The organism is Actinacidiphila sp. bgisy160 (assembly GCF_057707815.1).
The window spans coordinates 1-53,952 of the sequence record NZ_JBYIQW010000053.1 but is presented as its reverse complement, the minus strand read 5'-3'; the positions used below and the strand labels follow the sequence as shown (position 1 = coordinate 53,952).

Here is a 53,952-nt window from a genome sequence, read left to right as displayed (position 1 = left end):
TATGGCCACCTCGCATCCCACGACGGGTCAGGAGTGATAGGGCAGGATTCCATACTGCAGATTGCATACCGTATGGAGTAACCATGGTCGCGGCCCGCGGCGTGGATGTCCAGAGAGGGCGGGCAAAGAATTCTCCGTGCGGTCGGCGCTACGGTCGCGGTCGCAGGCTCCCTGCCCGCCGCCAGGAACGGTCCACACCCCGCCGCGACCCCGTCCCTGCCGCTCCCCGACCGGCCCGCGAGCCCGCTGTCCGCAGGGCGCGCGTACGGGCGCCCTGCCAGCGTCCGCGGGTGCCCGCACCGGCTGAAGATTCTCGGCCGCCTTGCCTGCGTCGTCGCGGCGAGCGGACGTGCCACCCGCGCCGTCGCGGGGAAGAGGCCCTATCCGGCACGACCTCACCGGGGCTGGTGGCGTCCCGGCCCGCGCGGCGCCAAGGCCGGCGGGGGCGCACGTGACGAGCGGCTACAGCAGGACGAGAAGCTTGGTCCCCGGAACGAGCTTCCTGTTGACCGAGGTCGACTGGACGAACACCGTGTAAGCCGCGTTGCTCCCCGGTGTCACCGTCACCTCCGTCTCCGGCAGGCCGAGCACCTGCCGCGCGGCGGGGCCCGTGAAGACCTTTCCGGTCATCCGGCCCGTGGCAGCGTCCTTCTCGGCCACGGCGATCTTCTTGTTGGCCTGGATCTTCTCGCGCTTCGACAGTTCGTAGAAGGCGCACCCGGTCGTGTAGTGGTGCCCCGCGCGGGTGACGAAATCACGGATGGACGTCCGCTGGTCCACGGGGATCAGCACGTAGCCGCCGGCGCCGAGGGCCTGAAGGCTGGACCTCACATCCGCCGGGCTCAGGTCCTGTCCCATCGCGAAGAGGTTCCTCGTTCCGCGCACCCCCTGCTCGCGGTCCCGCAGAAACCTGGTGGCGGCCGTCTTGACGGTGCCGATCGCCTCTTCCACGCCCTGCGCCGAGTCCGCGTCCCAGACGGAGATGTTGCCCGTCGGGAAGCCGTACTGCTGAGCGGTGCGCTTGGCCAGGGAGTTGGGCACCAGAATGGCCGAGGTCCAGTGATCCGGCAGGCTGTTCATCTTGTCCGTGATCCTGCCCCGCCACTCGTCCAGTACCGCGCGCCCACCGGAGAGGCGGTCATGGCGCGCGCCCGTGCTGTCGGCCCCGGATGCGTTCTCCTCGCCGTCGGTGACGACGACTTCGAGGAAACTGTGCTCGCCGTACTCCTCCCATATGTGGCCGAGGTCGTCGAGCGCCTTGAGCGATGCCTGGATCAGCGCGGTCGCGCCGTTCTCGACCGTGTACAGGCCACGCATGGAGGGCAGGTGCTTGACGTCCATGTCCCACACCAGGTTCTCGACCAGATGGTCGAAGGCGTAGAGGCTGATGCGGGTCTCATGACCGAGCCTGTCGGACTCCTCCTGCAGACCCTTCACGAACTCGTCGACCACCCGCACGAGTTGCTCCGAGTGACCCCTCATGGAACCGGACTTGTCGATGACAAGGGCGACATGGTTCACGAAGTGCTTCTTGAGCCGGTCCTTCACCGCAGCGCTCATCGCGCCACCCCCTCTGTTCGATTCCCGCGGGACTGCGACGGCGCCCCGGGATCGCGAAACCCGGTACGGGCCCCGGACCGTCCGATGATGGGTTCACTCTAGGGAGCACCACTGACAGTCCCCCGGGGCGATCCGGTGGGCGGGGTCGACCCCGCGCCTTGAAGAACGGTCCGACGTCGCAATCGGAGGACCACCCCCGAGGCACGGACCTGGCCGCTTCCCGCTTCGGGGCCCGTCGACCCCCTTCACCCGGCCCCCGCGTCCTGGCGCCGCACCGCAAGACCCGGGGAGATAGACGTGCAGAGCGGATAAAGATGCCTAAAAACCGGCCACAGGCCGCTGTACGGTGGAAACCGGCCCCGCAACGCAGACTCCGCGACCGGTTCAGGAGGAAGCTCTCATGGCAGATCGACTCGACGTGGGGTCGCTGGCTCCGGGCGACCGGGCGGACGCGATCCGTGAATTCTCGTGGGCGATCAACGGCCACATAGAGGTGGGCCTTCCGCCGAACCCGCAGAACCTGCGGGCCGTTGCGACGACCAACGCGGTGGGTTCGGTGAAAGTCTCGAAAATCGGCTGGAACGTGGCCCGCCTCCGCCGCGCCGTCCCCCCGGTGAATGAGGACGTCGTGCCGCACGTTCACGTCCATTTCCAGGAAGCGGGGGTCTCCCGGATCCACCAGGGGGGTAGGCAGGGTCTGACACGGTCAGGAGATCTTGTGGTGCTCGAGAACGCGAAGCCCTACGACGTCTTCTTCCACGGTGCCATGCGTTCGGTGCTCGTGCGCGTCCCCACGCGCGTCCTGGGGCTGCGGTCGCCCCTGCTCGAGCAGGTCACAGCTGTACCGCTGAGTACGCAACACCAGGTCGCGGGTGCCACAGCGGCGTTCTTCACCCGACTGGCCCGCGAGCAGGCCGCCGCGGGCGAGACGGAGACCGCCCTGCTCTCGCAACCCTGCGTCGACCTGGTCAGGGCTCTGGTCACCATGGCCCTCGGCCGTGACGACCTCGCCAGAGCGCCGCTGAACAACACCCTTCTTCAGCGCGTCCAGGAGTACGTCCGCCTCCATCTGGCAGAACCCGACCTGACTGCCGCGCGTATCGCCGCCGAGCACCACGTTTCCGTACGTCAGCTCTACCTGACCCTGTCCCGAGCGGGAATCACCCTCGGTGACTGGATGAGGACGCAGCGCCTCGAAGAGTGCAAGAGAGAACTGGCGTCGTCCGCGCATCGGTTCATGACGATCGAGGCGATCGCCCACCGATGGGGATTCACCAGCGCGCCCCACTTCAGTCGCGTGTTCAAGGCGGCGTATGGCGTGAGCCCCCGCGAGTGGAGGCTGGAACAAGCGGCGGGGAGTGCGGACTTCCCGCAGCCGACCGAGCCCCGCCGCCCGGACACCGCCTCCGGCTGACCTCTCGGCCGCCCGCCGGGCGGCGGAGAGGAAGTCCCGATGCGAGACACCTCGCAGTGAGGGCGGGGCACTCTCACACGCGAGAGGCAGGGGCGGTCACCGCGCGACGCCCCCTTCCGTCACCCCTCGCTGAAAGCCGGACAGAGCGCGACGTCGCCGACTCCCCACCATCGGCACGCCGGTCGCCGCCTTGCCTCACCCTGCACGGTTCGGCCCAGGACCTGCCTTTCCGTGCAGGAATTCGGGCCCGCCTCCTGGTACCGAGGAGCCGGCCAGCGGGGCACCGCCCCCCAGCGGGCCGGACCATGCGGGGATCGCGATCGGCGGGATCGGGCGCCGAGCGGGTCGGCGGCGGCCCCGAAGTCCGCGCTTCCCCCGGCCCGCAGCAGCACTCGGCAGGCGCCCGATCCGTGCGGTGCGCCGTTCCACATCGCGCCCCCGAGAAGGGGTAAATCCGACATTCGACCTCGATTGTCTTCTCCATTGCTTCGCTCTACTGTCGCCGACGACGACGTCGGCCCCGGGCACGCGCTCCTCGACGAGGGCACCTGCCCGGGAGAACCACCTCGCGTGCGCCCTCGCGGGCGGGGGGCAGGTTCAACGCGCACCCGATCCCCCTCCCGACGGGTTCCGCGCCCCGAAGCACACCGGCTTCCGCCACACGTCACGCTCCGGCGCCAGGTACCGCTTCACCACCTGACGTGCGCCGCACCAACGAAAGGCACGACATGACCAAGATCGCAATCCTCCACGGCAGCACCCGCCCCGGGCGCAACGGCGCTGCCGTGGCAGATTGGGTTCTCGACATCGCCGAGCAGTGTTCCGACGCGGAGTTCGAGCTCGTGGACCTGGCGGACTACCCGCTGCCGCTCCTCGACGAGGCGCTTCCACCGTCACTGGGGCAGTACCAGAACGACCACACCAAGGCGTGGGCGTCGAAGATCGCCGAGTTCGACGGCTTCGTGTTCGTCACTCCGGAGTACAACCACTCCACCACGGGCGCCCTGAAGAACGCGCTCGACTACCTGTACTGGCCTGCGTGCCGTGGATCACCTCCGCCTCATCGCGAGTGAGCTGCAGATCGCCACGCCCGAGGCGTCGGACCTGGGCAGCGGTACGGCGATGTCCAGTCGGCGTCCACCATGAGGACGGACCTCTGGGGTGAGCGCAGTGGTGCGGTGACGGCGCGGCTGCGGGCATACGCGCGCGTGCACGACTCCTCGGGGTGGGTGTTGCCGGCGCAACCCATTTAAATCATGTATATAATCTATATGCTCGATGTCTGCCTCTGTGGTCTCCGGCCGCCGCCGACACGGATGCAGCACCGGTTCGCACGCGCGGGGGTGGTTCAGCGGGCGGGTGCCCGCCCTCCCCGCAGCACGATTCACAAGGAATCCCATGATTTTTGACGATCCGTTCGCCCAGGTGTCGCCGGCGGACGCGGCCGAACTCGCCTCGCTGGTGAGCGGTCCGGTCCTGCTGCCCGGGGGCGAGGGTTACGACGCCGAGTGCCAGATCTACAACCTGAACGTGCCCCTCCAGCCGGCGCTCGCGGTCGGTGCCACCGACGCGGCCGACGTGCAGGCGGCGGTCCGCTTCGCGGCCCGCCAGGGCCGGCCCGTGACGGTGAAGACCACGGGGCACCAGCAGGTCGACCCGGCCCGCGGCGGTGTTCTGATCAGCACCCGGCGCATGAAGGGCATCGCCGTCGACGCCGGCCGTCGACGTGCACGAGTCGAGGCCGGTGTGATCTGGCAGGAGGTGATCGACCAGGCCGCCGCCTTCGGCCTCGCCCCGATGAGCGGCTCGGCACCCCTGGTCGGCGTGGCCGGTTACACCCTCGGCGGTGGGCTCAGTCCGGTCCTCGGCCGGAGCCGGGGTTACGCGGCGGACCACGTCCGCTCGCTGGAGGTGGTGACCGCGGACGGCGAGTTGCGGCATGTCACGGCGGACAGCGACCCCGAACTCTTCTGGGCCCTGCTCGGGGGCAAGGGCAATTTCGGCGCCGTCACCGCGCTGGAGTTCGACCTTTTCCCGTTGACCCACTTCTACGGCGGTGGCATCCACTTCCCCGGGGAACGCCTCGCCGATGTGCTCCACGCCTGGCGCACCTGGCAGTCGACGATGCCGGAGGAGATGACCTCCTCGGTGGCCGTGCAACGGCTGCCTCCGCTGCCCGAGTTGCCGGAGCCCCTGCGGGGGGCGTTCGTGGTGCACGTGCGTTTCGCCTTCCTCGGTCCGGTGGCCGAGGGCGAGCGGTTGATCGCACCTCTGCGCGCGGCCGCCCCGGCGCTCATCGACGCCGTGGGTGAGATGCCCTACACCGCCATGGGCGCCATCCACATGGACCCCCCGACGCCGATGCCCTACTGCGACCGCACGACGATGCTGCGCGAGTTCCCCGCCGAGGCGGCCGACAAGCTGGTGGAACTGCTCGGCCCCGACTCCGGCTGCCCGCTGGTGAGCGTCGAGCTGCGCATGCTCGGCGGCGCTCTCGACCGTGAGCCCGCGGTGCCCAACGCCGTCTCCACCCGAGGGCTACCCTTCGTCCTCTTCGGTTTCGGTGTGGGCGCCCCGGACCAGGCCGCGTACCTGGGCGGAAAGCTCGACGAGGCAATGGGCGCCATGGAGCCCTGGGCGGACAGGCGCCGGATGGTCAACTTCCTGTCCGCTGAGGAGGCCACCGACCCCGAGCGGTTGAGCGAGGTCTACGGCGCCGAGCGCTACCGGCGGCTGACCGCGGCGAAGAAGGCGTACGACCCGACCAACATGTTCCGCGTCAACCACAACATCCTGCCGGACTGACGAGGCACGGCCGCCGGGACGGGGGCGGAGCCCGGGTCCGGACTCATCCGTCCGGCCCCGGCAATTCCGCAGGCATCGCCGGGGCCGACAGGCACAGCGGCAGAGACGGGAACGTCTGAGCCGGTCCCGCACATCGGCTGGGACCCGCAGTCGACCGACGCGACGGCGCCAGGGTGACCTGCGCAGCACCGTCCAAGGACCCCGCCGAAGTCGGTGCGGCCGGTGCGGAACGTACCTGCCGGATCGCGGGAGAGCATCGCGGCTTCGGCCGTCTGCAGACGAGCTACGTATCGCAGCGGGGACGCTGAGCACTTCGAACCTTACGGCCACGTATGGCCGCAACTGCCCCCGGAAACCACTGCTGTGCAGGCCCGCACCGGCGTCAGTACCTCCGTCTACCGTATCCCCAGACACAGCCAGCTGGAGTAGGAGTCCCATGCCAAAGCGCGTCTTCGTCAGTTTCGACTACGACTACGACAAGCCCCTGAAGGACTTCCTGATCGGGCAGGCAAAAAACCCCGACGCGCCCTTCGGGATCCACGACTGGTCGCTCAAGGAAACGTCCCCCGACTGGAAGGACAAGGCCCGCGCCAGAACCCGGGCTTCGGATATCGCCATCGTCATCTGCGGCGAGCACACCAAGACGGCCGTCGGCGTTGCCATCGATCTCAGGACTGCCCAGGCAGAGGGGATCGACTACTTCCTGCTGAACGGGTACAGCGGCAAGAACGGCAAGAAGCCGAAAACGGCCAAGGCCACGGACAAGATCTACAAGTGCACACGGGAGAACCTCGAGCTGCTCGTCGGGGGGAACCGGTGACAACGCCTCCTGGGCCGAACCAGCGACTGGAGATACTCGAGTTCTACAAGCTCGCCGTGGAGATGGCCGACCGAATCTCTGCGCGCCGAGGAACGGCCAATGCTTTCTTCCTGTCTGTGCAGAGCGCTTTCGTCGCTCTGGTCGGCTTCGGATTCCCAAAGCTCTCCGACTCTCCCTGGTGGGTGCCGTTCGCCGTAACCCTCGCCGGCATTACCCTCTCAGCCACCTGGTGGACGCAGCTTCGCAGCCACCGGGACCTCACCATGGCAAAGTTCAAGGTCATCAACCAGTTGGAGGAGCACCTCCCGGTCAAGATCTTCGCTGACGAGTGGGAGGCCCTCAAGAGCGATCCGATCCCCAACTGGCGTAAACGATACGCGGAACTGGGCACCTCGGAACGCATCGTCCCCCTGGTGTTCGCCGTGGCACACTTGGTCCTCTTTGTGGGCACACTGGCCGCGTGACCTACCTCGACCCCATCGCCGACCTGATCCGGTCCTGCTTGCCCTCTGACGCCAGGCCCCCTGCCAACTCCGATGATCTGTTCCGCATCTACGCCGTGCTTCTGCAGGCCAAGGGGGAGCGTGAGAAGCGGTGGTGCGGGTCGGTGAGCATATGGTGGACGAACTCGGCGGTCGAGCCGTCGAATCGCTGCCATGAGTCAGGGATGTCCTCCGGCCGCCTGGCGGGCGCGGTGACCACGATGTCCCGCCGGACCTTACCGGCGGTGGACGCTGACAGCGTAGCCGCCGCCGTCGTAAGGGTCGGCGTCCCAGGTGGCGAAGCGGTCGACGAAGGTGAGGCCGGCTGCGACGCAGCAGTGGTCGTACTCGGGCAGGGTGATGCTGGGCGGTACGGGCAGGTGGGCTTCGTCCAGGCCGAAGCCGGCGATCATCACTCCGCCTGGGCGCAGGGCCGCGGCCAGGCGCTTGATCACCGTGGCCTCGGTGCCGGCAGCAAGCAGCGGGAAGACGTTGCCTGCGGCGACCACGAGGTCGAAGTCCGCTTCGATGCCGAGCGTGTCCGCGTCGAACCCGGCCAGATCGATCTGGAACCAGGGCAGTCCCGGCGCCTGCTTCCGCGCCACTGCCAACATCGATGCGTCAAGATCCACCCCGACACAGTCGTACCCGAGTTCCGCAAGCCTGATCATGACCCGTCCGGTGCCGCATCCGGCGTCCAGCACCCGCGCTCCGGCCGGCACGAGCGCCGCACAGAACCGCGCCTCACCGTGTACGTCCTTCCCCTTGCGGGCCACGGCCGCGAACCGTGCAGCGTAGTCCTGTCCGGACGTCCCCCCGGTCAACTCCTCCCAACGGCTCATGCCGTCAACTATAGGTCGACACCGTGTGTCACTCGGAGATGCGCCATCGGCGGGTTGGTGCGGTGCGTTCCGATGGCCGGCGGAGCCGTGGAGCTGCCGGTGGAGAGGAGCCGCGCACGGCCGCGAGGTCCGCGTCGGTGACTCGTCCGCGGCTCGCGACCACCCGTTGAGCGAAGCGAGCGGCCGCGGCGCGCATGGGGTCCACCGAGCTGCCGGCGCGAGCCAGGTCGATGTCGTCGCTCGACGTTCCGCCGAGTTCGGACGATACGTACGTGTGCATCGCCAGGCAGTAAGCGCAACCGTTGGCCTCCGAGACCGCGAGGGCGACGGTGTGCCGCGTCTTGGCGTCGAGAACTCGACTCATGGTGCTCTGCAGCGTCACGACGGCTTCAAGAACGGCCGGGTTCGACGCGATCGTCTTGCACATGTTCGGGACGAAGCCGAGCTGTGCGCCGATTTTGTCGAGGATGCCCTGTACTCCCGCGGGGAATCGGCGGAAAAGTGAACGTTCAGTCGTGACATCAGCGATTCGACCTCCGGTAGCTCTGCGAGTCGCCGCCGAGCCCAAGTCGGGTCGTGCACCTTTTGGGCTTTATTTCCCATTTCCGAGAGCTGACACCCCCATGACTGGGCTGTCAAGCCCAGCCTGCGGTATGGTGTGACGCATGGAAGCAACGACACGGGCGCGGGTGCCTCGCAAGCTCACGGAGAAGGGCCAGGCGACACGCACCCGGATCCTGGAGCATGCCGCGGAACTCATCTACACGAAGGGTGTCCACGCGACGAACAACGAGCAGCTCCGTGGCGCAGCCGGCGTCAGCGGGTCACAGCTCAACCACTACTTCCCGACCAAGGAGAGTCTCGTCCTGGCAGTCATCGCCTGGCAGGCCGATCGCGTCCTTGCATTCCATCGCAGTGAGCGATTCGCCTCCTTCAACGATCTCGACGCGTTTCGGGAGTGGGCGGATTTCTACGTCGGCTACGAGCGCGCCTACCAGGAAGGCTGCAGCCTCGGCTCCCTCGCGAGCGAGATCATCAAGACGGATCTCGACGTTCACGACGAGCTCGCGAGTGCGTTCGACCAGTGGCGGGGCATCTTCCGCGACGGGCTCCAGCACATGCAGCGACTCGGCCGCATCAGCGCTGACGCGGATCCGGCGCAGCTGGCCAATCTGCTGCTCTCCGCATTCCAGGGCGGCAGTCTCCTCGCTCAGGTCGCTCGGGACATCACCCCGCTGAAGGACGCGTTGCAGGCAGCCATTGATTACGTGCAGACCTTCGTGAGGTCTCCCGAAGTCGACGTACCGCAGGTTCGCTGAGGGCCTGCCGATCATCGACCTCGATCTTGCATGAGGGGCCGTCAGCAGGCCGGCGGCCCCTCGTACAAGATCGAGGTCAAGGCAAGTCCGTGGATGTGCGGCTTGCCGGGGCCCGTTCAACAAGATCGCGGCCCCATCCGCGGCATCGGCCGCGGCGAGCCCGCCCTGCTGAACACCAACGACGTCGCGCCCTGTCCTCCGGCACCCCGCTCATCGTTGACGTGGACACCATACTGGCCGTCGTCGCCGGGAACCTCTACCGGATGCTCGCCTGCAAACCACCCCGCTACGAGACCGCCACACCCGACAAGATCTGGCGACACCTCCTCGACGCCTCCGGAACCCTGTACGTCGGCGAGCACACCGTGACCCGTGCTCTCGACCTGCGCAGCCGCCCTGATCGACGCAGGCTTCCCCGACCCGGTGATCCCCGTCCCCTGGCGGAACGACCTGAGTAACCCGCTCGCGAGCGTGGCGTTCCGAACATGCGAGGTGGCGCTTCGCGGTGCAACCGCTCGGACAGGCGGAGCCCAAGGGCCCGCCTGGTCGTTCGGCGTGAAGTGGTCCGGTCTTTTGCTCAGAGAATGGTCCGCCCGGGTGGGCAGACCCGCACATACGGTCGAGGCCATGCATCTGATGGGAACCATGATGATGAGCACTGACCAGAGCGCGCTCTTGGAGCTGCTGGGGCTCCGCGAGATATCCGACGCAGCGATAGCGATGATCGACGAGCAAGGGACGGTGGTCGCGTGGACGCAAGCCGCTCAGCACCTTGTCGGGTACCGCGCTGAGGACGTGGTGGGCCGGTCCGCCACACTCGTGCTGCCCTTCTGCGAGGAGGCGCTGGGGGCATCAGCGTTCACCGAGCAGTGCCATGCCCAAGGTGGCTGGTCGGGCACCGCGGCGGTCCGCCACCGCGACGGCCGCACGCTCAACCTGAGCCTGCGCCTCTCGCTGCTGTGGGGACCGCACGCGACCCACCGCTGGCTGGTATCTCTGACCGACACAGGCGCGCTCTCCTCAGGGATGGTGAACGGATCGGTGCGGGAGTCGCTGCTTGCCCACGCGCCGGTCGGCATCTCCATTCGTGACCCGCAGCTGCGCTGTATCTGGATGAACGACACGATGGAGCACGACGGCATTTCCCGTGACCGGAGTTTCGGACGCCGCCTGAAGGACTCACTGCCCGGCTTCGAGGCCGAGGCCCTCGAAGCGGTGATGCGGCAGGTGCTGGCGAGCGGCACTTCCGCGGTCCACGAGTACCGGGCATGGCCGCCGGAAGATCCGCGTCGGGAGCATGCGTTCTCGGCCTCGTTCATCTGCCTCCAGGGCGCGGACGGCCAGGCACTGGGGGTGTGCTCCTTGACCATGGATGTCACCAGCAACCAGCGGGTGCGCGAGCGCCTTGCCGTCCTCAGCCAGGCCAGCACGCGCATCGGGAGCACCCTGGACGTCATGCAGACCGGACAGGAACTGGCCAGTCTCGCCGTGCCCCTGTTGGCCGACTACGTCACCGTCGACCTGGCAGAGTCGGTTCCACTCGGCAAGGAGCCCTCTGCCCGAGTCGAGACAATGTACGATCAGCCCCGCGTGTTCCGCCGTGCCGGTTTGGCCTCGATCCACCCAGGGGTCCCAGAGTCGACGTCTGCGCGCGGGGAGACAACGTCCGTCCCCCCGACCTCGCCACTCGCCGGCGCACTGCGCACGGGAAAGTCCCGCCTGGAACCGATCCTGGACACCACCCCTGGGACATGGATCGACCACGACCCGGCACAGGCGCAAACGATCCGTGAGAACGGGATCCACTCCCTGATGATCGTGCCTATCCGTGCCCGGCACTCCGTGCTGGGCGTGGCGTTGTTCGCACGCACCGAGGACCCGATGCCGTTCCAGGAGGATGACCTGCTCCTGGCTGAGGAGCTGGTCACCCGGGCCGCGCTCTCCTTGGACAACGCCCGTCAGTACGCTCGCGAACGCAGCACGGCCCTCGCCCTCCAGCGCAACCTGCTCCCTCACAGTTTGAAGGGCGGCGTCGCCGTCGAGGCGGCCGGGCGCTACGTGCCGGCCGACACGGACGCCGGTGTCGGAGGCGACTGGTTCGACGTGATCCCGCTGCCTTGCGCCCGGGTGGCCCTCGTTGTCGGTGATGTGGTCGGACACGGCATCAACGCCGCGGTCACCATGGGCAGGCTCCGCACCGCCGTCCGCACGCTCGCGGAACTGGACCTGCCCCCCGACGAACTGCTGAACCACCTCGATGACAGCGTCCGGCGGCTGATCGGGGAAGATGACGACGCCCCGGATCAAATCCCCTTGATCATGGGTGCGACCTGTGTGTACGCCGTATACGACCCGGCAACCCAGCGGTGCACGATGGCACGGGCCGGGCACCCACCGCCCGCGATAGTCGACGCACAGGGCCAGGTCACTTTCCCCGACCTGCCCACCGGAGCTCCACTCGGCCTCGGCCTCGGGCTGGTCCCTTTCGACGCCGTGGAAGTGGAACTGCCCGAAGGCAGTCTGCTCGCGTTCTACACCGACGGCCTGGTCGAATCCCGTGACGACGACATCGACGTCGGCATGCACCGCCTCGGCACCGCCCTGGCACAACCCGAACAGCCCTTGGAAGACCTGTGCACCACAGTGATGGAAACCGTGCCGCCTCAGGCAGCATCTGATGACGCCGCCTTGCTCCTCGTCCGGCTCCACACACTCAAGCCGACCCAAATCGCCTCCTGGGGCCTGCCGCCCGAGCCGGCCGTCGTCAGCACCGCCCGTCACCTGGCCGCCCATCAACTCAGCGATTGGGGACTTGAGCATCTCGTGCCCACCACGGAGCTGATCATCAGCGAACTGGTGACCAACGCCATCCACCACGGCGCCGGCCCGATCCGACTACGGCTCATCCAGCATCAAGTCCTGACCTGCGAAGTCTTTGACAGCGGAACGTGTTACCCGCGCCTGCGCCATGCTCGCATCGTCGACGAGAACGGCCGGGGACTGTTCCTGATCGCCCAGTTGTCCAGCAAGTGGGGATTCCGCCCCGCTATGGACGGCAAGCTCGTCTGGGCCGACCAAGACCTGCCGCCCACGCTGTGAAACACGGTTCGACGAGGGCTCCACCCTCGGTCCCCACACCGGCACACCGATGCCGCCGCGGAGATCCCACGATCATGTCGACCCGGGTCAGGCGCCGCTTGCCCATGGGCACGATCACCGGCTCGGACTCGGACCTGCGATCGCCTGGCACGTCCATGGTGACCGGCCCGGTCACCATGGACACCGCCTTGAAGCAGGTGCCATTACAGGAGTTGCCCAAGCCCCGTCCGGCGGGATCGCCGGCCTCGTGGCCGAGGTGGTCGGCACCTCCTCCTCGATCGCGGGGTGCTCGTGCAAGCCGCTGAAGGTGTCGGCTACGTATACGTCATCGGCCACCACGGCCAGAACGGCTACCTGAAGATCGGCTGCACGACATCACTGGTACTCAGCCAGGACGCATTACCACGCGGGTCCCTCCCACGGGCTGGGCTTGATCGGCTTCCGGCTCTCACCCCCCGGCAGCACGCTGCACAGTGCGTCCAGTGTGCCTGCCCACGCGCTGCCCGAAGGCGCCGCGTAGTTGACCACCAAGGCGTCCCGTTCGGGCAACCGCCATCCGCAGTCCGCCGCTTCGTAACGGAACTGCGTCAACCCCCTGATCACCAGATTGTGCCGGGCCGCGGCCCGGACCACCGAGCTTTCGGTTCCACGCGGGAGTTCGAGGACCGTCTGCAGTCCCGCAGCCATCCCGGTCACGCGAATGCCGGGAGCCCTCTGGCGCAGGACCTCGACCAGCTGATCGCGGCGACGCCGGTAGAACAGCCGCATCGAGCGCACATGACGGTCGTACGCACCCGAGGCGATGAACTCCGCCAGTGTCAGCTGATCCAGGGCGCTCGTCATGTAGTCGCCGTGCCCTTTGGCCGCCACGATCTCCGGGACGAGTTCCTCCGGCAGCACCATCCAGCCGAGCCGTACCCCCGGCGCCAGGGACTTGCTCACGGAACCGAAATACACCACCCGCTCCGGATCGAGGCCTTGCAGGGCCCCCACCGGCTGACGGTCGTACCGGAACTCGCCGTCGTAGTCGTCCTCCAGGATCAGGCCACCCGTGTCACGTGCCCAGTCGACGGCAGCCATGCGCCGGTCCGGGCGGAGCGCGACGCCCGTCGGGTACTGGTGCGCCGGGGTCATCAGCACCGCCCCCACATCGCGCAGTCGCGCGAGGTCGTCGATGCGTGCGCCATGGTCGTCGACGTAGAGGGGCGGGGTGTGCAGCCCGGCGTTCGCCAGCAGGTCGGGAAAGACGTCGAGTCCGTAGGCCTCGACTGCCACCCCTCGCACCCGCCGTACCCTGAGCACCTGCGCCATCAGCGCCAGACCGTGGTGGAAACCGGAACACACGGCGACCCGATCCGGCTCGGCGCACACCCCTCGGGCCCGTGCCAGGTAGTCCGCGAGTGCGGTGCGCAACTCCATCCGGCCGCGGGGGTCCCCGTAGCCGAGGGCGTCGTGTGGCGCGGCGATCAAGGCCCGGCGGGCCGCGGTGAGCCACTGAGTGCGCGGAAAGGTCGCCAGGTCCGGTGCACCGGTCCAGACGCCATAGCGGGGACGGGGCTCGTCCGACCTCTCACGAGGAGCGTCAGGCGCACCCCTGTACGGCTCGGCCCGGGCGGCCACCCGGGTCCCGGAGCCCTGCTGCGCGGTGAGCCAGCCCTCAGCGACCAGCTCGGCGTAGGCCTCGACCACGGTGCTACGCGAGACGCCGAGATCCGCGGCGAGTGAGCGGGAGGCCGGCAGCCGACTGCCGGGCGCCAGACGCCCCGTGCGCACGACCTCCCTCAAGGCGTCTGTGAGCCCTGCGCGAAGCCCCGGTCCGCGCAGTTCCAGATGCAGGTCGGCACCGACCGCGGGAGGCGGACCGGCTCCGGAATTGGCCCGAGAACCTGCCATATGAATAGACGATACTCCCACGCCATCGACTGGCGAGTCGTCCCATTGGGCCCCGCCGCGCGCCACCGCTCAACATGGCCGCCTCGAGCGTGTGGATTCCTCGCCCGGCTGCTTCGCCCGCCGGATCGTCTCCCGCGCGCCCCTCTCTCCCGGCACCAGCGAGTGGGCTTGACAGCCCAGTCTCGAGCACTGTTAACTCTGCGAAATGGGCTGCCAAGCCCATGAAAGTGCTCGCCCCGACCTGGGCTCGGCGACTACTCGCACAGCTACCGGAGGTTGATCCGCCATGTCACGACTGAACGCGCCCCCTGCCGACGACATGGGCGTGTCACCAGTGATCAACCGGCCTCACCAGGGCAGAACACTCCGGCTGGCATTCGCCGCTGCGATCATCTCCCTGGTGGCCTCGTTCGCCGCATCGGCCGCACCGATTCCCCTGCTCAACACCTACCGGGCCGAGGACGGGTTCACCAACGCCGGCTTCTCGCTGGCCTTCGTCGCCTACTCGGTCGGCATCATCGCCGCACTGTTGCTGCTGGGACGACTGTCCAACCATCTGGGCCGACGCCGCGCCGCGATCGCCAGCCTCGGCCTGCTCCTGCTGGGCACTCTGCTGCTGCTGGACGTGCACCACATCGGCACTCTGCTGGCCGCTCGGCTCTTGATGGGTATCGGTACGGGGTTGGCCAGCAGCAGCCTCACCTCCTACATCGTCGACGCCGCGCCCACCCGGCCGGCATGGTTGGCCTCCGTCGCCTCCAGCCAAGGACCCATGCTCGGCCTCACCCTCGGCGCCGTCGCCGCCGGTGCCCTGGTCCAGTTCGCCCCCTGGCCACGCGAGCTCATCTACCTGGTTTGCGCCGGTCTCCTCGCACTGTCCGCCGCGCTCATCGTCATCAGCCCGGAGACCGCGAAGCCGACGCCGGGCGCTTGGCGATCACTGATACCCCGGGTCCGCGTACCGGCCCGGGTCAGGCGTCTGCTCCCGGTCGCGGCCACGGTGTTCGTGATCAGCTATGCGTCCGGGGCTTTCTACCAGTCCTTCATGCCCGCGCTCGTCGAAGATCAACTCCACACCCACAGCCCGCTCATCCTCGGATTGGTGTTCGCCGCCTACATGGCTCCCAGCGTTCTCGGCGCTCCCATCGGCGGCCGGTTCACACCAGCGGCGGCCCAACGCATCGGCATGATCATCTTCCTGACCGGGTGGATCGGCATCATTTCAGCCATCGCCATCGGCACACTGCCGTTGTTCATCGCCGCGACCATCGTCAGCGGCGTCGGTCAAGGCATCGCCGTCAGCGCCGCCACCCGCGGTCTGCTGCACGGCAGCATTCTGGCCGACCGGGCGCCGATCTTCAGCGCGATCTACCTCCTCTGCTACAGCGGCGCCGCCTTCATCAGCCTCCTCTTCGGCCAGCTCTCGAACGCTCTCTCGCTACCACAGATCGCACTCGGATACGGCACCCTTGTCGTCATCGCGACCCTGTTCACTGTCCTCGCTGCACGCAACCCGCATGCGGACCCGATCAGCCAACATGGTGAGTGATCATGAAGAACCTCACTGTCAGAGCATCGCCGCCGTGCCGATCAGCAACGAACACACAGGGAGATGGCCACTGCCGGTCTCGGGTCCAGCCTGGACACCCTCCACACTTGATGCCCTCCGCCACGGACAGCTCGCTCCAGTAATCCCAGCCAGTCTCAGCCTCCAGTCGGTTGAAGCGCTCCAACAGGAGGTCGAACAGGTCGCGCGGCGGATCGCTGCTCGGGTACTCCACGATCTGTTCCGGATGCGCCGTGCACGGTTGCGGGACGTGCCGCGGCTCCACACCACCGGGCACCGGCACCGCCCTCAGAAGGCTCCCGACTTCTACCGAGGACCGCCAGAACACCCGCGGCGCGGACTCGAACTGCTGTGGTGGGTTTCACGCTTCAGACGATCCCCGAATTGGGCTTGACAGCCCGGTCCCGAGCGGCGTCAACCACAGAAGTGGGCCGACAAGCCCAAAACAGCTCAAGGACAACCCGGGCTGACGACGACTACTCACCGGAGGTTGATTCGCTATGTCCCGACTGCACGTTCCCTCACCTGACGAGGTCCCCGCCGGGGTAAAGGGCATCCTCGACAACATCGGCGCACAGTTCGGCTTCGTCCCGAACATGTTCGCGATTCTCGCGTCGAACCCGACCGTCCTCAACGTCGTCACGACACTGCAGGGCTCTTCGAGGCGGGTTCTGGACGCGAAGACGCGGCACACGATCGCGCTCGCGGTCTCGCAGGCCAACGGTTGCGATTACTGCCTGGCGGTGCACTCGTACATGTCGTCGGAGTTCGGCGGTATGTCGAGCGAGGACATCGACCTGTGCCGGGCAGGGAGTTCGGTGGACCCGAAGCGCGCCGCGGTCGCTCGCTTCGCGCAGCAGGTGGTGGAGAGCCGCGGTCAGGTGAGCCACGCCGACCTGGCGGCCGTGCGGGACGCGGGATACACCGACCCGCAGATCCTGGCGATCGTCACGGTGGCGGTGCAGGTCCTGCTGACCAACTTCATCAACAACGTCAACCAGACCGAAATCGACATCCCCGGCGTCGGCTCGGTCGGAACGTCCGGCTGATCGCTCGAACCCTCGTACCGGGTCGCGTACACGGCCCGCGCCCCTCTCATCGAACTGATGCCCTTTCAAGAGCGGGCTTCACGTGCCAGGTTCTGAGCTCTACGAGAAGCTCATGGCGTTGGACACCCGCGAGGGTGTCCCAGTCATGCCGAAAGCCTGGGACGGCCTGTCGGGGTTGATGCCGGCCGATGCCGGTTCCGAGGCGATCGCGACGTCGTCGGCGGCGCTGGCCATCTCGCTCGGCCGCCTCGACGGGCGACACGAGGTCGCTCGCGAGGAGCACCTGGGCAGGCGCGGCTGCTCGGCCGGCCCAGGCTGCCCGTCAAGGGCGATTCCGAGGACGGGCATGGCGACAGGCGCAGGACGTCGCCGCGAGGGTGGACAAGGTGCTGACCGTGCCGGGCGGCGGGATGCCGACCGGGCCGCGATGCTGCTGCTGCCGCCGACCGCGCCGCCGCGCTGGTGGCAGACCTCGGTGCGGATCGAAATCACCGACCCCGAAGGGTCCAGGTTCAGAGACCGCCGACAGGCGCGCGACGCTGCGGCCGGTCCGGGAGGTAGGGAAGCGCGGCGGGGCAGCCCTGAGCCCCAGGGGCGTCTTCACTGCTCGGCGTGAGCCGATGGCCGGCCGCCCAGGTGACTATGCCGGATAGACGCCGCGTCGACATCGGGCCGCTTGAATGGTGTTCTCCCGCCGGGCCGTGGCCGCGGCGCTGGTACCGAGAGGTCGCGGGAATCCGATGGCTTGGAGGCCTCAATGACTTCACCCACCAATGTCCCACCCTACGAAGGCCTGGCCGACTCGAACCTTCTGCGTCCGCAGGAGTACGACGAGGACGAACCAAGGCTGTTCGGGAAGTAGTGGCTCAGCTGCGAGCCGCCGCCCCCGCTGCTCTTCGCACCAGCTCGTTGTTCGTCGCGTGGACACCCCGCTTGTAGATCAAGTCCGCGGCGTGCTCGAGGATGCGACCTCGCGTCGCCGGCCCCCTTGCCCGTGTGCTCGCGAAGACCACGCGATCGATCGTCCATGCGCATGTCACCCCGCTCATGTTGGGCTCAGTAGCCCAAAGTAAGGTGGATTGGGCTTGACAGCCCACTCTGCATCGCGTTGACTGCAAGTGGGCCAAACAGCCCAGAAAAATTCCGACCGGAGGACCACCACCATGTCTCGCCTCAGCACGCCCGAGCTCACCGACATCGACGCCAAGACGCAGGGCACGCTGAACGCCATCGCCAAGCAGTTCGGCTTCGCTCCGGGCATGTTCACCACGCTGGCCGCCAACCCGACCGTCCTCGAGATCGTGATGGGCCTGCAGGGCAGCATCGCGAAGCTCCTCGACGCGAAGACCCGCCACACGATCGCACTGGCCACATCCCACTCCAACGACTGCGACTACTGCTCGGCGATGCACGGATACATCTCCGCGAACCTCGGAGGCATGTCCACCGAGGAGATCGAGCTGGCCCGCACCGGCGGCTCCACCGATCCCAAGCGTGCCGCCGTCGCCCGCTTCTCCCAGCAGCTGATCGAGACCCGCGGTCAGGTGGGCGACGAGGACATCGCCGCGGTCCGCGAGGCCGGGTACACCGACCCCGAGATCCAGGCGATCGTCACCGTCGCGGTGGTCACGCTGCTCACGAACTACCTCAACAACGTCAACGACACCGTCGTCGACATCCCCGGTGCGGGCGCGTAACCAGCGACCCGCGTCGACGGGCACGGAGGTCGCCCCGATGAAGGCGACATTCACCACGTACTGACGTGACTCCAACGCCCAGATTCCCTCTCCTGACCCGATCTGTCCGAACAGGAAACGAAAACCAGGCATGGATCTCAACAATCTGATCACCAGGCACCTCACCCGCTACTTCGACCCGAACAAGAAGATCCCGGAGGAGACCTTCCAGCTCCTCCTGCGCTACCTGCGCACCTCGCCGACGACGATCAACATCCAGCCGAACCACTTCCATGTGCTGGAATCGCAGGCCGGCAAGGACAAGCTTGCGGACGCTCTCGTCGGTCGCTTCGAGGACAACCAGGAGAAGGTGCGCAACGCGTCGCACGCGATCGTGTTCACGACCCGCAAGACGATTCCCGACGAGCACTTGCAGGAGATCTTCGCGAAGGAGCGCGCGGACGGTCGCTTCGCGGACCCGGAGATCCAGAAGGGATGGGAGGCTGGAGCGTCCCACTTCGTGAAGATCCAGTCGGAGAACTATGGCGGCGAGGTGCTCCACTGGCTGGAGAAGAACACGTACCTCGTGGTCGGCGCGACCATGATGGCCGCTGCTTCTCTCGGAGTCGACGCCACCCCGTTCGAAGGGTTCGACCGCGCGGCGATCGACGAAGCGTTCGGTCTCACCGACACCGACTTCACCACGACGCTGATCATGGCGCTCGGGTACCCGGACGAGACGCGCGTCTCTCGCCAGCCGGTCTCGCGCTTCGACGCCGAGAAGATCTTCACCTACACGTGACGAACTGAGCGGGTGCGCGATCGACGCGCCCGCTCAGTTCTGGGCGACTCGGCCGTCCGGCGCCCGTACCTCTCCTCGAAGGACGCCGGGCGGTCGACCTCTACCGACCTCGAGGAGGCCAAGATGCACGCAGACAGGACACTTCAGAGTCGCGCCGCCGCGCGCGCCGCAGAGCTCCCGGGTTCCGAGCACACGCACCAGTTCGCCGGCGACTGGGAGGTGTGGAAAGTCGGCGGCAAGGTGTTCATGCTGCAGACATCGATGCCCGGGGAGCCGGTCGTGATCCTCAAGGCCGATCCCTCGGATGCGGAGACGCTCCGCGCGTCCCACACGAGCATCTCTACCGGCTACCACATGAACAAGAAGCACTGGATCACCGTCAGACCTGGTGAGGATATCGAGCAGGCGTTGGTGGACGACCTCGTGACCGAGTCGTACCTGCTCGTCGTCGCGGGCCTTCCCAGACGAAGCCGCCCGGTCGACCCCGACACCTTCAGCTTCCCGCCCTCCGCCGACTGACCGACACGGCGTCAGGCAAAAACAGAACCGGCTCCCGGCGAGGGCATCAACGTCACCGAACTCCCTCCGCGCTCCCCCACCTCCAATTCCCACACCAAGCGGCAGGGCCCCGGCGTTTGCCCGGATCGCCCCGGCCTGGGCCGGTTGATCATGCTGGCGGGCCCCGGAAGCAGGTGAACACGGCGCCTGAGGGGAGTGTGAAACTAACGGCGGATCTACCGATCAAGGAAGAGACGCCAAATGACTGACCAGAGTGCCGAGTTGGAACCGGCGACGACCTCGGAAGCGATGACCGCGTCTATCCGGTCCTGTTGTCGATGCGATCAACGTGAAGATCCGCGACGGCCAGGTCGCCAACAGGCCGATCTACGTGGTCATGGCCGTGACCGTCGAGGGCCACCGCGAGATCCTCGGGATCTGGGCCGGTGACGGCGGCGGGGGCGCGAAATACTGGCTTCAGGTGTTCCCCGAGCTGAAGAACCGCGGCCTGGACGACGTGCTGATGCTGGTCTGCGACGGTCTCAAGGGCCTGCCCGACGCCGTCGAGACCGTCTGGCCTCAAACAATTGTCCAGACCTGCGTGGTTCACCTTCTATGGAACAGCTTCCATTACGCGGCCCGCCAGGACTGGGACAAAATCGCCAAGGCACTCAGGCCCGTCTACGCCGCGGCGACCGTGAAGGCCGCCGAGGACAGCTTCCTGGAGTTCTCCGAGGAGTGGGGCGCCAAGTATCCGGCGATCGTCCAGCTCTCGCCGTGATCATGGCACGCCCTCCGTTGCCCCCTTCTGGGCTCCCGGCCATCGCTGCTCCGCTCCACCGTCGTCTGACTCGTCTCCGCCGGCACCCCCACCGTCTCGGTCACCCGCGCATGACCCGCTCGGCTCCGTCAGCCAGGCACTACTGCATCACGCCCGCTGTTCCGTCGCCGTGATGCGGGGCAAAGAGTGGACAACAACAGCGGCCCCAGTGCACCCGCGCTGTTCTTCTCGGCATGAGGCGATCGACCAACTCGCCGAAAAGCCAGTGCGCGGCGCCGTTCTATCTACGCAAGGGCCGGTTCTGAACCACCCTTGGAACCAGTGGCCTGAAACACAGTCACGGCGCCACGCTCCCAACCGCATCCGCTCACGACGGGCCGCCATGACTTGAACCTGCCGTCGGCCTCCGATCGCAAGTAGCACGTGAGGCCGACCGCCCAGGCCACTACTGCATCCAGCGCTGCGCTATCCGCATCCGGCGCGCGCCACGCCCCGCTACCCCATCGTGATCGCGGTACAACGCCCAGAGCGTGCCGGAGTCCGCAGCGGGTACGCAGCCGCCGGGGGGCGGACGGCCCTCGCCTGGTCGCCGCGGCTCGCACCTGGCGTGCCGATGCGGTTATGCGCCGGTGTGGGCTTTCGGCGGCGGGCCGAGGATCTCGATGTGGTGGCGTGATGCGGCGTGGCCGAGGGCCGCGGGGTCGAGTGGCCCGGGGTCGGGGAGCCGGCGTTCGCGGGCTGGGGTACCGGCATCCGTGGCGAAATCCTCGAAGCCGGACGGTGTGGTGATCTGCAGGCAGCGCAGAGGTTCCTCGGAGCCGACGACGAACGTGTGGGGCAGGCCCACCGGCAGATACACGAAGTCCCCCGGGCGGGCGGTGAGCTCCTCCCCGTCGCACAGGAAGCGGGCCGTGCCCGACAGGACGTAGAACATCTCGTCCTCTTCCAGGTGCCGGTGCAGGGGCGGGGCGAAGCCGGCGGGGTTGAGGAACTCCGCCACGGTGAGTCGGCCCCGGGTCTGCTCTCCGGTGGCTTTGACGGTGACGAGGTTGCCGAGGAACCACAGCGCCTGCCCCTCGGCGCCGGCCAGGACGTAGGGACGGTTGACGGACGGCATGCCGCCTCCCCCAGTTGAATAGACCGCGTCTAGTGAATATGACGGTAGTATGACGGTTCATGGGCGTCAATAGCGGCTCAGCCGGGCGCGGGCGGCGCCGGTACGACTCGCCGTTGCGCGACGAGCAGGCCCGTCAGACCAGGCAGGCGATCGTCGCGGCAGCGAACCGGCTCTTCGTCGTCGGCGGCTACGCCGCCACTTCCTTCGCCGACATCGCCGCAGACGCCGCTGTGGCGCGGCCGACCGTCTTCGCCGCCTTCGGCTCCAAGGCCGCGTTGCTGCGCGAGGTAGTGAACCAGGCGCTGGCGGGCGACGACGAGCCCGTGCCGGTAGCCGAACGCCCTTGGTTCCGGCCGGTGCGGGACGGTCGAACTCCGCAGGCGGTCCTGAACGCCTACGCCGAGGTCTGCCGCATCATCGGCGGGCGCGCCGCCGAGGTCTTCGAGGTGGTACGCCGGGCCGCCGACGAAGGTCCCGAGCTGGCCGAACTGTGGGAAACGATGCAGCGCAACCGACGAGCCGGCGCCAGCATGGTGATCGACATCATCGAAGCACTGGAACCCGGACCGCATCGCATCGCCCGCGAGCGCGCCATCGACGCCATATGGATGTTCAACGACCCCTCCCACTACCGGTTCCTGGTCCGGGCGTGCGGTTGGAGCGAACAGGAGTACACCGCCTGGATCGCCGACCAGATGCACCACAGCCTCGGCCTCGACACCCCCGTCCCGCGCCCGACAGCACGGTACCCGGAAAACAAGTCGTGACACGGTGGCCGCACTCCAGCCAGCACGGCGCGCAACTGATTGCGACCGGCTCTCCGCTTAGCCGGTCCACGCCCATAATGCCCTCTCGCGACCCTCCATCACCGTCAAACAGAGTTGGCCGCCGAGGCCCTCACCGCAGCATGCCGCCGCCCCACCCGTCCGGTGAGCTTCCACTCCGATCGCGGCTGCCAAGGCGGATTCGACCGGTCGTCACACCACCAGTTTTTGGGCCGAGGTGCAAAAACGGGACAAAATGACCATGACGACGCGGGTCCAGCCAGGAAGAGCCAAGCAGGACGTCTGGTTCGTCGACGGCCGCCAGCACACGGGCGATCGTGGTCCGCGAGGGTGAGCGACGCCATCTGAGCGGATGCCGTCGGACTCCGACGGCGGTCAGCACGGCCTCCGAGGCCCGCGCCGCCCACTCGGCGATCTCGTCGATGGTCCTGGCTCCCGAGACGGCCGCGCAGGCGCAGACGAGGAGGATCGCCGTCAGCGAGTACCAGCGGCCTTTCCTTGCCCGCGGATCGGGGACCAGGTTCAGGAAAGGGCGCAGGTCAGCGACCCGGCCAAGGTCCAAGGGACCCAACTTCGCAAACACCGGGGGGGATGGGGGAGGATACAGCGGCAGGCACGGGCCACCTCGTGATCGTTGAGCTTCGACACCCCAATGATCACGAAGCCCGTGCCTGCTCTGCTATGCACCCCAACCGGTCATCTCCCGGCCCAGCCACACGAATCCGGAACTTGATCAAACCCTGTGGCTGGAGCCGGTGCGGTTGCGGCGCGCGCTGGCCGGCCTGCCGCTGTCGAAGGCGGCCGACGGGCGGATCGTGCTGGCCGTGGACGTCAGCAACTGGCTGCGTCCTGATGCCCCCACCAGCGACGACCGGCTGTTCTGCCACGTCTACGGACGCGGTGACCGCAAGAAGGATCAGTTCGTGCCGGGGTGGCCGTACTCTTTCGTCGCCGCCCTGGAGACCGGCCGCACCTCCTGGGTCGCGCTGCTGGACGCTGTCCGCCTCGGGCCCGCCGACGACGCGACCGCCGTCACGGCCGCCCAACTTAGCCACGCGGTAGAGCGGTTGAGGCAAGCCAGGCACTGGCAGCCAGGGGATCCCGAGATCCTGATCGTGATGGACTCCGGCTACGACGTGACCGACGATGTACGAGGCGATCCGCTGCTTCCGTGCCCTGACCCGGGTGGTCACCTCGGCCGTGGAGAACTGCTAGGGCTGAGCCCGCCGAACTCCTCGCCCTGGCCCGCACGTCCGCCGAGCCGGTACTGGAACGCTGGGAACACCTGGTCTCGTTGGAGACCCCTTCCGGCGACGCCGACCGTGCAGCTGTGTTCGGCGAGCGACTCGCCGCGGGTCTCGCCGCCACCGCCGGGCGTGTCGAGCAGCCACCGGGGCCGGACGGCGCCCACCTGGTGGCGTACTGGAACGGCCGCGAGACCGAGGACCTCGCGGGAGACGGCTTGTCTGCCGGGCACACACTGCTCGTGGCCCACAGCGACATCGTCTTCCCGGCCGGGACGATCTCCCGACGCCCGTTCACCCTCGCCGAGGACGGCGACACGGTCACCGGCCCCGGGGTCTTCGACATGAAGGGCTCCCTGGTGGCCGTCGAACTGGCCATGGAGCTGCTGTCCCGTACGGGCGCCACTCCCAGGCGTCCGGTACGTCTCGTGCCCCTCGGTTCCTCGGGCGGCGCGGGCGACACCAACCTCACCGGCGCGCTCGGCATCCCGACGGTCGACGGTCTGGGTCCTGCGGGCGCCGACGCCCACGGCGAGGACGAGTACGCCTCACTGTCCGCCCTGTTGGAGAGGGCGGCCCTCATAGCCGCGTTCCTCGACACCCACTGACCGCCGCTCCGGCAGGTCGGCCGCGGCACTCCCGGCATCGGCCGCCGCACCGCAACCCCGCACCCCACCCCCTGATCCCAAGGAGCCACATGCCCGCCCTGCCCCCCGAGGGGCTCGTCCGCCCCGCCGCGCCCAAGCCCGGTGACCGTGTCGCCGTCATCGCCGCCAGTGGGCCGACCGACCAGGAGAACCTCGAGGTCGGCCTGGAGTCGCTGCGCGGGCTCGGCCTCCAGCCCGAGGTGTTCGCCTCCGCGCGGGCGGGCGGCGAGTACCTCGCCGGTGACGACGCGCTCACCGACCCGGCGTTCACGGCCGTGTTCTGCGCGGCAGGCGGCTACGGCGCCCAGCGCACCCTGGAGCTGGTCGACTGGGACGCCGTCGGCACGCCCACCCCGCGTACCGTCGTCGGTTTCTCCGACGCGACGGCGCTGCTGGAGGCGGTGGCGGTGAAGCTGGGCTGGACGAGGTTGTTCGGGCCGATGCCCGCCATCGGCGGTTTCCGGCCGGGTCGGGCCGACTTCGACGGGCTCGCCGCGCTGCTCACCGACCCGGCGTCCGTCAAGGAACTGCGTTTTCCCGACTCCCGCCCTCTGGCCGGCGGCACCGCGCAGGGCGTCACGCTCGGCGGCACGGTCACCCTGCTCGCCTGCTCCCTGGGCACCGACACCTCACTGCCCGCGCGCGGCGGCATCGTCCTGCTGGAGGACGTCGACGAGGAGACGTTCCGGCTCGACCGGTTCCTCACCCAGCTACGGCGCGCCGGCTACTTCGACGGCGCCGCCGGCATCGTCTGCGGCACCTTCACGGACTGCGGCACGCGCGAGCGTGTCGAGGAACTGCTGCACGACCGGCTCGGCGACCTCGGTATCCCGGTCCTGGCCGGTGCCGACATCGGCCACGGTGTACCGCAGCAGAGACGCGGCCGGACGGCGCAAGGGTGTGGCGGCGTTCAGGTGCGAAGGGCGGCACCCTTCTCGGTCTGACCGCGATGTACGCCTGCGACCGGCCGAACCGGCGGGCATGGGGCTGTTCTCCGCCGCGTGGGGAAAGTCGGGCGTCGAGGACGACGCGCCGGCGGCGGGCGGCTCTGCGGAGCGCGCCACCTGTCCGGAAGGAAGCCACAGCTCCTGATGTGTTCCGTTATCCGATGACTCACACCCGATGGGTGCCGGAGTGATCGGGGGCTGACCGGTGCTGTACATTCCGCGCTTCCCCGCCGTGACGAAAGGAAGACGTCCATGAGTACTCGCCGCCTGACGGCCGGACTGGTTCTCCCCCTTGCGCTGCCGCTCGCCGCCTGCGGCGCGGGGAAGGAGCCTGCGCAGACCGGCGCCGCGCGTCCCGAGGCGACGTCGGTCGGGCAGTCCCCCGAAAGTCCCAAGTCGCCGGAGGACTTCCTCAACCTCGCCGCGGCGGCCATGGCCGACGAGAGCGGATGGACCTTCTCGGTCACCGGCAGCGAGGGGCTGACTCTCCAGGGACAGCGGAGCGCTGCCACGTATCGGGCCACGGTCCACCGCGGCACGGACCCCGAGGCGTTGCACGCCGAGGGAGTCAGCACCAGCAGCAAGGGGACGAAGAAGAGCGAGGAGATCTACGTCGTCGGTGGCACGGCATACCTCAAAGAGGGTCACGCGGCGTGGAAGCGGGCACCCGCTTCCGACCCGGAGATGGAGGACAAGACCGAGGACCCGGTCGCGGCCGTCAAGGAGTTCGCGAGGTACGCGCAGGCCGCCGGCGGAGGCGACGTGAAGCTGACCGAGTCACGCGGCACGGTCGAACTCCGCGTGGCCGCCGGCAAGCAGAAGCTGGCCGCCGTCAAGGACCGGGCGTGGGCGAAGAAGGCGCAGCGGGAGTTCGACCCCACGGCCGAGCAGTTGCGCAAGGCCGGTGTACCGGTGAACGAGGACCAGTTGACCCTGTCCCGGCTGGAGGAGGTCCTGGTCCTGGACGCGGCGACATACCGGGTCAAGAGTCACCGGTTCGAGTTCGGGATCCTCGTCCCGTATACCGGCGCCGGGGACATCGCGTACGAGCAGGACGTCCGTGAGGAGAACCAGGGCGCGTACGCCGGGCGGATCGAGCTGCCCGCCGGTGTCGACGCTGCTCACTAGGCATCGAGAGCGCCGGTCACAGCCATGCGTGGAGGGCAGCGACCGGCACGGTCACTTCGTGGCGGACCGCGAACTGCAAGCACGGGCCCGTGTGCGGCCGCCGAGGCACGGCCCATGCCGCGTCGCTGTCCGCCTGTCGGTGTGCGGCCGGTGCCTGACGCCTCGCGTCAGGCACCGGCCACGGGGTGTCGCATGAGCCGAGGGCCCGGGTGACGGTCTGGGTGATGCCGCCGTCGTCGCGCTGCCTGGCGGTGACAGGCGTCAGCAGTGACGCGCCACGCGCGGGGGCCGCGCAGACGGGTCCGCCGTCTGCGGCGCCGCCGCCGAGCGGTCACGGCCCCGGCGTCTCCACGCCGTTCGCAGCGCGCAGACGCAGGACGGAGGCGCCCTCGCCGGGTACGCCCTGACGGGCCGCGCGGCGGAGCCGGGCGGGGGTGTCGCCCGCCGCGAGACGGAAGGCGCGTCCGAAGGCGGACTCGGAGGCGTAGCCCACGGCGGCGGCGACCGCGGAGACCGGTTGTTCGGTCTCCGCGAGCAGTTCCGCGGCGAGGAGCATGCGCAGCCGCATGAGGAACTCCCCGGCGTTCATCCCGGTCTCCCGGCCGAAGTGCCGGATGAAGGTCGCCCTCGACATGGAGTTGAGCGCGGCGAACTTCTCGATGCCCCAGTCGTGGGCGGGGTCGCGCAGCACGGCGTCGGTGACGGTCCGTACGACACCGCGGGTGGAGGCGAGCCACGCCATCCGGCTCACGCCGTGCACCCCGCGCAGCGCCAGCGTCAGCAGCACGTCGCAGAGGGAGTCGAGGACGGCCTCCGTGCCCGGTCCGGCGGCGCGGGCCTCGTCACGCATGAAGGCGCTCAGCAGCGCGAGGGGGCTGTCCGCGCCGGCGCCGAGCGGGACGTGCAGCACTTCGGGCAGCATGCCCATGAGCACCTGTCCCGCGCCCGGCTCCCATGTGAAGTGGCCGCAGAAGAGGTCGACGGGCGCCACGTCGCCGTCCGGCGCGGCTCCGCTCACCAGGGCGTACGGACCGACGTCCCGGTGCTCGACGGACGTCGCCGGGCCGGGGCCGTGGGTGTGGATGCGGTGTGCCGTGCCACGGGGGAGGAGCACCATGTCGCCCACCCGCAGGTCGATGCTCCAGTCGGGCAGTTCGAGGGTGCATTCGCCTTCCAGCAGCAGATGGAAGGGCGAGCTGCCGGTCCGGCCCGCGGGATTGTCCAGGGTGTGGCTCCCGGCGATCAGGCAGCGGATGTCGACGCTGCCCCGAAGCCGGGCGAGGTGGACCACGCGACTCAGAGTATCCATGAGACTTTCTCGATAGAAATCGGCACTCACTGATCTTGGCATCTCGACACGGGGGCAGCAAGGTAGGGGGCATGGAAACCATGCATGTCGATCTCCTCGTGATCGGATTCGGCAAGGGCGGCAAAACCCTGGCGGGCCGGATGGGCCGTCTCGGCCGGCGCGTCGCGATCGTCGAGCAGTCGGACGCGATGTACGGCGGCACCTGCGTCAACGTGGGGTGCGTACCGACCAAGGCACTCATCCACCACGCAGGCGAGCGCCGCCCGGACGATCCGCCGGAGGCCGGGTTCCGCGACGCCGTGCTGAGCACGACCCGGCTGACGGACGCGCTCCGCGCGAAGAACTTCGAGATGCTCGACACCGTCGACTCCGTCACGGTCGTCACCGGCCGCGCCCGGTTCGTCGACCCGAAGACGGTGGAGGTCAGCGCGGGTGGCGACCGCCTGCTCGTCACCGCGGACACCGTCGTCGTCAACACCGGCGCGGTGCCGGTCGTGCCCGACGTCCCCGGGCTGCGCGGCAGCGCGTTCATGAGGACCAGCACCGACCTGGTGCGTGATCCGCGACGCCCCGCCCGCATGGTGATCCTCGGGGCGGGCTACCTGGGACTGGAGTTCGCCGGGATGTACCGCGCGTTCGGCACCGAGGTGACCGTCCTGGAGGCGGGGACGCGGGTGCTGCCGCGTGAGGACGAGGACGTCGCGGACGCGGTGGCGGCCGTCCTGGCCGACGAGAACGTCACCATCGTGACGGGAGCGACGGTCACGGGCGTCACGGACACGGCCGACCACGCCGCTGTGCACTACCGTGTCGACGGGCAGGACCGCACGGTCGACGCCGAGGCCGTACTCGTCGCGACCGGGCGAAGGCCCGCCACGGCGGGGCTCGGGCTCGAGGACGCCGGCATCCTGACCACGCAGTCGGGTGCCATAGCCGTGGACGAGTACCTGCGCACCAGCCAGCCGAACGTCTTCGCCGTCGGGGACGTCAACGGCGGGCCCCAGTTCACCTACATCTCGCTCGACGACAGCCGCATCGTGGCCGACCAGCTCACCGGGGCCGGCACGCGCACGACCCGCGACCGCGAAGCGGTGCCGTACACCGTCTTCACGACGCCCCCGCTGTCCCGCGTCGGGCTCACCGAGCAGCAGGCGCGCGAGCAGGGGTACGCGGTCGCGGTCGCCGAGAAGGCGGTCGGCGAGATCGCGTCGATGCCCCGGGCCAAGATCGTCGGGGAGACCCGGGGACTGATGAAGTTCGTCCTCGACACGGCGACCGACCGGGTGCTCGGTGCGGCACTGTTCAGCGTCGACTCCCAGGAACTCGTCAACACGGTCGCATTGGCGATCCGCCACGGGGTCACGGCGACCGAGCTGCGCGACGCCATCTACACGCACCCGAGCTCCACCGAAGCCTTCAACGAGGTACTGGCCACCCTCCGGTGAACACGCCGGGCCGCTGCCGCCGCCGGTGTCCTTCCACGGCGAACCGCGCAGCGCCCGGCGATGTCTGCCTACACGTCCATGCCCGCCCCGCCGCCCATCAGCGGGTACGGTACTTGCCGCCGTGTCGGGGCGAGGGTGCTGCCAGGTAACTTGCCCACCAGTTCGGAAGAGCTGCGCCTGGACACGGTTGCGCGGCTCGCTCCGGCCGCCCTGACCCAGTCGCGCAGGTCTCGGGTCTGATCTCCGGGTCGGCAGCGACCTGCCGAGTCGTCGCCCCGGGCCGTGACCGGTCGAGCGCGACCGCGTCCGCCTTGAGCTACGGGGCCGTGACCGGCGCGGGCTACCGCGTGGCTACGCTCCACACAGCGACTCCTGCGACGAGGAACGCGCAGGCGGCAAGCAACCACATGGGGTAACGCGGGCGGAGGCGCGGTACCGCGGTTGGATCAGGACGAGAAGTCCGCCCCGAGTCGGCATCCAGACATACCGTGATGTTCCGCCAGATCCGCTCCGGGGGCGAAGTGAGCGGCTCAGCGGCCGGGGATCGCCCCGCCCGTACGACGCGCCGCAGGGCCTCGAGCTCTCCCAGGCACCTCCCGCACTGCCGCAGATGGGCTCCGACCAGGCGCGTTTGCTCGGGCGTCGATTCGCCGAGCGCAAGGTCAGCAAGAATGCGGGTATCGACATGCGGCATTGGTGCCTGCCTTCCGGGATCAGCCAACCAGCGTGGAACGGGCTGGCCTTGGGCACCAGACCTGAAGGGTCGGCAGTCCTTTCACGAGTTGCTACACAGACGGCTTCCTCCCGCCGGCCCCCTGCGGATGCACGGCAGGTTCTCGTCTCCGAGAAGACAAGCCCTGCAGGCCGCCGGACCGGAGCCGGCTTCTGGCTGACAGCGCCGCTGCTGAAGCAGGGCAGTCCACTGCGCCGCGGCCCCTCGTCCGTCACCACAGGGCGTCGTGTGACGGCATCACTGATCAAGGAGAACGGTCCGGAGCCTGTGCCGCAGGCGGATCAGCCCGCGGCGGGCATGGCTCTTGACGGTGCCCAGGGCCAGCCCGGTCCGCTCGGCGATCTGGCTGTGGGTGAGGTCGTCGTAGAACGCCAGGCGGAGCACCTCGCGCTGCGGAGCGGGGAGCCTGGCCAGTTCGCGTTCGACGAGAACATGGTCGATGATCTGCTCGGCCAGGGCAGGAGGGGCGGGGTCGGCCACAGCGGTGATCATGGCATCGGCCAGATTGCGCCTTCTCGTACGTGCACTCAGCGCGTCCGCGATCTTCTTCTTGGCGATGCCCACGAGCCATGCGGGCAGTGCCGCGCGCTCGGCGCGATAGGTGTGGCGTCCCCGCCATGCACCAAGAAAGACCTGCTGAGTCACGTCTTCGGCCTCTGTCGGGTCTCCCAGAGCGCGGGTGGCGAGAGAGTAGACCAGGCTCCCCCAGCGGTGGTAGGCGGCGGCAAGGCATCGCTCGTCACCCCGCACGATGCCGGCGGCCAGTTCCTCGTCCGACAGCCGTTCGCCGGACAGGCCCGCAGTGGCCGGAGCCCAAGCCGTGGGTGCCGCGCCGGCACGGACGCTGTTGCGGGTATCCGTCAGAGCAGTCATGTGATCCCTCCGCAGGTGGGCCGGCTAAATCGCGCAGGTCTCGCATCACGATCCGGCAGTGACCATGGCAGTCCGAAAGCGCAGGAGACACAACTCGCATCGTTTGTGCGTCGTATTCTGGAGGGGTGATCACAGACACGGACGAAGGTCGGGAGACAGCGGACATCACGGGACGCGGCGGGCTCAGCACGGGTGCCGTGGCGCGGCAGCTGGGTGTGGCCCCGACCACCATCCGATCGTGGGACCGTCGCTACGGCCTGGGGCCGGCATCACGCGAGGGCGGGAGGCATCGCCGCTGGTCAGCGCGCGATATCGCGGTCCTGGAGCGTATGTGCAGTCTCACGGCGACAGGAGTGCCTCCGGGCGAGGCGGCCCGGCAGGCACTGGCGGAGGACCGCCCTCGCAGTCCGCAGGAGGCGGAACCGGCGAAGTCGCCTGCTCCGATGATCAGACCGGGCGCACCGGGCGGCCACGGTCTGCCCTTGGGCAAGGTGCGGGCAGAGTGCCGTGGCCTTGCCCGTGCAGCTGTGCGTCTGGACAGTCCGGAGGTGGAGCGACTCCTGGCTGCAGCACTCGCCGACCTGGATCTGGTCGAAGCATGGGATGAGATCATCATTCCCGCCTTGCGTGCCGTGGGCCGTAAGTGGGCCTCCTCCGGTGAACGCTACGTGGAGGTCGAACACCTGCTGTCCTGGCATGTCTCCAGCGCGCTGCGGCGAGTCACCGCTGCGGACCGGCCAAGACCGGGCGGCCGTCCGGTGCTGCTGGCCTGCGCACCCGGCGAGCAGCACACCCTGCCGCTGGAAGCAGTGGCTGCCGGACTCTCGCAGCGCAATGTCCCGGTGCGCATGTTCGGGGCTGCCGTTCCCGCCGGAGCGTTGTTCGAGGCTGTACGCCGGCTGGGACCGGTAGCCGTGGTGGTGTGGTCCCAGGGCAGGTCGACCGCTCAGCGTGAATTGGCAGCCGTGCTGTGCGCCAGTGAGTGGGGGGTCAGCGGAGCCCGGACGGCTCCGGCGGTGGTCCTCACGGGACCGGGCTGGGCAACGCATGCCAGACACCTTGGCGGCAGTCTCCGCCCCCACAGCCTGCAAGACGCGCTCGATCTGCTCACGGGACTGGCCAAGTCCTGAGTCCCGCCGCACAGGAGGCGGGAGCGCACTCGCGCCGTGACCGTGCCGGACGTTCGGCTGCCGCACCTGGAACCAGGTCTCCCTGACAGGGCGGTGGCCGGAAGGCCACCGCGGTTGCCGCCCGCGGCCGACCTCGAGGGGAGACGTGGTCCGGCCGCAGTCGCCTGCCAGCCCGTAGGCGGTTGTGTCGAGGTCTTTGCATCCGCCACGCCTGAGACGACGGAAGGACCAATGATCGCGGTCATCCCGCGTACCGCTGGGAAGGGACTGCCGTGCACCGATCCGACACCGCTGATGTCGTCATCGTGGGAGCAGGCGCGGCTGGTTTGTCCCTCGCACGTCGCCTGACACGACCGCCGGAGTCGTCAACCGCGACGCCCTCGGTGATCCTCGTGCAGCCTCCAGCCGGGTCGTCCGCGCGGTCTGCATCGCGTACTTGGTGCTTCTGGGACGAGGACCCAGGTGAGTACGACGACCTCGTCGCCGCCAGTTGGCGGCACATGCGCATCACCAACCGCGACGGTACGAACACGACGGCACCGCTCCTCCGCGCCTACAAGATGATCCGCTCGGTCGACTTTCTCCACCACATCGGCACCGCGCTGCGTGATCGGACACAGGTGCGGTGGCTGGAAGCGACGGTCACCGCGGTCCGCGACGTCCCGGGGGGCGCCGAGGTAAGCGCGGTGGACGCTGCGGGGCGGAACGTGCGGCTCACCGGCCGCTACGTCTTCGATTCCAGGCCGCCCCGGGAACTGCCCGCCGCCCGCACGACGTTGCTGCAGCATTTCCGGGGCTGGTTCGTCACCACACAGGCGGAGTGCTTCGATCCGGCAGTCGCCGATCTGATGGACTTCCGCACTGGGCAGCCCGACCAGGGTCTCTCCTTCGTCTACACGCTGCCGATCAGCACCCGGCAGGCGCTCGTGGAGTACACGGAGTTCTCCGCCGCACCGCTGTCTGAGGCGGCCTACGACTCGGCACTCGACCACTACGTACGCCGCGTGCGTTCGCTCGGCCCTTTCGCTGTCACAGCGGTGGAGCAGGGCGTCATCCCTATGACCGACGGCTTCTTTCCGCGCCGGGTAGGACGCCAGGTGTTCCGTATCGGCGTCGCCGGAGGAGCAACCCGTCCGTCGACAGGCTATGCCTTCGCTGCGATCCAGCGGCAGTCGGCCGCCGCCGCTCGGGCCCTGCACGCCGGCCGGACTCCCCTGCCCGCCATGCCTCATACGGCCCGGCACCGGCTGATGGACGCCGTCATGCTGCGCGCGTTGGCGACCGGCCGGGTCGGGGGGGCCGCCTTCTTCGAGGAACTCTTCCGCCGCAACCCGGCCGAGCGGGTTGTGAGGTTCCTTGACGGTGCTTCGTCCTTGCGTGACGAGTGGGCCATCGGCTTGAGCACCCCGGTCCTCCCCATGCTGCGCTCCCTGGCGGAACTTCCCCTGCTTCCCCGTCGAAAGGCCACGACGTGTTCCTGACCCGCCCCTACCGTTCGGCCCACCACGGCCGGGACCGCCGAGCGGTTCTGTGGCCGGCCACCGACGGCATCGCCTGCGCGCCCTCACCGGGTCCCCGGGTGGCCGTCGTAGGCGGCGGCATCGCCGGCCTGACCGCCGCCACCGCCCTGGCCGAACGAGGCGTTCGAGTCGACCTGCTGGAACAGGGCAGCGCGCTCGGCGGCCGCGTTTCCGGCTGGTCGACGACACTGGCAGACGGTTCAGCAGCCACTATGAGCCGAGGCTTCCACGCCTTCTTCCGTCAGTACTACAACCTGCGGCAACTGTTGCGCCGCACCGACCCGACTTCGAGCATGCTGCGTCCGCTGGCCGACTACCCCCTGCAGCGCGGCAAGGCCCGTGACAGCTTCCGCCATGTGCCGAGGACGCCCCCGTGGAGTGTCATGGGCTTCGTCGCGCTCAGCCCGAGCTTCACCTGGTCGGGACTGGCGGGGATGAATCCCCGCCAGGCGCTGACCCTGCTGGATGTCCGCGTCCCCGACGTGTACGAACGGCTCGACCACATCAGCGCGGCCGAATACCTGGACCGGGTCCGCTTCCCCGAGGACGCCCGGCACCTGGCCTTCGAGGTGTTCTCCCGCAGCTTCTTCGCCGATCCTCACCAACTGTCGGCCGCCGAACTGGTCTTGATGTTCCACGTCTATTTTCTCGGCTCATCCGAGGGCCTGCTCTTCGATGTGCCACGTGAGCCCTATCCCCAGGCTCTGTGGGATCCGCTGGCCGCCTATCTGTCCAAGCTCGGCACCACCGTCGAGACCGGCACTCGGGTCGTTGCGGTCCGGCCCGACGGGAACGGCTTCCGCGTGACCCGTACCTGTGCGGACTCACCGGCCGCACCCCTTCGGGAGGAGCCGTACGACGGGGTCGTGCTCGCTCTCGACAGCCGCGGGCTGCGGAGCGTGGTCGCCGCCTCACCGGATCTGGTGGATGCCGACTGGCGCGCTCGCGTCGACAAGCTGCGCCAGGCACCGCCCTTCCTCGTCTCCCGGTACTGGCTGGACCGCCCGGTCCGCGCCGACCGGCCAGGCTTCCTCGGCACCAGCGGGTACGGGCCCGTCGACAACATCAGCGTCCTCGACCGGTGGGAGGGCGAAGCGGCCCGTTGGGCCGCGGTTACCGGCGGCTCCGTGGTGGAACTTCACGCGTACGCCGTCGACCCCACGGCCGAACGGGGCGCCGTGGAGGCCGCGATGCTCCGAGAACTCGCCCGGGTCTACCCTGAGTCCGCTGACGCGCGCGTGGTCGACGTGCGCCATGAGTGGCGGGATGACTGCCCGCTCTTCCCTATCGGAGGCTACGCTGACCGGCCCAGCGTCCGCACCGGCCACCCGCGGCTGGTGGTCGCGGGTGACATGGTGCGGTCGATGCTGCCAGTCGCGCTGATGGAACGAGCCGCCACCACCGGCTTCGAGGCCGCCAACGCGCTCCTGAAGAGCTGGGGCATCCTCGGGCACCCCTTGTGGTCCGTGCCGATCCAGGGACGGTCCGCAGGCATGCGGGCGCTGGCCCGACTCAGCTGAGGCCCAAAGACAGCCTCCGGATGTTCCGTTACCACCTGGGGAGTCGAGCTCACACGCGGACGTTGACCAAGTACGTGGCCTGCGCGCGTGCCGGCTCGTGCCGAGGGCTGTCGAAAGGCTCGCCCGAGGGACGAGGGCCGTGCAGGCAACGCACTTACGGGGTCGCTGCATCCGGCGTACGGGGCTGCTGCGAAGGAAGAAATGTCGGGTTCATTCTGACATCAGGCCTCTGTGTCGCCTGAGGGTGGCGACACGCGCATCTCGCGCATCCGAGGCTTCGCCAGGCTGGGAAACCCGGGTCCAGGACGCATCTCAGGAGCTGCCCCATGAACGTCGCGGTTGTGCTGTTCACGTCGGACCTTCGTCCGCACGACCGCGACCGCTGAACGCTGCTGTCATGTCGAACTCGTTCGTGGTGCCACTGTTCGTGCGCGACGAGGGCATCGCGGCAGTCGGCTTCGACGCTCCCAACCGCCAGGCTTTCCTGGCCGACTGCCTGCAGGATCTCGATCAGGGGCTGCGGAGACGCGGTGGACGGCTGATCCTGCGCTCGGGCGAGGTCGTCGAGCAGGTCTGCAAGGTGGTCGCCGACGCCGAGGCGGACGAAGTACACATGGCGGCAGGGGTGAGCTCCTACGCCCGGGCGCGAGAGGAGCGGCTGCGCCGCGCTCTGGAACGGGAGGGGACCCGGCTGTACGTACATGAGGCGGTGACGACCGCTCTTGCTCCTGGCGCGGTGGCGCCTTCCGGTTCGGATCACTTCGCAGTGTTCAGCGCATACTTCCGTCGCTGGTCGCAGCGTGACATCCGAACGACGCTGGGCGCGCCGCGCGGGGTGCAGGTCCCCACGGCGATCCACTCGGAGACCCTTCCCGAGCGCAAAAGCGTCACCGGTGTCTCGCCGGGCCTTGCGTCGGGCGGCGAGGAAGAGGGACGCCGGTCAATGGCGTTGTGGTTGCAGAACGGGATCGCGCAGTACGAGGAACGACACGATGCTCTGGCAGCCGATGCGACCTCCCGGTTGTCCGCGCACCTTCACTTCGGAACGCTTTCTGCCGCCGAGCTCGTCCAACGCGCGCGATCGAAGGGTGGGGATGGCGCAGAAGCGTACGTACGACAGTTGTGCTGGCGCGACTTCCATCATCAGGTACTGGCAGCCCGGCCCGGTGCGGCAGTGACGGACTACCGGACGAGGGGGGATCGCTGGCGTTCGGAGGGCGCAGCCGAGGAGGACCTTCAGGCCTGGAAGGAGGGGCGAACCGGTTATCCGCTGGTCGACGCGGCGATGCGGCAGTTGCGTCACGAGGGCTGGATGCACAACCGCGGACGGCTGATCACGTCGAGTTTTCTGACCAAGACGCTCTACATCGATTGGCGGGCGGGCGCTCGATACTTCCTCGAGTGGTTGGTGGACGGTGACGTGGCGAACAATCAGCTCAATTGGCAGTGGATGGCGGGTACGGGGACGGACACCCGACCCAACCGGGTGCTCAACCCCGTACGTCAGGGCCTGCGGTACGACGCCGAGGGCGCCTACGTTCGCCGCTGGGTGCCGGAGCTGGAAGGGCTTGAGGGGTCTGAGGTGCACCAGCCGTGGAAGCTGCCCGAGGCACGGCGCGCACTGTGCGGCTATCCGGATCCCATCGTCGGCCTTTCTGAGGGCTTGGAGCGGTTCCGGCTGGGACGAGGGCGGGAGTGACCGTTTCAGTCCCACGCGAGGTACGTGGCCGATCGTCAGCCCGGCAGAGCACCTCTGCTGTCTGCGGTACGGGCGACTTCCTCTCCGAGCCGGTCGAACTCTCCTTCATGAGAGGGTCGGCGTGCCCGGCCGGACCGTGGAAGGCGATGGTGGCGTCGTAATTGACCTGCGTGGCGTCCCCAGCGGAGCGGAAGACGGGATCGTCGACTGATGGAGCGGTCCTGTCGTTCCCGATGAACCGTCACCGCGAGCGGTCATCGGATCGGTGCGCGAGGCGATGGACGAACTCCGTCCGGCGACCGCGTGACGCACTGACGTTGCACCACTGTGCACCCCGTCGCTCCGTAGCACTGGTCATTACTCCTGAACGGCGCATCCACGGGAACGGGTGGTGCGGAAGAAGAGCAAAGAGCCTGTCACCCTTCCGGAGGATCGTGATGCGCCCAACCGGGGCAATCGAACGCGTGTCGGCCAGCGGGCGGACCGTCGTCCCGGGCACCCCGTGCGAGGCAGTAGACGCCGACGTCGTCGGCAGCGTGGGCCAGGAGCTGGCGGTGCTGCTCGACGAGCGGCTGACGTACTCCGCCCGCCTGGACGGCGTCTTCGCACGGGATGTGGCCCGACCTGTCGCACAGTTCACCCTCAAAGGCGGCCGCCGCACGCGTGCACTACTGCTGTGGTGGGCGATGCGGGCCTGCGGCGGCGGGAGCGCGGAAACCGCCTCGGCGCTGCGGATGGCCGCGGCGATCGAACTGATCCAGACATGTGCGCTGGTGCAGGACGACGTCATGGACGGCTCGCCGCAGCGGCGTGGTCGGGCGTCCTTTCACACACGGGTGGAGGAGGAGTACCGGCATGTGATCGCAGGTGCCGGCCGCACGGCGTCTTTCGCTGCTTCGGCAGCCATCCTGGCCGGTGACCTGGCTCTGTCCTGGGCCGACGACATCGTGGCGGCCACCGACTTCCCCCACGGGTCAGGGCGGGAGGTTCTCGAGATGTGGCGCTGCCTGCGCACCGAGATGGTGGCCGGCCAGTACCTGGATCTGCACGGTCAGGTGACGGGTTCGCGGTCCGTGATCCGTTCCCTGCAGGCCGCGCGGCTGAAGACCGCGCTGTACTCGGTTGAGCGTCCCTTGGCGTTCGGCGCGGTGATCGCGGGCGCCGACGCCGCGACGCTGCACGGGCTGCGATGCGCCGGTCGATACGCGGGCATCGCTTTCCAGCTCAGAGACGATCTCGACAGCGTCTTCGGAGACTCACTCCTGACCGGGAAGGAGTCCGGGGAGGACATCAAGGCCGGCAAGCTCACCTACTTGATCGCAGTCGCCCGCGCCCGTGCGGAGTCGCAGCGGGACAGCTACGTCATCTCCGTTCTGGACAGCGCGGTCGGCAACACCTCTCTCTCCCCATCGGACTTGCGGCAGGTTCGAGACGCCCTTGTCGCCTGCGGGGCCCGGCAGGCAGTGGAACAACGCGTAGTTCGGCTCGGCCGGCTCGCTTCCGGGCACTTGAGGGCTCTTGACCTCGACCAGGCCGCCACGGAACGGCTGGGGGAGCTACTCGACGCCGTGATGGCTTTCGAGCCGATCGCGCGAGGAGTGCAGGAGGACCATGGCGCAGGGTCCGTACTCATCTCCTCCGTGGCCCACGGAGGTGGCCGATGAGGACCGTCGGTGGCCGCACGGATCATGTCGTTGTCGTCGGTGCCGGTCTGGCCGGCCTGTCGGCGGCTCTGCATCTGCTGGGTGCGGGTCGGCGTGTGACGGTTGTCGAGCGCGACCGACTGCCTGGAGGGCGGGCGGGCCGTATCACGCAGGGGGGATACCACTTCGACACGGGTCCGACCGTGCTGACCATGCCGGACCTCGTACAGGATGCCTTCGCCGCCGTGGGCGGCACGCTCAGTGAGCGGCTTAAGCTGATGGCACTGCACCCGGCCTACCACGCCCGATTCTCCGATGGCAGCGCCCTTGAGGTGCACACTGACTCCGACGCCATGGAAGCGGAGGTGGAGAGGTTCGCCGGCAGCCGGGAGGCGCTGGGCTACCGTCGGCTGCGCCGCTGGCTGGAAGACTTGTACAAGGCCCAGATGAGACGTTTCATCGACACGAATTTCGACTCGCCTTTCGCTCTGCTGAACTCGGACCTCGCAAGGCTCGCAGCCCTCGGTGGCTTCGGCCGTCTGGACGCGAAGGTCGGGCGCTTCATCACCGACGACCGCCTGCAGCGAGTGTTCTCCTTCCAGTCCCTGTATGCCGGGGTGGCACCCTCACGTGCGATGGCGGCCTACGCAGTGATCGCATACATGGACACGGTGGCCGGGGTGTACTTCCCCGTCGGTGGGATGCACGCGCTTCCGCGTGCCATGGCGGAGGCCGCCGCAGACGCGGGTGCCGACTTCCGCTACGGACACCACGTCACCCGCCTGGAACGCGCCGGCGACCGGATCATCGCCGTTGTCACCGACCAGGCGCGCATTCCCTGCGACGCGGTCGTTCTCACCCCGGACTTGCACGCAACATACGGGCTGCTGGGCCGTAGCCCCAGGCGCCCCCTGACCCTGCGCCACGCGCCGTCAGCGGTCGTCCTGCATACAGGTGGTGGCCGCAGCTGGCCGGAGTTGGGCCATCACACTCTTTCGTTCGGGAACTCCTGGAGACGCACGTTCCAGGAGTTGACCCGGACCGGCGGCCTGATGAGCGACCCGTCCCTACTGATCACCCGGCCTACGGCCAGCGACACCAGTCTGGCTCCGGCCGGCAAGCATGTGCACTACGTGTTGGCGCCCTGCCCCAACACCGAGATCGGCCCCGGTCCCAGTCAGTGGGAAGAACTCGCACCGCGCTATCGCCAGAGCATCCTGACGGAGCTCGAGCGCCGAGGGCTTACCGGATTCGCGTCGGCGATCGAGGAAGAGTGCCTTGTGACGCCGGCGGACTGGTCGAGGCAGGGACACGGCGCGGGCACACCGTTCTCCGTCGCGCACACCTTCGCGCAGACCGGTCCGTTCCGGCCTCGCAACCTCGTCAACGGCACTGCCAACGCCGTCCTGGCCGGCTGCGGAACCACTCCGGGCGTCGGCGTCCCCACGGTCCTGATCTCCGGCAAGCTCGCGGCCGCCCGCATCACCGGCGCCCACATGCGGTCCCGGACAGGTGGCCGCCAGGTCGAGGAGAGCAGCACCGCATGACACGCCGCGAACTCGACGCTGCAGCGATCACCGATCCCGGCCTGCGTGCTGCCTACGACCAGTGTCGTCGCCTCAACGCACGGCACGGCAAAACGTATTTCCTGGCGACGCGGCTCCTACCGGTTCAGCGTCGTCCCGCTGTACACGCCCTGTACGGATTCGCCCGCTGGGCCGACGACATCGTCGACGACCTCACCAGCGACGCGGGACCTGCCGAACGTGCGCACCGGCTCCAACTGCTGACAGCCCGGCTGCAGGACGGCCTGCGCACCGGCCGCAGCAGCGAACCAGTGGTGATGGCCCTGGCTGACACTGCCGGCCGCTACGCCATAGACCACCGTCACTTCACGGACTTCCTCGAGTCCATGCGCAGTGACTTGAGCGTGACGGACTACGCCACCCTCGATGATCTGCAGCGCTACATGCACGGCTCCGCGGCGGTCATCGGATTGCAGATGCTGCCGGTCCTGGGGACCGTGGTCCCTCGCGAAGAGGCGGCACCATACGCGGCTTCCCTGGGCGTGGCGTTCCAGCTGACCAACTTCCTCAGGGACGTGGGCGAGGACCTCGACCGCGGGCGGGTCTACCTGCCCGCGGACCTCCTGGCCGCTCACGGCGCGGGCAGGGAACTGCTCCAATGGAGCCGCACCACCGGCAGGAGCGACCCTCGGATCACTGCGGCACTGCGAGCAGCGGCGGACCTCACCCATGACATGTACCGCCAGGCCGAGCCCGGCGTGGACATGCTGGATCCGGTCACGCGGCCCTGCATCCGCACGGCCTTCACCCTCTACCGAGACATCCTCGCGGCGATTGCCGACGACACGTACACATCGGTCCACCGGCGTGCGGTCGTCCCTGGACGTCGTCGGGCCCGTGTGGCACTGGATGGTCTGGTCCGGGTTACCGCGGCTCGGCTCACCGCCCAGCGGCGCGGCAAGCAGTCATACCGTCCCGATGTTCACGGCCCCAGATGGGAAAGCGAAGCCGGATGACCTCCACCCCTCCCGCGCGCCGGCCACGGTCGCCGCTGCGCCTGCGGAAGAACGCCACCACCTGGGAGCGTCAGCGACCCACGTGGCGCGACGCCAAGCCGGCGCTGATCGACGCCGCCCTGAAACGGGCACTGGCCCGCCAGTCAGGCAACTGGTTCGTACTCGGCGACAGTCGTTCGATCAGGCATGACGCCAGCTTTGGCCAGACCATCGCAGGAATCGAGGTGGTCGCCTGGCGCAACGAACGAGGTGACCTGGCCGTGGGCCCGGGAGCCTGCCCCCACCTGGGTGCTCCCCTCCGGGACAGCCCTGTGAGCTGCGGCACCCTCATCTGTCACTGGCACGGGCTGTCACTGGACGGACGGGCTTTCGGCGGCTGGGAGCCCTATCCCACCTTCGACGACGGCCTGCTCGCCTGGGTGCGACTCGACGACATCGGCGGAGAGCAGCCCCTGGATCGGCCGGTTCTGCCGGCCCGTCCTCCCTTGGCCGGCGCCATCGCCAGCGTCTATACCGGCCAAGGGGTCTGTGAACCGGATGACATCGTGGCCAACCGACTCGATCCGTGGCACGGCGCATGGTTCCACCCCTATTCCTTTGTGGACCTGACGGTTCGAGACCAGCCCGCCACTGCAGGCCCACCCGGCTCCGCCGTCGACGACGCGCTGATCGTCGATGTGTCCTTCAAGCTCGCCGGACGGCTGGTCGCTCCGGTCACGGCGGTGTTCACCGCGCCGGAACCGCGCACCGTCGTCATGCACATCACGGAAGGTGAAGGTGCCGGTTCTGTGGTCGAAACCCACGCCACCCCCATCGGACCGGATCTGCACGGACGGCCGCGGACCGCAGTCATCGAGGCTGTCGTCGCCACCTCCGGCCGCCGCGGCTTTGCTGCGGCACGCGTCGTCACCCCGGTGTTGCGGCCGCTGGTACGAGCGGCCGCCGGTCGCTTGTGGCGGGACGATCTGGCTTACGCCGAACGCCGCTGGCAGCTGCGGACGCGAGGACTCTCACCCAGCTGACCGTCATCCCGTCACCAACTCGAGGAGCAGGAGCATCACGCTTTTGCGTCTGCCGAGCGGGCCTTGGAGCTCCTCCTCCGACTGGATGGTTGCGGTGAATCGTGGGTGCCACCGGCACCCACGGCGATCAGCACGGCGGCTCGGGCTGCCCGGAGGAGGTGAGGCGCTACGGATTCTCGACCTGGTGTGCGGAACAGGGACATCGACTGCTGCTTAGCTGTCCGTCGCACCCCACGCGAACATCACAGCGCTGGACGCTTCAGCCGGGATGCTCGCCGTCGCTCGGGCAAAGCAGTGGCCGTCGGGCGTTCCGTTCGTCCAGGCGCCGGCAGAAGAATCGGCGCGGCTAAGCATCTGAACACCCGTGAGGTAGCTCCGACCCTTGAGGCTGTCGAAGCTACCTCACGACATCGCCAGTGCTGTCACCGCCGTCTCATCCGGCGGAAAGCGCGGTTCTAGTTCTGCACGGAGCCCTGCCTCGTGCCGTTGTTGGTACTGCTCTTCCCTTCCGGGGCGGAGAGGCTGACTCCGTGAGAGCCCCAGTTGCCGAATCCCTTCAAGGAGTGGGGCAGGAGTCGAACTCCGTCGCTTGGCCATTCATCCGGTTCTCGCCACTCGGTCACCTGATGCCTCTCTCCGTCCTGGTGCCCGGGCCCGTGGTCTGAGGGGCAGGGTTGGCCGTGTTCCTGGCGGGTGTGCCAAGCCCCGCAGCGGGGCTGGGGCTCTTGCTCAGGCGGAGGTTCCTTGCTGCGGGCCCACACCCCGAGGGACACGGCCCCGACCAGGATTCCGACGAGGAAGATGCCCACGACCAGCGGTGCGATGCCGACGATGTAACCGTGAGGCACAGCCAGCTGGACCAGTTCGGTTGCTGCCATGACAGACACGCTCCTCCGGTTCTGACACTCACGAGGACGGGCGGCGGATAATCAAATCTTCATAAAAGACTCAGGTCCTCCGATTGTGGACACCCGTGATTCCAGCTGGGTGCGGTCAGCGGATGCAGCGCATCGGATTCCTCGCTCCACGAGCGCGCCCACCGCTTACGGCCTTCGTTCGGAGCATCGGTCTGACCACAGGCAGATGCTCGAGATGGGGGCAGACCGGCCGCACTGGTCCATGGTGAGAACAAGCGCGAGGAGCCGACAGTGACCGTCGACCGCGCAATGGATCTCCGCCGTCAATCCGACGCGGCACGGGCCGATGGCGTCGTCCGCGACTCGCCAACCGGGACGCCTTCGTCCTGGGCGCGTACTGGTCGCGGCATGGGTCGAAATGATTCGAGGGCGGTCAGAGGGTGCCCGCCGTTCGACGGGCCCCCTCTGCACCTCCGGTTACGCTGCCACTTTGCAGCCGTCGGAACACGTTCGCGCTCGGCGCCCTGCCGGCCGGATCCGGCCTCTTCTGGTGCGCTGCCGTGCCCGGACGCATCTGATACCCGTCGGGGCGGGACGGGCCTCAAGGGGCAGCCGCCGTGCGGGACACAGAAGGAAGGCAAGAGGGGCGCGCCCGGAGGAGGTGTGTGCGGATGGATGGACGCACACAGCCGTTGTCCTCCTCCGGGCTGCCCGGCTTTCGGTGGCGCTCCTGACTGGCCAGGTCAGGCCGCTGGCCCCGATCGGATGGCGGCTACTTGGGCATCAGGACGGTGTCGACGATGTAGACGGTGGCGTTGGCGGTGGAGACGTTGCCGCACACGACGTGCGAGGTGCCGTTGATCGTGTAGTCCTCGCCGGCGCCGGAGGTGGTCACCTTGCCCTTCTCGAGGGTCTCGAACGAGCCGCTCTCCAGCTGGGCGGGCGTGATCTTCTGACCGACGACGTGGTAGGTGAGGATCTTGGTGAGGGTGGCCTTGTCGTTGAGCACCTGTCGAGGTCGGCCTTGGGGATCTTCGCGAAGGCGTCGTTGGTGGGGGCGAAGACGGTGATGCCCTCAGCGTTGTTCAGGGTGTCCACCAGGCCTGCCTTCTTCACCGCCGCCACGAGCGTGGACAGACCGGGTTGTTGGACGCGGCGGTCGCCACCGGGTCCTTGGCCATGCCGTCGAAGCTGCCGGCGCCGTCCTTGGGCACAGCAGAGCACGCGGCGCCGAAGGGGTTGTCCACGGACATGGCGTCAGCGGGGTCCTGGCTCGGTGAGCTGTCGTCGGCGGGGTCGGACGGTGCCATGGTGGACGAGGCGTCGGAGGCGTTGTCCTTGCCGTCGTCGCCGCAAGCGGTCAGTGTGAACGGAAGGAGGGCAGCAGCGGTCGCTGCGATGGCAGTGCGGCGGAAGCGCAAAGTGGGCATTCGGGTTCTCCTTGGTTGTCTTCTTCACAGGGGTGCTGGCTCGTGGGACGACGCGTTCATGTGGGAGCTGCTGCTCGAGGCCTGCCGGTCAATCCACGGTGACCACCACCGAATGCCAGCCGCTGGACCCGTTGGGGATCGTGCGGGCGCGCTGGGACGTCTGGGAGGCGCCGGTGCCGTCGGTAGCTCTGACGGTCAAGGTGTGAGACCCGGGCAGGGCCGGCCAGGACCAGGACCACAGGCGCCAGGTGTCGGTCGTTGCCTCGGCGGCCAGGGCGGCCTCCTGCCAGGGACCGTCGTCGACCCTCACCTCGACGCGGTTGATGCCCCGGTGCTGTGCCCAGGCGACGCCGGCGACCGTGACCGTTCCGGCTCTGGGGCGGGCGAACGGCTTGGGCGTGTCGATGCGGGCCTGGGTCTTGACGGGGGCCTCGCGGGCCCAGTCTCGCTTCACCCAGTACGCGTCGTAGGCATCGAACGTGGTCAGTTCGATGTCCTGGATCCACTTGCACGCCGAGACGTAGCCGTACAGGCCGGGGACGACCATACGGACGGGGAAGCCGTGCACCAGCGGCAACGGCTCGCCGTTCATCCCGAGTGCGAGCATGGCGTCGCGGCCGTCCATGACGTCCTCGACCGGAGTGCCCAGGGTCATCCCGTCCACTGACCGGGACACCAACTGGTCCGCCGGGCCGCCCTGGGACGGGGGCCGCACACCCGCCTCGCGCAGCAGGTCTGCGAGCCGAACCCCGATCCAGCGGGCATTACCGACGTACGGTCCGCCCACTTCGTTGGAGACGCAGGTCAAGGTGATGTCCCGCTCGATCAGCTCACGCTCGAGCAGGTTCGGGAAGGTCAGCTCCAAGGGGTTCGTCACGCCGCGCCCTTGGATGCGCAGCCGCCACCGCAAGGCGTCGACCTTGGGCACCACCAGCGCCGTATCGACTCGGTAGAAGTCCTGGTTCGGCGTGGCGAACGGGCTGATTCCCGGGATGCGCAGAGCGGCGCGGCGGGGCACAGGCCTTGCGGGTGAGGCAGGCGCCGGCAAAATGACGGCCGCACGGGACGCCACCGCCTGTCTGCCGTCGGACGAGCCCAGTCGGCGCCCGAGCAGACCCGCAGCCGTCGAGGCCGCGGCCGCGCCGGAGGCAACCAGCAGAAAACGGCGACGGCCCACGTCCTGGCCGTGATACGCATCCGTGCCGGAGCCGGGCCGAGTGGTCGACCCGATGAGGAAGTGCAGCAGCAAACCCCCGGCAACCGCTCCAACCGCAGAGGGCAGCGCGTCCAGTGCACCAGCCGCGTCCGGCCGGCTCAGCGCCGCCGACGCTCCGACGACACCGAACACAAAGAAGCCCATCGCCCCCACGAGCCGGTGCCGCAGGCACGCCAGCCCCATTGAGACCGCCAGCACACCCAGCACAGTGAGGATGCCGAGCTCCGGTACGAACTTGTCGTCGGTGCCGAACTCCCGGATCGCCCAGGTCTTCACGGCCGCGGGAACGCGGTCGATGGCCGCACCGCCCAACACGAGCGGAACGTGCGGGTGAGCACAGCGTGGCGAGGACCGGGGTCGCAGGGCAGGTGGCTGCCTCGCCCGACCTCGGACACCGCAGTGGGGCATGGTAGACGCGTCAAGGCCGCGCCGGGGCCGGGGCCGCTTCTTCTTGGGGCGGTCGCCAGCTCCTTGCCTCCCGAGTCAATGTGCCGAGGGCCGTCACCAGCCCCATCGCCAAAAAAGAACAATGGGGAAACCGCACAGCCGCGGAGTGAAGGTGCGGTCGACGGCCCTACCATGCAGAGGCCACGGGTAGGGCCGTCACGTCGAGTGGAGAGCCGACGCGTTCGGCGCCGCATTCGACCTTGGCATGCCGGGGCACACGCTCCCAGGGGTCTGCCCGAGTCACCGCGCATCGGTCGTTCTCGTTGGCAGATACCGACGCCTGGACCGTCCGGCCCAGGCCGTACAGGTAGCCGGCAGCGGTAACGAGGCTGGCCGTGACGGCCAGAGGAACCACTGCGCCGACGGCAGCCGCCGCCATATCGGCCTGTCGGCAGGTCGTTCAGGTGATGGAGTGGCGTCGGCGGCATGGAGCACGGTGAGCAGCGCAGGAGCGTACGCGGTCGTGACGTCGAGACGGACAGGCCACGCCCCGGGAGCGGGCGCGTACACGATCCGGGTCCGGGCGAGCGACCACCGCCGGGAACGACGAGGCAGGGTCACCGACAGCACGGCTCCCTTGCCGCCGAGCGGGATCGGGGCGCGCCCATAAGGACGGAACACCAGGCGACCTGACCCGTCCCCAGGCAAGGCGCCCCCGTACGAAGCGCCACGGGTAAGGCGACGCGTCGCCCTCCATGCGGCACCAGACCTGAATCGCCTGCCCTGCGGTTGCCTTCCGCGACCAGTGCTGCCGCATGACCGACACGGCCGCCGTTCTCAGCAGTAGTGGTGCGATCCAGGCCAGGCAGGGCCATGCCATGCACGTCATGTTCATGCCCCGTAGTAAACGCACGGTGTCCGGTGGTGGGGAATGAGCGACCGCTGCAGCGGGAGGACCGGTTCCTTGCCGTAACCGGGCACGTCAGCCGAGGGCTCGTTGTCTTGACGGTTCCTTAACGCCTGTTTGTTGCGACTCTGACGTAGCATTGATGCTCGGTGTGCCGGGAAGCCTGGTCGGCGAAATCAGTCGTTGTCGTTCTCGCCGTCACGAAAGGCCTTCGATGGCCGCCCCACGGACAACCGTCCCCATTCTCTCCCGCAACGGAGACACTGCCGGTCCCCGGACGCGTCGGTTCCTGCTCTTCTTCGCGTTCGCCTTCGCGGTGATCGCGGACCCGGTCTCCTCCGTCGCCTACGCGATCGAGGCCGCGCTCCATGCCCTGCACGGGGACCTGGCGCTCTTGCTGCCGACCATGGCACTGGTGGTGGGTCTGGTCGTCGTGATCACGGCCAACTACTGGCAATTGGTGCGGCGCTTCCCGAAGGGCGGAGGCGCCGCCGCGGCAGCCGCCCGGGCCTTCGGCCCCCGCTGGACGTTCCTGCCGATCGGGGCGTTGGTTGTCGACTTCGTGCTGACCATCGGCATCTCCATCGCGGCCGCCGCCAGTGCGGTGATCGCGCTGGTTCCGGGGCTGGCTTCGGTGCGCATTCCGCTGGCCTTGCTTCTGCTGCTGATCGTCGCGGGACTGACCTGGTTCGGGCACGGCGGGCGCCTGGTCTTCGCAACCATGACCGTTCTGTTCCTCGTGGTTTCGGTGACCGTGGTGACCTTGGGGTTCACCGGCCCGCACAACGTGGGCACGGCGTCGGCGACGGCCGATCCCGGCCACTCCGCGGTTCTCGCCGTGGTGCTTGCCTTCCCGGTGGCCATGGCTCTGGCCACCGGCGTCGAAGCCCCTTCCACCGCGATCGCCCAGCTCGGCCAGCTCGGCGACACGTACCGCCGGCGCTTCGGCCGTGGCACCCTGGCGTTGCTGCTGGTAGTCGTCGGCGGTCTGACCCTTGCCCTCACCGCCCTGGCTGTCCGCCTTCACATCGGGCTGCCCGGCGCGGACTCGACCCAGATCGCGGACATCGCCCGTGCCGCCGCGGGACCCGGCTGGCTCTACGGAGCCTTCCAGCTGACCAGCTCCCTGCTCCTCCTGGCAGCTGCCAGCTCTTCCTTCCAGGCAGGGCCCGGACTCCTCAAGGCACTCGCGGGCACACCCGGGCGCCCCGGCGTTCTGCCGCCGGTACTTGGGCGGGTCAACCGGCACCACACTCCGTACTGGTCCGTCGTGGTCTACCTCGCCGCCGCCGCGTTGATCATCGTTGCCGCGGCCGGACAGGAACAGGAGCTGGTGCTGTTCTACGCGGTGTCCGTCTTCGTCAGCTTCCTGGTGGGCCTGCTGGCCATGGCCCGCTTCGCACACGGCGAGCGCAAGGGGGCACTGGCAGCGGTCAATGCCGTGGCGGCCACAGCCGTCGCGTTCACCCTCCTGGTCAACCTGCTGCGCGGATGGCCGGTGCTCTCCCTTGCCGCCACCCTCGCCATCGCCGGGGCCCTCTACATGCGCTGGGCCCATGCCGGCCGCCCGTCAGGAGTGGAGGACGTCGAGGCCCGGGCCGAATCGACCTGACACAGGCAGGCGAACAACCGAGTACCGGCCGAGAAAGGGAAACGGGGGATTCCTTGTCACGCATCAGGGAAGCTACGGGCGTGCACAGCCTTCCCAGCCAAGCCCAGCACCCACCGCCAACAGGCCACATGGTCATCTGCGGTGACGACGCGCTCGCGCACCGGCTCGCCTACGAACTGGCCGCCGTCTACGGCGAGCACGTCACCGTGGTCCTGCCGTCGTTGCGCCACAACCACGGACCGCAGATCGCCGAGCTCACACGGCGGCATGGCGTGCGCGTCCTGGAGGCGATGGAGCCGAGCGACACAGACCTGCGCGAGGCGGGCGTGGAGGGCGCGGTCGCGCTGGCGCTGGCGTACGGCGACGACCAGACGAACATCCACGCTGCCTTACGGGCCAGGCGCATGAATCCCGACATCCGTCTCGTCATCCGCATGTACAACCGCAAGCTGGGTCGACATCTGGAGGACCTGCTGGAACGGGCTGCCGCGAGCCGTTCTCCCCAGTTGCGGCCCTACGAGCTCGACGCGTCTACCACCGTCCTGTCCGACGCGGACACCGCCGCCCCGGCGCTGGTGGCGGCGGCCGTGGTCGGGAGCAGCAAGGTCGTCCAAGCAGACGGATTGCTCCTGCGCGCCGCCGAGCGGCCCTTGAACAGCGAGAACGACGGCCTTCGCCACCCACCGGCGCTGTGCACCCTGGCCCTGCTGTCCGACTCCCACGCCGATCCGGGTGGCGAGGCCGACGGCCCCGGTCCCGGCGGCGCGCGGCTGCTGCCCGACGACCGGACGGTCCAGACTGCGGCCGGCTCGCACGGCCGCGTGGTGCTGGAGGCCATCACCCGGAGCCAGGGGCAGCCCACGGCCCGGCGGCGCCGCCAGGGCGCACCGCCGCTGCAGGAACTGTTCTCCCCGCGGCTGAGGTACGCCGCCGCCGGTCTCATCGTCCTGCAAGTGGTCTTCGCCGCCCTGACCTGGCGTGTCATAAGCGGCTCTCCGCTTCACGCGGCGTACCTGTCGCTGCTGGACGTGCTCAATATCAACGACCCGGCGGTGGACGAGCGCCCCGGACGCCAGATCCTCCAGCTGCTGTCCGGACTCGCCGGCATGGCGCTGTTGCCGGTGCTCTTCGCAATCGTGCTGGAGACGCTGGGAAGCTTCCGCACCGCCTCCGCTCTGCGGGTGCCTCCCCGGGGCCTGTCCGGACACGTCGTCCTGATCGGCCTGGGCAAGGTCGGCAGCCGGGTCCTCGACCGGCTGTGTGCGCTCGACATCGACGTGGTCTGCGTGGAACGGGACCCCGAGGCGCGCGGTGTGGCCACGGCCCGCGCGCGCCGCGTGCCGGTCGTCATCGGGGACGCCACCCAGGAAGGTGTCCTCGAGACGGCCCGCATCGGCGCCAGCCGTGCCCTGATGGCGCTCACCAGCGACGACACCACCAATCTCGAAGCCGCGCTGTACGCCCGGGAGGCTGCCCCCGCGCTGCGCGTGGTGATGCGGCTGTTCGACGACGACTTCGCCACCACCGTCTACCGGGCGCTGCGGGACTCCTATCCCGAAGCCACGACCCGCAGCCGCAGCGTCTCCACCCTGGCGGCACCAGCGTTCGCCGGCGCCATGATGGGCCGCCAGATCCTCGGCGCCATACCGGTAGAGCGTCAAGTGCTCCTCTTCGCCGCTGTCGAAGTCCGCGGGCACGCCGAGCTGGAGGGGCGCACCATCCGCGACGCCTTCCAACCCGGTGAATGGCGGGTGCTCGCTCTCGACCTCGCCGCGCCGTCCGACCGGCGCCCGGACCTGGCCGCCGCCATCGACCACGATCTCGGCACCCGTGAACCGGAACTGGCCTGGGACCTGCATCCCGGCTACGTCCTCCAGCCCGATGACCGCGTCGTCCTCGCGGCCACCCGCCACGGACTCGCCCGACTGCTGCAGCACCGCGGACACCAAACCCCGGCTCCGGACCTCTGACCGCCACACCCACGGGGGCGGCTTCTTTCACCCGGTCGCCCCCGCGCCCGGTCGGCCGTTAGCCTCGCGCTTTCACGAAGTGGACTGGCCAAGGCTTGATCAGAAAAGCGGAAAGTGCTCCTGACCTGCAACGATAGGACTTGCTGAGGGTCCTGTTGGTTGCGATGAAAGAAGCACTTCCCAGGTGAAGAAGCGTAGCGGGTCGTACCCGCCTGTCCGAGTCGAGGGCAACGGCCGTGCGGTGGTCTCGCAGGCCGGGGCGGTTCTGCTGGTGGAGACGGTCCGCAAGAGCGGCCTGGATCACGCGATATCCGTGGCCCTGGCGCCGTGGTGCAAGCCGCGGGCGGTGCACGACCCGGGCAAGATCCTGCTGGACCTCGCGCTCGCGGTCGCACTGGGCGGGGACTGCCTGGCCGATGTCGCGATGCTGCGGGCCGAGCCGGCCCTCTTCGGGCCGGTGGCCTCCGACCCGACCGTCTCCCGACTGGTCGACACGCTCGCCGCAGCGGGCTCTCGGGCACTGGCCGCCATCCGTTCCGCACGAGCTGAAGTCCGCGACCGAATATGGCAGTTGGCCGGTCCTGAGGCTCCGCACGCCGACGGGCAGGTGATCGTGGACATCGACGGCGTGCTGGTGCTGTCCCACTCCGACAAGGAGGACGCCACGCGGACCTGGAAGAAGACTTACGGCCACCACCCGCTCATGGCCTTCGTCGACCACGGACGCGGCGGCACCGGAGAGCCGGTCGCGGGGCTGCTGCGGCCGGGCAGGGCGGGCAGCAACACCGCCGCCGACCACATCGAGACCACCCGCCTGGCGCTGGCCCAGCTGCCGAAGAAGTTCCGGCGCGGCCGACGCACCCTGATCCGCACCGACTCCGCCGGCGGCACCCACAAGTTCCTCGACTGGCTCACGGCGCGCGGGCGGTGGCTGTCGTACTCGGTCGGCATGACCATCACCGAGCAGATCCATCAGGCAGTGCTGCAGGTTCCTGCCTCGGCGTGGACGCCGGCCGTCGAACCCGGCGGTGAGATCCGTGACGGTGCCTGGGTCGCCGAACTCGCCGGAGACGTCCTGGACGGCTGGCCCCAGGGCATGCGGCTGATCGTCCGCAAGGAACGCCCCCACCCCGGAGCCCAGTTGCGCTTCACCGATGCCGATGGGATGCGGCTCACGGCGTTCGCCACCAACACCAAGAATGTCCCGATCGCAGCGCTGGAACTGCGGCACCGCCGGCGGGCCCGCGCCGAGGACCGCATCCGCGCCGCCCGCGCCACCGGTCTGCGCAACTTTCCCCTGCACGACAGTGCACAGAACCAGGTCTGGCTGGAGATCATGCAGATCGCCCTCGACCTGCTGGCCTGGATGCCGATGCTCGCCCTCACCGGCCCCGCCCGGCTGTGGGAGCCCCGCCGCCTGAGGCTGCGGCTGTTCTCCGCCGCCGCCCAGCTCGCCACCACCGGACGGCGCCGCATCCTCCGCCTCGCGAAGCACTGGCCCTGGACCGGCGAGATCACCGACGCCCTGCAACGGCTCGCGTCCCTGCCAAACCCCGGCTGACCAGCAACTTCCCACCCCTACGAACAGCAGCACCACCCAACCGGAGCCGTGGAACCCGGCGCCCACCCGACGCGACAGCCGGGCCCCCGACCTGCCCGTGACCAGCCCGGACGACCGAAACGGCCCGCCAGAGAATCCGACGGACCATCACGAAAGATCGAGGCTAGGGTGTAAAGAACGCGTCAAGACGATGCGGGGTGTGCCGGGAAGTCTGGTCGGCGTCCAAGCGGGCTGTTGCCCGCGTGTCGAACAGCCGGAGGCCGGTCCCTATGCCCAAAAACCCCCGCTCGCGCTCCTTGCTCTTCGGAGTGTTGCCACGGCCTGAGCGCGCCGCGCTCGCCCAGGCCCTGCGGACGGAGACGGTCGGGGGTCTGTTGCTGCTCGGTGCTGCCGCGGTGGCGCTGATCTGGGCGAACACACCGAACATGCGCTGCGACCCGTATCAGCGGGCGTGGCCGTCCCTCTGTTCGCTCTGTTCGCGGCAGGTGTGAGCATCTCGGGCTCCGCTTTGGGGCAGGTCTTCTCCCGCCCCGAGCCCCTGGGTGTCCTGCTGGGACTGGCCGTCGGCAAGACCCTCGGCGTCTTCGCGGCCACATATCTCGCAGTCCGCTTCACCCGCGCCCGGCTCAACCCGGGCCTCGCCTGGGCGGATGTATTCGCGCTGTCCGTCCTGGCGGGCATCGGCTTCACCGTCGCGCTGCTCATCGGGGAACTCGCCTTCACAAATCCCGACGCCGTCGAGCACGTCAAGGCCGCCGTCCTCGTCGGCTCCGTCACCGCGGCGACCGTCGCCGCGGTGCTGCTCGCGCGGCGCAACCGTGTCTACCGCCGGCTGTGCGAGGAAGAGGATCTCGATTCCGCTGATCACCATGATGAGGGCTTCGCGCACACGTCTCCCGGCGCCTGCGACTGAGGGTCATCATGGAAGCCACCCCGATCGCACCCGCAATGGTCATCGCCGCCCTGATCGTTCGGACCGGCTTGGACGAGCTGACGAGCTGCGCCATCCCGGCATCGCCCGGCATTACTGGGCGTTCATCCGCGACCGGCGGGCGCAGGGTGCCGGAATAGGGACTGGGGCCATCGCCACGTTGCTCGCATGGCCCGACACAGGCTGGGCCGCACCGGCCTGAGCTGTTCTCATCACCCCTTGGCACCCGGACACCAACCGCCACCTGACACCCGCCACTTGAGTGACGCGCCTCACAGATGAACATCACCCATACGAAAGAGCCCCCTCTCGCTGACCGCAAACGGCCAGCGAGAGGGGCTCCAGCGCGTGAGGATGCCGAGAACCGCCCCAGCCGACAGGCCGACCCCTTGATCAACGAGAAACGGGCCCCGGACTGCGACTTTCGTCACCGCCCGGAACCCGTTTCGTCGGTGCTCCTACGCCAATCAATGTAGCTCGTTGTCGTGGAGGGCAAGGCCGTGGTCGAGGGGTGCAAGGGCAGGTTCGCCGGTGACGGTGCAGCTGGCGACGTAAAGCGAGGAGACGTACAGGTCCCCGTCGGTGGCGATGGTCGGCACGGTGGGACTCCAGTGCTGAGGGTGAGGGGCAGCGCTGCCGTCGGGAGCCGGCATGCATGGCGAGCGGGGTCGGCACGGCCGGAGGCGGAGGTGCGCGTATCGCCTGCTGGCAGTGATCACGATGATTTGCCTGCTAGCACCACTGCGTGTCGACGATCTGGGCCGCAATCCCGGTCGACCTATCCATGGTGATCTCGCCCAGCACCCGGGCGCGGCAGGCGGACGGCTTGGGGGAGAGGGCGGTCTCAGGCATGCCTGATCCACTGCCGGTTTGGGTGATCCGCCTCCGGTGCTTGAACGGGTGGGTGGCCCATGACGCGGTAGGAACGGTTCATGGCGCATGAATGCACGCGCATGTTCTCGGGGAGTGATCTCGCGGGCTGCGGGAAACTATTGATCATTAACTCGCGTTGCGCCTGGTCAAAGGATCTCGTGAACGTCCCACAACAGGCTGAAACCGCACGCACAGTGAGGGCCGACTGGCCATGGGTCAGGCATCGGCTCGCGGCCGCTTGCGCAGTGAGACACCACGGCCCCATGAGGGGCCCTAATCGAGAGGCAAGCCGAGGAT

General features: G+C 68.7%; 40 protein-coding genes and 8 pseudogenes. 35 read left to right on the top strand and 13 right to left on the bottom strand.

The genetic code is table 11. The features are described from left to right. Positions 1–462: 462 nt before the first annotated feature. Positions 463–1,560 (bottom strand): vWA domain-containing protein, encoded by a 1,098-nt coding sequence (locus AC3EUJ_RS30215; RefSeq protein ID WP_431966908.1) that lies wholly within the window; start codon positions 1,558–1,560, stop codon positions 463–465. Between the two features lie 400 nt (positions 1,561–1,960). Between AC3EUJ_RS30215 and AC3EUJ_RS30210 the strand changes: the two genes are divergently transcribed. From AC3EUJ_RS30210 to AC3EUJ_RS30185, 6 genes and pseudogenes are all read left to right on the top strand, one after another. Then, positions 1,961–2,974: a helix-turn-helix domain-containing protein gene (locus AC3EUJ_RS30210; protein WP_431966916.1), complete on the top strand. Its 1,014-nt coding sequence runs from the start codon at positions 1,961–1,963 to the stop codon at positions 2,972–2,974. A 728-nt stretch (positions 2,975–3,702) separates the two neighbouring features. Further along, positions 3,703–4,072: pseudogene (locus AC3EUJ_RS30205) on the top strand (NADPH-dependent FMN reductase); the annotation flags it as partial. A 300-nt stretch (positions 4,073–4,372) separates the two neighbouring features. Then, complete coding sequence (locus tag AC3EUJ_RS30200) at positions 4,373–5,779, top strand: FAD-binding oxidoreductase (RefSeq protein WP_431966906.1); 1,407 nt, start codon at positions 4,373–4,375, stop codon at positions 5,777–5,779. A 436-nt stretch (positions 5,780–6,215) separates the two neighbouring features. Then, a complete protein-coding gene (locus AC3EUJ_RS30195) occupies positions 6,216–6,599 on the top strand; it encodes a hypothetical protein (RefSeq protein ID WP_431966904.1) in 384 nt (127 codons plus the stop codon). Further along, positions 6,554–7,063, top strand: a complete 510-nt coding sequence (locus tag AC3EUJ_RS30190) for a RipA family octameric membrane protein (protein WP_431966902.1) — start codon at positions 6,554–6,556, stop codon at positions 7,061–7,063. Before AC3EUJ_RS30195 ends, AC3EUJ_RS30190 begins: the two co-directional genes overlap by 46 nt. Next, positions 7,060–7,128, top strand: a pseudogene (locus AC3EUJ_RS30185) (DUF7701 domain-containing protein); the annotation flags it as partial. The gene AC3EUJ_RS30190 and the pseudogene AC3EUJ_RS30185, both read left to right, overlap by 4 nt. A gap of 189 nt (positions 7,129–7,317) precedes the next feature. On the opposite strand, the gene AC3EUJ_RS30180 reads toward AC3EUJ_RS30185, so the two are convergent. Together AC3EUJ_RS30180 and AC3EUJ_RS30175 are read right to left on the bottom strand one after the other, a co-directional pair. Further along, a complete protein-coding gene (locus AC3EUJ_RS30180; protein WP_431966900.1) occupies positions 7,318–7,923 on the bottom strand; it encodes a class I SAM-dependent methyltransferase in 606 nt (201 codons plus the stop codon). 28 nt (positions 7,924–7,951) lie between these two features. Further along, positions 7,952–8,350, bottom strand: coding sequence for a carboxymuconolactone decarboxylase family protein (locus AC3EUJ_RS30175; protein ID WP_431966898.1), 399 nt, complete (start codon positions 8,348–8,350; stop codon positions 7,952–7,954). Between the two features lie 238 nt (positions 8,351–8,588). Between AC3EUJ_RS30175 and AC3EUJ_RS30170 the strand changes: the two genes are divergently transcribed. The 3 genes from AC3EUJ_RS30170 (at position 8,589) to AC3EUJ_RS30160 (ending at position 12,341) form a co-directional block, all read left to right on the top strand. Then, complete coding sequence (locus AC3EUJ_RS30170; protein WP_431966896.1) at positions 8,589–9,242, top strand: TetR/AcrR family transcriptional regulator; 654 nt, start codon at positions 8,589–8,591, stop codon at positions 9,240–9,242. Between the two features lie 221 nt (positions 9,243–9,463). Beyond that, positions 9,464–9,700: a hypothetical protein gene (locus tag AC3EUJ_RS30165; protein ID WP_431966894.1), complete on the top strand. Its 237-nt coding sequence runs from the start codon at positions 9,464–9,466 to the stop codon at positions 9,698–9,700. Between the two features lie 169 nt (positions 9,701–9,869). Beyond that, entirely contained in the window at positions 9,870–12,341 is a 2,472-nt protein-coding gene (locus AC3EUJ_RS30160; RefSeq protein WP_431966892.1) for a SpoIIE family protein phosphatase, read from the top strand. A 399-nt stretch (positions 12,342–12,740) separates the two neighbouring features. On the opposite strand, the gene pdxR is transcribed toward AC3EUJ_RS30160, so the two are convergent. Beyond that, entirely contained in the window at positions 12,741–14,234 is a 1,494-nt protein-coding gene (gene pdxR, locus AC3EUJ_RS30155) for a MocR-like pyridoxine biosynthesis transcription factor PdxR (RefSeq protein ID WP_431966890.1), read from the bottom strand. A gap of 286 nt (positions 14,235–14,520) precedes the next feature. Here pdxR and AC3EUJ_RS30150 point away from each other — a divergent pair, with 286 nt between their 5' ends. The 7 genes and pseudogenes from AC3EUJ_RS30150 to AC3EUJ_RS30120 form a co-directional block, all read left to right on the top strand. Beyond that, positions 14,521–15,783 (top strand): MFS transporter, encoded by a 1,263-nt coding sequence (locus tag AC3EUJ_RS30150; RefSeq protein ID WP_431966888.1) that lies wholly within the window; start codon positions 14,521–14,523, stop codon positions 15,781–15,783. A 518-nt stretch (positions 15,784–16,301) separates the two neighbouring features. Beyond that, a complete protein-coding gene (locus AC3EUJ_RS30145) occupies positions 16,302–16,850 on the top strand; it encodes a carboxymuconolactone decarboxylase family protein (protein WP_431966887.1) in 549 nt (182 codons plus the stop codon). 112 nt (positions 16,851–16,962) lie between these two features. Further along, positions 16,963–17,466, top strand: a complete 504-nt coding sequence (locus tag AC3EUJ_RS30140) for an isocitrate lyase/phosphoenolpyruvate mutase family protein (RefSeq protein WP_431966885.1) — start codon at positions 16,963–16,965, stop codon at positions 17,464–17,466. Positions 17,467–18,013: 547 nt separating this feature from the next. Continuing rightward, positions 18,014–18,547: a carboxymuconolactone decarboxylase family protein gene (locus tag AC3EUJ_RS30135; protein ID WP_431966883.1), complete on the top strand. Its 534-nt coding sequence runs from the start codon at positions 18,014–18,016 to the stop codon at positions 18,545–18,547. A 130-nt stretch (positions 18,548–18,677) separates the two neighbouring features. Continuing rightward, the gene (locus AC3EUJ_RS30130) at positions 18,678–19,328 is read left to right on the top strand and encodes a nitroreductase family protein (protein WP_431966881.1); all 651 of its coding nucleotides are present in this window, start codon (positions 18,678–18,680) and stop codon (positions 19,326–19,328) included. Between the two features lie 123 nt (positions 19,329–19,451). Further along, positions 19,452–19,847 carry an MmcQ/YjbR family DNA-binding protein gene (locus AC3EUJ_RS30125; protein ID WP_431966879.1) on the top strand — a complete coding sequence of 132 codons (396 nt, stop codon included), beginning with the start codon at positions 19,452–19,454 and terminating at the stop codon, positions 19,845–19,847. 290 nt (positions 19,848–20,137) lie between these two features. Then, positions 20,138–20,598 (top strand): annotated as a pseudogene (locus AC3EUJ_RS30120) (IS256 family transposase); the annotation flags it as partial. Positions 20,599–21,226: 628 nt separating this feature from the next. Here the strand turns inward: AC3EUJ_RS30120 and AC3EUJ_RS30115 are convergent. Further along, positions 21,227–21,724, bottom strand: a complete 498-nt coding sequence (locus AC3EUJ_RS30115; protein ID WP_431966877.1) for a quercetin 2,3-dioxygenase — start codon at positions 21,722–21,724, stop codon at positions 21,227–21,229. Between the two features lie 113 nt (positions 21,725–21,837). Between AC3EUJ_RS30115 and AC3EUJ_RS30110 the strand changes: the two genes are divergently transcribed. Then, positions 21,838–22,491, top strand: coding sequence for a TetR/AcrR family transcriptional regulator (locus AC3EUJ_RS30110; RefSeq protein WP_431966875.1), 654 nt, complete (start codon positions 21,838–21,840; stop codon positions 22,489–22,491). Positions 22,492–22,621: 130 nt separating this feature from the next. On the opposite strand, the gene AC3EUJ_RS30105 is transcribed toward AC3EUJ_RS30110, so the two are convergent. Beyond that, positions 22,622–23,071, bottom strand: coding sequence for a transposase family protein (locus tag AC3EUJ_RS30105; protein ID WP_488180975.1), 450 nt, complete (start codon positions 23,069–23,071; stop codon positions 22,622–22,624). 196 nt (positions 23,072–23,267) lie between these two features. Between AC3EUJ_RS30105 and AC3EUJ_RS30100 the strand changes: the two are divergent. The 4 genes and pseudogenes from AC3EUJ_RS30100 to AC3EUJ_RS30085 all read left to right on the top strand — a co-directional run. Continuing rightward, positions 23,268–23,645, top strand: a pseudogene (locus AC3EUJ_RS30100) (transposase); the annotation flags it as partial. Between the two features lie 194 nt (positions 23,646–23,839). After that, complete coding sequence (locus AC3EUJ_RS30095) at positions 23,840–24,361, top strand: M20/M25/M40 family metallo-hydrolase (protein WP_431966872.1); 522 nt, start codon at positions 23,840–23,842, stop codon at positions 24,359–24,361. Between the two features lie 89 nt (positions 24,362–24,450). Next, positions 24,451–25,344 (top strand): S66 peptidase family protein, encoded by an 894-nt coding sequence (locus AC3EUJ_RS30090; protein ID WP_431966870.1) that lies wholly within the window; start codon positions 24,451–24,453, stop codon positions 25,342–25,344. Positions 25,345–25,599: 255 nt separating this feature from the next. Continuing rightward, complete coding sequence (locus tag AC3EUJ_RS30085; RefSeq protein ID WP_431966868.1) at positions 25,600–26,475, top strand: hypothetical protein; 876 nt, start codon at positions 25,600–25,602, stop codon at positions 26,473–26,475. 331 nt (positions 26,476–26,806) lie between these two features. On the opposite strand, the gene AC3EUJ_RS30080 is transcribed toward AC3EUJ_RS30085, so the two are convergent. Continuing rightward, positions 26,807–27,784, bottom strand: a complete 978-nt coding sequence (locus tag AC3EUJ_RS30080) for an AraC family transcriptional regulator (protein WP_431966866.1) — start codon at positions 27,782–27,784, stop codon at positions 26,807–26,809. A gap of 71 nt (positions 27,785–27,855) precedes the next feature. Here AC3EUJ_RS30080 and AC3EUJ_RS30075 point away from each other — a divergent pair, with 71 nt between their 5' ends. Continuing rightward, complete coding sequence (locus AC3EUJ_RS30075; protein ID WP_431966864.1) at positions 27,856–29,229, top strand: FAD-dependent oxidoreductase; 1,374 nt, start codon at positions 27,856–27,858, stop codon at positions 29,227–29,229. 970 nt (positions 29,230–30,199) lie between these two features. Here AC3EUJ_RS30075 and AC3EUJ_RS30070 read toward each other — a convergent pair. Continuing rightward, positions 30,200–30,835, bottom strand: coding sequence for an RNA polymerase sigma factor (locus AC3EUJ_RS30070; RefSeq protein WP_431966862.1), 636 nt, complete (start codon positions 30,833–30,835; stop codon positions 30,200–30,202). Positions 30,836–30,963: 128 nt separating this feature from the next. Here AC3EUJ_RS30070 and AC3EUJ_RS30065 point away from each other — a divergent pair, with 128 nt between their 5' ends. The 9 genes and pseudogenes from AC3EUJ_RS30065 to AC3EUJ_RS30025 all read left to right on the top strand — a co-directional run. Further along, positions 30,964–31,965 carry a B12-binding domain-containing protein gene (locus AC3EUJ_RS30065; protein ID WP_431966914.1) on the top strand — a complete coding sequence of 334 codons (1,002 nt, stop codon included), beginning with the start codon at positions 30,964–30,966 and terminating at the stop codon, positions 31,963–31,965. A 305-nt stretch (positions 31,966–32,270) separates the two neighbouring features. After that, positions 32,271–33,446 carry a lycopene cyclase family protein gene (locus AC3EUJ_RS30060; protein ID WP_431966860.1) on the top strand — a complete coding sequence of 392 codons (1,176 nt, stop codon included), beginning with the start codon at positions 32,271–32,273 and terminating at the stop codon, positions 33,444–33,446. Then, a complete protein-coding gene (locus AC3EUJ_RS30055; RefSeq protein ID WP_431966912.1) occupies positions 33,443–35,005 on the top strand; it encodes an FAD-dependent oxidoreductase in 1,563 nt (520 codons plus the stop codon). The genes AC3EUJ_RS30060 and AC3EUJ_RS30055 overlap by 4 nt, the downstream gene beginning before the upstream one ends. A 326-nt stretch (positions 35,006–35,331) precedes the next feature. Beyond that, positions 35,332–36,704, top strand: a pseudogene (locus AC3EUJ_RS30050) (cryptochrome/photolyase family protein). 554 nt (positions 36,705–37,258) lie between these two features. Continuing rightward, on the top strand, positions 37,259–38,368 hold the full coding sequence (locus AC3EUJ_RS30045) for a polyprenyl synthetase family protein (protein WP_431966858.1): 1,110 nt from the start codon (positions 37,259–37,261) through the stop codon (positions 38,366–38,368). Continuing rightward, complete coding sequence (gene crtI / locus AC3EUJ_RS30040) at positions 38,365–39,894, top strand: phytoene desaturase family protein (RefSeq protein ID WP_431966856.1); 1,530 nt, start codon at positions 38,365–38,367, stop codon at positions 39,892–39,894. The genes AC3EUJ_RS30045 and crtI overlap by 4 nt, the downstream gene beginning before the upstream one ends. Beyond that, on the top strand, positions 39,891–40,889 hold the full coding sequence (locus tag AC3EUJ_RS30035; RefSeq protein WP_431966854.1) for a phytoene/squalene synthase family protein: 999 nt from the start codon (positions 39,891–39,893) through the stop codon (positions 40,887–40,889). The genes crtI and AC3EUJ_RS30035 overlap by 4 nt, the downstream gene beginning before the upstream one ends. Continuing rightward, entirely contained in the window at positions 40,886–41,911 is a 1,026-nt protein-coding gene (locus tag AC3EUJ_RS30030; protein ID WP_431966852.1) for a Rieske (2Fe-2S) protein, read from the top strand. The genes AC3EUJ_RS30035 and AC3EUJ_RS30030 overlap by 4 nt, the downstream gene beginning before the upstream one ends. Positions 41,912–41,954: 43 nt before the next feature. After that, positions 41,955–42,254, top strand: a pseudogene (locus AC3EUJ_RS30025) (methyltransferase domain-containing protein); the annotation flags it as partial. Positions 42,255–42,366: 112 nt separating this feature from the next. Here the strand turns inward: AC3EUJ_RS30025 and AC3EUJ_RS30020 are convergent. From AC3EUJ_RS30020 to AC3EUJ_RS30005, 4 genes and pseudogenes are all read right to left on the bottom strand, one after another. Next, complete coding sequence (locus AC3EUJ_RS30020; protein ID WP_431966850.1) at positions 42,367–42,789, bottom strand: DUF6479 family protein; 423 nt, start codon at positions 42,787–42,789, stop codon at positions 42,367–42,369. Between the two features lie 751 nt (positions 42,790–43,540). After that, positions 43,541–43,866: pseudogene (locus AC3EUJ_RS30015) on the bottom strand (fasciclin domain-containing protein). A 14-nt stretch (positions 43,867–43,880) separates the two neighbouring features. Continuing rightward, entirely contained in the window at positions 43,881–44,198 is a 318-nt protein-coding gene (locus AC3EUJ_RS30010; protein ID WP_431966848.1) for a hypothetical protein, read from the bottom strand. Positions 44,199–44,286: 88 nt separating this feature from the next. Next, positions 44,287–45,822 (bottom strand): molybdopterin-dependent oxidoreductase, encoded by a 1,536-nt coding sequence (locus AC3EUJ_RS30005; RefSeq protein ID WP_431966846.1) that lies wholly within the window; start codon positions 45,820–45,822, stop codon positions 44,287–44,289. A gap of 1,100 nt (positions 45,823–46,922) precedes the next feature. On the opposite strand from AC3EUJ_RS30005, the gene AC3EUJ_RS30000 reads away from it, so the two are divergent. From AC3EUJ_RS30000 to AC3EUJ_RS29985, 4 genes and pseudogenes are all read left to right on the top strand, one after another. Beyond that, positions 46,923–48,320, top strand: a complete 1,398-nt coding sequence (locus AC3EUJ_RS30000) for an amino acid permease (protein WP_431966844.1) — start codon at positions 46,923–46,925, stop codon at positions 48,318–48,320. 128 nt (positions 48,321–48,448) lie between these two features. After that, positions 48,449–50,290, top strand: a complete 1,842-nt coding sequence (locus AC3EUJ_RS29995; RefSeq protein ID WP_431966910.1) for an NAD-binding protein — start codon at positions 48,449–48,451, stop codon at positions 50,288–50,290. Between the two features lie 184 nt (positions 50,291–50,474). Next, a complete protein-coding gene (locus AC3EUJ_RS29990; RefSeq protein ID WP_431966842.1) occupies positions 50,475–51,851 on the top strand; it encodes an IS1380 family transposase in 1,377 nt (458 codons plus the stop codon). 409 nt (positions 51,852–52,260) lie between these two features. Next, positions 52,261–52,764, top strand: a pseudogene (locus AC3EUJ_RS29985) (Na+/H+ antiporter NhaA); the annotation flags it as partial. Between the two features lie 485 nt (positions 52,765–53,249). Here the strand turns inward: AC3EUJ_RS29985 and AC3EUJ_RS29980 are convergent. Next, entirely contained in the window at positions 53,250–53,381 is a 132-nt protein-coding gene (locus AC3EUJ_RS29980; protein WP_431966840.1) for a hypothetical protein, read from the bottom strand. Between the last annotated feature and the right edge of the window lie 571 nt (positions 53,382–53,952).

Bases quoted from the DNA above. Each gene is read 5' to 3' on its own strand.
- AC3EUJ_RS30215 (WP_431966908.1), bottom strand. From the start codon at position 1,560: ATGAGCGCTGCGGTGAAGGACCGGCTCAAGAAGCACTTCGTGAACCAT.
- AC3EUJ_RS30210 (WP_431966916.1), top strand. From the start codon at position 1,961: ATGGCAGATCGACTCGACGTGGGGTCGCTGGCTCCGGGCGACCGGGCG.
- AC3EUJ_RS30200 (WP_431966906.1), top strand. From the start codon at position 4,373: ATGATTTTTGACGATCCGTTCGCCCAGGTGTCGCCGGCGGACGCGGCC.
- AC3EUJ_RS30195 (WP_431966904.1), top strand. From the start codon at position 6,216: ATGCCAAAGCGCGTCTTCGTCAGTTTCGACTACGACTACGACAAGCCC.
- AC3EUJ_RS30180 (WP_431966900.1), bottom strand. From the start codon at position 7,923: ATGAGCCGTTGGGAGGAGTTGACCGGGGGGACGTCCGGACAGGACTAC.
- AC3EUJ_RS30175 (WP_431966898.1), bottom strand. From the start codon at position 8,350: ATGTGCAAGACGATCGCGTCGAACCCGGCCGTTCTTGAAGCCGTCGTG.
- AC3EUJ_RS30170 (WP_431966896.1), top strand. From the start codon at position 8,589: ATGGAAGCAACGACACGGGCGCGGGTGCCTCGCAAGCTCACGGAGAAG.
- AC3EUJ_RS30160 (WP_431966892.1), top strand. From the start codon at position 9,870: ATGCATCTGATGGGAACCATGATGATGAGCACTGACCAGAGCGCGCTC.
- pdxR (WP_431966890.1), bottom strand. From the start codon at position 14,234: ATGGCAGGTTCTCGGGCCAATTCCGGAGCCGGTCCGCCTCCCGCGGTC.
- AC3EUJ_RS30150 (WP_431966888.1), top strand. From the start codon at position 14,521: ATGTCACGACTGAACGCGCCCCCTGCCGACGACATGGGCGTGTCACCA.
- AC3EUJ_RS30145 (WP_431966887.1), top strand. From the start codon at position 16,302: ATGTCCCGACTGCACGTTCCCTCACCTGACGAGGTCCCCGCCGGGGTA.
- AC3EUJ_RS30140 (WP_431966885.1), top strand. From the start codon at position 16,963: ATGGCGTTGGACACCCGCGAGGGTGTCCCAGTCATGCCGAAAGCCTGG.
- AC3EUJ_RS30135 (WP_431966883.1), top strand. From the start codon at position 18,014: ATGTCTCGCCTCAGCACGCCCGAGCTCACCGACATCGACGCCAAGACG.
- AC3EUJ_RS30130 (WP_431966881.1), top strand. From the start codon at position 18,678: ATGGATCTCAACAATCTGATCACCAGGCACCTCACCCGCTACTTCGAC.
- AC3EUJ_RS30125 (WP_431966879.1), top strand. From the start codon at position 19,452: ATGCACGCAGACAGGACACTTCAGAGTCGCGCCGCCGCGCGCGCCGCA.
- AC3EUJ_RS30115 (WP_431966877.1), bottom strand. From the start codon at position 21,724: ATGCCGTCCGTCAACCGTCCCTACGTCCTGGCCGGCGCCGAGGGGCAG.
- AC3EUJ_RS30090 (WP_431966870.1), top strand. From the start codon at position 24,451: ATGCCCGCCCTGCCCCCCGAGGGGCTCGTCCGCCCCGCCGCGCCCAAG.
- AC3EUJ_RS30085 (WP_431966868.1), top strand. From the start codon at position 25,600: ATGAGTACTCGCCGCCTGACGGCCGGACTGGTTCTCCCCCTTGCGCTG.
- AC3EUJ_RS30080 (WP_431966866.1), bottom strand. From the start codon at position 27,784: ATGGATACTCTGAGTCGCGTGGTCCACCTCGCCCGGCTTCGGGGCAGC.
- AC3EUJ_RS30075 (WP_431966864.1), top strand. From the start codon at position 27,856: ATGGAAACCATGCATGTCGATCTCCTCGTGATCGGATTCGGCAAGGGC.
- AC3EUJ_RS30070 (WP_431966862.1), bottom strand. From the start codon at position 30,835: ATGACTGCTCTGACGGATACCCGCAACAGCGTCCGTGCCGGCGCGGCA.
- crtI (WP_431966856.1), top strand. From the start codon at position 38,365: ATGAGGACCGTCGGTGGCCGCACGGATCATGTCGTTGTCGTCGGTGCC.
- AC3EUJ_RS30035 (WP_431966854.1), top strand. From the start codon at position 39,891: ATGACACGCCGCGAACTCGACGCTGCAGCGATCACCGATCCCGGCCTG.
- AC3EUJ_RS30030 (WP_431966852.1), top strand. From the start codon at position 40,886: ATGACCTCCACCCCTCCCGCGCGCCGGCCACGGTCGCCGCTGCGCCTG.
- AC3EUJ_RS30020 (WP_431966850.1), bottom strand. From the start codon at position 42,789: ATGGCAGCAACCGAACTGGTCCAGCTGGCTGTGCCTCACGGTTACATC.
- AC3EUJ_RS30010 (WP_431966848.1), bottom strand. From the start codon at position 44,198: ATGCCCACTTTGCGCTTCCGCCGCACTGCCATCGCAGCGACCGCTGCT.
- AC3EUJ_RS30005 (WP_431966846.1), bottom strand. From the start codon at position 45,822: ATGCCCCACTGCGGTGTCCGAGGTCGGGCGAGGCAGCCACCTGCCCTG.
- AC3EUJ_RS30000 (WP_431966844.1), top strand. From the start codon at position 46,923: ATGGCCGCCCCACGGACAACCGTCCCCATTCTCTCCCGCAACGGAGAC.
- AC3EUJ_RS29995 (WP_431966910.1), top strand. From the start codon at position 48,449: ATGGTCATCTGCGGTGACGACGCGCTCGCGCACCGGCTCGCCTACGAA.